Annotated in this window: 45 protein-coding genes and 2 pseudogenes; 31 read left to right on the top strand and 16 right to left on the bottom strand. The window is 47.8% G+C overall.

The genetic code is table 11. The features are described 5' to 3' along the window. The first annotated feature begins 463 nt into the window (after window positions 1–463). From QEZ41_RS02290 to QEZ41_RS02230, 13 genes are all read left to right on the top strand, one after another. Window positions 464–1,558 carry a 6-phosphofructokinase gene (locus QEZ41_RS02290; RefSeq protein WP_289409764.1) on the top strand — a complete coding sequence of 365 codons (1,095 nt, stop codon included), beginning with the start codon at window positions 464–466 and terminating at the stop codon, window positions 1,556–1,558. A gap of 76 nt (window positions 1,559–1,634) precedes the next feature. Beyond that, complete coding sequence (gene ttcA / locus QEZ41_RS02285) at window positions 1,635–2,456, top strand: tRNA 2-thiocytidine(32) synthetase TtcA (RefSeq protein ID WP_289409763.1); 822 nt, start codon at window positions 1,635–1,637, stop codon at window positions 2,454–2,456. A 60-nt stretch (window positions 2,457–2,516) separates the two neighbouring features. Further along, window positions 2,517–3,896: a flagellar hook-length control protein FliK gene (locus tag QEZ41_RS02280; RefSeq protein ID WP_289409762.1), complete on the top strand. Its 1,380-nt coding sequence runs from the start codon at window positions 2,517–2,519 to the stop codon at window positions 3,894–3,896. A 91-nt stretch (window positions 3,897–3,987) separates the two neighbouring features. Beyond that, window positions 3,988–4,497 (top strand): flagellar basal body-associated FliL family protein, encoded by a 510-nt coding sequence (locus tag QEZ41_RS02275; RefSeq protein WP_289409761.1) that lies wholly within the window; start codon window positions 3,988–3,990, stop codon window positions 4,495–4,497. A 19-nt stretch (window positions 4,498–4,516) separates the two neighbouring features. After that, entirely contained in the window at window positions 4,517–5,488 is a 972-nt protein-coding gene (gene fliM / locus QEZ41_RS02270; protein WP_289409760.1) for a flagellar motor switch protein FliM, read from the top strand. A 20-nt stretch (window positions 5,489–5,508) separates the two neighbouring features. Continuing rightward, on the top strand, window positions 5,509–5,967 hold the full coding sequence (gene fliN / locus QEZ41_RS02265) for a flagellar motor switch protein FliN (protein WP_289409759.1): 459 nt from the start codon (window positions 5,509–5,511) through the stop codon (window positions 5,965–5,967). Between the two features lie 4 nt (window positions 5,968–5,971). After that, window positions 5,972–6,433, top strand: a complete 462-nt coding sequence (gene fliO, locus QEZ41_RS02260; protein WP_289409758.1) for a flagellar biosynthetic protein FliO — start codon at window positions 5,972–5,974, stop codon at window positions 6,431–6,433. After that, window positions 6,430–7,191: a flagellar type III secretion system pore protein FliP gene (gene fliP / locus QEZ41_RS02255; RefSeq protein WP_289409757.1), complete on the top strand. Its 762-nt coding sequence runs from the start codon at window positions 6,430–6,432 to the stop codon at window positions 7,189–7,191. The genes fliO and fliP overlap by 4 nt, the downstream gene beginning before the upstream one ends. Window positions 7,192–7,202: 11 nt before the next feature. After that, window positions 7,203–7,472 carry a flagellar biosynthesis protein FliQ gene (gene fliQ / locus QEZ41_RS02250; protein ID WP_289409756.1) on the top strand — a complete coding sequence of 90 codons (270 nt, stop codon included), beginning with the start codon at window positions 7,203–7,205 and terminating at the stop codon, window positions 7,470–7,472. Between the two features lie 9 nt (window positions 7,473–7,481). Next, window positions 7,482–8,252, top strand: a complete 771-nt coding sequence (gene fliR, locus QEZ41_RS02245) for a flagellar biosynthetic protein FliR (protein ID WP_289409755.1) — start codon at window positions 7,482–7,484, stop codon at window positions 8,250–8,252. A gap of 13 nt (window positions 8,253–8,265) precedes the next feature. Then, window positions 8,266–9,402, top strand: coding sequence for a flagellar biosynthesis protein FlhB (flhB, locus tag QEZ41_RS02240; RefSeq protein ID WP_289409754.1), 1,137 nt, complete (start codon window positions 8,266–8,268; stop codon window positions 9,400–9,402). Between the two features lie 102 nt (window positions 9,403–9,504). Beyond that, the gene (locus QEZ41_RS02235) at window positions 9,505–10,182 is read left to right on the top strand and encodes a response regulator transcription factor (protein ID WP_289409753.1); all 678 of its coding nucleotides are present in this window, start codon (window positions 9,505–9,507) and stop codon (window positions 10,180–10,182) included. Window positions 10,183–10,229: 47 nt separating this feature from the next. After that, the gene (locus QEZ41_RS02230) at window positions 10,230–11,549 is read left to right on the top strand and encodes an ATP-binding protein (RefSeq protein ID WP_289409943.1); all 1,320 of its coding nucleotides are present in this window, start codon (window positions 10,230–10,232) and stop codon (window positions 11,547–11,549) included. Between the two features lie 54 nt (window positions 11,550–11,603). On the opposite strand, the pseudogene QEZ41_RS02225 reads toward QEZ41_RS02230, so the two are convergent. The 3 genes and pseudogenes from QEZ41_RS02225 to argF form a co-directional block, all read right to left on the bottom strand. After that, window positions 11,604–13,240: pseudogene (locus QEZ41_RS02225) on the bottom strand (methyl-accepting chemotaxis protein). 218 nt (window positions 13,241–13,458) lie between these two features. Further along, window positions 13,459–14,559: an ABC transporter ATP-binding protein gene (locus QEZ41_RS02220; protein WP_289409752.1), complete on the bottom strand. Its 1,101-nt coding sequence runs from the start codon at window positions 14,557–14,559 to the stop codon at window positions 13,459–13,461. After that, complete coding sequence (argF, locus tag QEZ41_RS02215) at window positions 14,560–15,462, bottom strand: ornithine carbamoyltransferase (RefSeq protein ID WP_289409750.1); 903 nt, start codon at window positions 15,460–15,462, stop codon at window positions 14,560–14,562. 243 nt (window positions 15,463–15,705) lie between these two features. On the opposite strand from argF, the gene grxD reads away from it, so the two are divergent. Both grxD and pyrF read left to right on the top strand, forming a co-directional pair. Then, window positions 15,706–16,032: a Grx4 family monothiol glutaredoxin gene (gene grxD, locus QEZ41_RS02210; RefSeq protein WP_289409749.1), complete on the top strand. Its 327-nt coding sequence runs from the start codon at window positions 15,706–15,708 to the stop codon at window positions 16,030–16,032. 90 nt (window positions 16,033–16,122) lie between these two features. Further along, window positions 16,123–16,809: an orotidine-5'-phosphate decarboxylase gene (gene pyrF, locus QEZ41_RS02205; RefSeq protein WP_289409748.1), complete on the top strand. Its 687-nt coding sequence runs from the start codon at window positions 16,123–16,125 to the stop codon at window positions 16,807–16,809. A gap of 49 nt (window positions 16,810–16,858) precedes the next feature. Here the strand turns inward: pyrF and QEZ41_RS02200 are convergent, their stop codons facing one another. Beyond that, the gene (locus QEZ41_RS02200; RefSeq protein ID WP_289409747.1) at window positions 16,859–17,938 is read right to left on the bottom strand and encodes an LOG family protein; all 1,080 of its coding nucleotides are present in this window, start codon (window positions 17,936–17,938) and stop codon (window positions 16,859–16,861) included. Between the two features lie 11 nt (window positions 17,939–17,949). Next, window positions 17,950–19,374: an MBL fold metallo-hydrolase RNA specificity domain-containing protein gene (locus tag QEZ41_RS02195; protein WP_289409746.1), complete on the bottom strand. Its 1,425-nt coding sequence runs from the start codon at window positions 19,372–19,374 to the stop codon at window positions 17,950–17,952. An 83-nt stretch (window positions 19,375–19,457) separates the two neighbouring features. On the opposite strand from QEZ41_RS02195, the gene QEZ41_RS02190 reads away from it, so the two are divergent. Genes QEZ41_RS02190 through QEZ41_RS02180 form a run of 3 tightly spaced genes read left to right on the top strand, consistent with a single transcriptional unit; the run spans window position 19,458 to window position 25,962 of the window. Continuing rightward, entirely contained in the window at window positions 19,458–22,238 is a 2,781-nt protein-coding gene (locus tag QEZ41_RS02190) for an EAL domain-containing protein (protein WP_289409745.1), read from the top strand. A 26-nt stretch (window positions 22,239–22,264) separates the two neighbouring features. Continuing rightward, entirely contained in the window at window positions 22,265–23,245 is a 981-nt protein-coding gene (locus QEZ41_RS02185) for an ABC transporter substrate-binding protein (RefSeq protein WP_289409744.1), read from the top strand. Continuing rightward, window positions 23,242–25,962, top strand: a complete 2,721-nt coding sequence (locus QEZ41_RS02180; RefSeq protein WP_289409743.1) for an EAL domain-containing protein — start codon at window positions 23,242–23,244, stop codon at window positions 25,960–25,962. Before QEZ41_RS02185 ends, QEZ41_RS02180 begins: the two co-directional genes overlap by 4 nt. On the opposite strand, the gene QEZ41_RS02175 is transcribed toward QEZ41_RS02180, so the two are convergent. Genes QEZ41_RS02175 through QEZ41_RS02165 form a run of 3 tightly spaced genes read right to left on the bottom strand, consistent with a single transcriptional unit; the run spans window position 25,954 to window position 30,085 of the window. Next, complete coding sequence (locus QEZ41_RS02175; protein ID WP_289409742.1) at window positions 25,954–28,518, bottom strand: EAL domain-containing protein; 2,565 nt, start codon at window positions 28,516–28,518, stop codon at window positions 25,954–25,956. The genes QEZ41_RS02180 and QEZ41_RS02175 overlap by 9 nt on opposite strands. Then, window positions 28,515–29,528, bottom strand: coding sequence for a cytochrome-c peroxidase (locus QEZ41_RS02170; protein ID WP_289409740.1), 1,014 nt, complete (start codon window positions 29,526–29,528; stop codon window positions 28,515–28,517). The genes QEZ41_RS02175 and QEZ41_RS02170 overlap by 4 nt, the downstream gene beginning before the upstream one ends. Before the next feature lie 44 nt (window positions 29,529–29,572). Then, the gene (locus tag QEZ41_RS02165) at window positions 29,573–30,085 is read right to left on the bottom strand and encodes a tetratricopeptide repeat protein (RefSeq protein ID WP_289409739.1); all 513 of its coding nucleotides are present in this window, start codon (window positions 30,083–30,085) and stop codon (window positions 29,573–29,575) included. A gap of 13 nt (window positions 30,086–30,098) precedes the next feature. Between QEZ41_RS02165 and QEZ41_RS02160 the strand changes: the two genes are divergently transcribed. Beyond that, on the top strand, window positions 30,099–30,392 hold the full coding sequence (locus QEZ41_RS02160; RefSeq protein ID WP_289409738.1) for a DUF1883 domain-containing protein: 294 nt from the start codon (window positions 30,099–30,101) through the stop codon (window positions 30,390–30,392). Here the strand turns inward: QEZ41_RS02160 and QEZ41_RS02155 are convergent. Further along, window positions 30,389–31,315: a ZIP family metal transporter gene (locus QEZ41_RS02155; RefSeq protein WP_289409737.1), complete on the bottom strand. Its 927-nt coding sequence runs from the start codon at window positions 31,313–31,315 to the stop codon at window positions 30,389–30,391. The two genes, QEZ41_RS02160 and QEZ41_RS02155, sit on opposite strands and share 4 nt — an antisense overlap. 471 nt (window positions 31,316–31,786) lie before the next feature. Here QEZ41_RS02155 and QEZ41_RS02150 point away from each other — a divergent pair, with 471 nt between their 5' ends. The 9 genes and pseudogenes from QEZ41_RS02150 to QEZ41_RS02110 form a co-directional block, all read left to right on the top strand. Next, window positions 31,787–33,553, top strand: coding sequence for a class I SAM-dependent DNA methyltransferase (locus QEZ41_RS02150; protein ID WP_289409736.1), 1,767 nt, complete (start codon window positions 31,787–31,789; stop codon window positions 33,551–33,553). Beyond that, window positions 33,543–34,934, top strand: coding sequence for an RNA-binding domain-containing protein (locus tag QEZ41_RS02145; RefSeq protein ID WP_289409735.1), 1,392 nt, complete (start codon window positions 33,543–33,545; stop codon window positions 34,932–34,934). The genes QEZ41_RS02150 and QEZ41_RS02145 overlap by 11 nt, the downstream gene beginning before the upstream one ends. Next, the gene (locus tag QEZ41_RS02140; protein ID WP_289409734.1) at window positions 34,931–35,089 is read left to right on the top strand and encodes a hypothetical protein; all 159 of its coding nucleotides are present in this window, start codon (window positions 34,931–34,933) and stop codon (window positions 35,087–35,089) included. The genes QEZ41_RS02145 and QEZ41_RS02140 overlap by 4 nt, the downstream gene beginning before the upstream one ends. Next, window positions 35,079–36,560 carry a restriction endonuclease subunit S gene (locus QEZ41_RS02135; protein ID WP_289409733.1) on the top strand — a complete coding sequence of 494 codons (1,482 nt, stop codon included), beginning with the start codon at window positions 35,079–35,081 and terminating at the stop codon, window positions 36,558–36,560. The genes QEZ41_RS02140 and QEZ41_RS02135 overlap by 11 nt, the downstream gene beginning before the upstream one ends. Next, a complete protein-coding gene (locus QEZ41_RS02130; RefSeq protein ID WP_289409732.1) occupies window positions 36,547–38,154 on the top strand; it encodes an RNA/DNA-binding domain-containing protein in 1,608 nt (535 codons plus the stop codon). Before QEZ41_RS02135 ends, QEZ41_RS02130 begins: the two co-directional genes overlap by 14 nt. A 9-nt stretch (window positions 38,155–38,163) precedes the next feature. Next, complete coding sequence (locus tag QEZ41_RS02125) at window positions 38,164–39,084, top strand: COG2958 family protein (protein ID WP_289409731.1); 921 nt, start codon at window positions 38,164–38,166, stop codon at window positions 39,082–39,084. A 12-nt stretch (window positions 39,085–39,096) separates the two neighbouring features. Further along, window positions 39,097–41,172: an RNA/DNA-binding domain-containing protein gene (locus QEZ41_RS02120; protein ID WP_289409730.1), complete on the top strand. Its 2,076-nt coding sequence runs from the start codon at window positions 39,097–39,099 to the stop codon at window positions 41,170–41,172. A 3-nt stretch (window positions 41,173–41,175) separates the two neighbouring features. Next, window positions 41,176–44,331, top strand: coding sequence for a type I restriction endonuclease subunit R (locus QEZ41_RS02115; protein WP_289409728.1), 3,156 nt, complete (start codon window positions 41,176–41,178; stop codon window positions 44,329–44,331). A gap of 347 nt (window positions 44,332–44,678) precedes the next feature. Continuing rightward, window positions 44,679–45,050: pseudogene (locus QEZ41_RS02110) on the top strand (transposase); the annotation flags it as partial. A gap of 103 nt (window positions 45,051–45,153) precedes the next feature. On the opposite strand, the gene acnB reads toward QEZ41_RS02110, so the two are convergent. Next, entirely contained in the window at window positions 45,154–47,757 is a 2,604-nt protein-coding gene (gene acnB, locus QEZ41_RS02105; RefSeq protein ID WP_289409942.1) for a bifunctional aconitate hydratase 2/2-methylisocitrate dehydratase, read from the bottom strand. A gap of 319 nt (window positions 47,758–48,076) precedes the next feature. After that, a complete protein-coding gene (locus QEZ41_RS02100) occupies window positions 48,077–48,937 on the bottom strand; it encodes a universal stress protein (RefSeq protein WP_289409727.1) in 861 nt (286 codons plus the stop codon). A gap of 128 nt (window positions 48,938–49,065) precedes the next feature. Between QEZ41_RS02100 and QEZ41_RS02095 the strand changes: the two genes are divergently transcribed. Beyond that, window positions 49,066–49,665: a MiaE family protein gene (locus QEZ41_RS02095; protein WP_289409726.1), complete on the top strand. Its 600-nt coding sequence runs from the start codon at window positions 49,066–49,068 to the stop codon at window positions 49,663–49,665. Between the two features lie 64 nt (window positions 49,666–49,729). Here QEZ41_RS02095 and QEZ41_RS02090 read toward each other — a convergent pair whose 3' ends face one another. Beyond that, on the bottom strand, window positions 49,730–51,376 hold the full coding sequence (locus QEZ41_RS02090; protein WP_289409725.1) for a methyl-accepting chemotaxis protein: 1,647 nt from the start codon (window positions 51,374–51,376) through the stop codon (window positions 49,730–49,732). A 454-nt stretch (window positions 51,377–51,830) separates the two neighbouring features. On the opposite strand from QEZ41_RS02090, the gene QEZ41_RS02085 reads away from it, so the two are divergent. Together QEZ41_RS02085 and msrAB are read left to right on the top strand one after the other, a co-directional pair. Then, window positions 51,831–52,487 carry a class I SAM-dependent methyltransferase gene (locus QEZ41_RS02085; RefSeq protein WP_289409724.1) on the top strand — a complete coding sequence of 219 codons (657 nt, stop codon included), beginning with the start codon at window positions 51,831–51,833 and terminating at the stop codon, window positions 52,485–52,487. Window positions 52,488–52,804: 317 nt separating this feature from the next. Further along, window positions 52,805–54,352 (top strand): bifunctional peptide-methionine (S)-S-oxide reductase MsrA/peptide-methionine (R)-S-oxide reductase MsrB, encoded by a 1,548-nt coding sequence (gene msrAB / locus QEZ41_RS02080; RefSeq protein ID WP_289409723.1) that lies wholly within the window; start codon window positions 52,805–52,807, stop codon window positions 54,350–54,352. A 366-nt stretch (window positions 54,353–54,718) separates the two neighbouring features. Here msrAB and QEZ41_RS02075 read toward each other — a convergent pair whose 3' ends face one another. The 4 genes from QEZ41_RS02075 to QEZ41_RS02060 all read right to left on the bottom strand — a co-directional run. Then, window positions 54,719–55,687 carry a sulfate/molybdate ABC transporter ATP-binding protein gene (locus tag QEZ41_RS02075; RefSeq protein WP_289409722.1) on the bottom strand — a complete coding sequence of 323 codons (969 nt, stop codon included), beginning with the start codon at window positions 55,685–55,687 and terminating at the stop codon, window positions 54,719–54,721. Between the two features lie 19 nt (window positions 55,688–55,706). Beyond that, a complete protein-coding gene (gene cysW / locus QEZ41_RS02070) occupies window positions 55,707–56,534 on the bottom strand; it encodes a sulfate ABC transporter permease subunit CysW (RefSeq protein WP_289409721.1) in 828 nt (275 codons plus the stop codon). A gap of 58 nt (window positions 56,535–56,592) precedes the next feature. After that, window positions 56,593–57,411 carry a sulfate ABC transporter permease subunit CysT gene (gene cysT, locus QEZ41_RS02065; protein ID WP_289409720.1) on the bottom strand — a complete coding sequence of 273 codons (819 nt, stop codon included), beginning with the start codon at window positions 57,409–57,411 and terminating at the stop codon, window positions 56,593–56,595. Between the two features lie 58 nt (window positions 57,412–57,469). Beyond that, window positions 57,470–57,671, bottom strand: a 202-nt coding sequence (locus tag QEZ41_RS02060) for a hypothetical protein (protein WP_289409719.1), incomplete at its 5' end; no start/stop codon positions are given.

The following is a 57,671-nucleotide window of genomic DNA, read 5'->3' as shown; positions in this document are numbered from 1 at the left end:
ATTTACCCTGTGTAAACTGCGCTTTTTCGCACGTTTTGACTCGCTAGTGCTCACCCTTCGGGCCAGCCTTTGGCTGTTACTCCCGTTGGTCGTTGCGCCTTGTGTTAGCGTCCTCGGTAACGTTATTCAGAGGCTCCTTAGCCTAAGTTGTATAGGTATGCCCAGATTTTGTTGCTGATATCCTGTTAATAGCGCATTTGCATCCTTGTGCTTTTGTAGACTTAAAAAACTTTTTTAGCGTAATAAGTGTATTGCTAATAAGGGAGTTTAAACGCTATTGGCAAGGTTAAAAATACTTGTAAGACCTGCTTTTGTAGTACACTTAGACCTAAGTTTATTGTCTGCTATAAGCTATTTCTTCGTTTAATCATCCACTTGATTACCAATCAATTGTAGCTGGCTGCCAGAAAGGCAGAGCGGCGCATAGGTTATGTAAGCATCACCGACAAATAGGGAGACCACAATGTCAAAGCGTTTGAAAATTTGTATCAATACAGGTGGTGGAGATGCCCCGGGTTTGAATGCGGTGATTGAAGCAGTAACCATGGCGGCGCATAATCGTCAGTGGGATGTGTATGGTATTAAAGCTGGCTATAACGGTTTGTTTAATACAGATGAAATTGTCCACCTAACCCCCAAGGTTGTGGACGGTATTGCCATTCAAGGCGGTACTATTTTAGGCAGCACTAATAAGGGGAATCCCTTCCAGATGCCGGTTTGTAATGTGGCAGGTGAGTGCGAAGAGCGCGATATGTCGGAACGTGTGATGGAGAATTTCCGCCGCTTGCGTTTTGATGCGCTGGTGTCGGTCGGTGGTGATGGCAGCATGGATATCGCGCAGAAGTTTTTTGAGTTGGGTATGCCAGTCGTGGGTGTGCCAAAAACAATTGATAATGATTTGGGCGGCACTGAATCAACCTTTGGCTTTGATACCGCTGTAGGTATCGCTACCGAAGCTATTGATCGCCTGCATTCAACGGCCAAGTCCCACGATCGGGTGATGGTGGTTGAGGTGATGGGGCGTGATGCTGGATTTATTGCATTAAACAGTGGTATTTCGGGTAATGCTGATGTGATTTTGCTGCCAGAAATCCCTTTTGATATTGAAAAAGTGTGCGCCAAGATTATGGCTAATGAGTTAAGCGGTCGTAAATACAGCATCGTAGTGGTGGCCGAGGGCGCTATGCCACAGGGTGGCGAGGTGGTGGCTAAAGGTGAGGGCGAGATGGGTCGTCAGCATGTGCTTCTGGGTGGGGTGGCCGAATACGTCGCTAAGAAAATCGCTGAGCGCACCGGTAAAGATACTCGTTCACTGGTATTAGGACACTTGCAGCGCGGCGGTTCGCCAACCACCTTCGATCGACTGTTAGCTTTGCGCTTTGGTGCGGCGGCCGTGCGCGCGATTGAAAATGGTAAGTTTGGTCATATGGTCAGCCTGCAGTCTGCTGATATTGTCACCGTCCCCATAGCTGAAGCGCTGAGCGTTGAAAAACGTGTTGATATTAAGGGCGACATTGTGATGACCGCGCGAGATATGGATATTTGCTTTGGCGATTAACCCCAGCCAGCTGTAAGGCTGATTAGCGCGGATAAAAAACTGCACTTTATTACTGAATACGTGATGCCGAGGAATTATGTCAGTTAAGCAAGATAAACTACAAAAACGTTTGCGTCGTTTGGCTGGCGCGGCTGTTACTGATTTCAATATGATTGAGGAAGGCGACAAAATTATGGTGTGTCTATCCGGCGGCAAGGATAGCTATGTCATGTTGGATGTTTTGTTGCATTTACAGAAAGTTGCGCCGGTTTGTTTTGAGCTGGTGACGGTGAATATGGATCAAAAACAGCCCGGTTTCCCTGAGCATATTTTGCCGACTTACCTGCAAGAGCTTGGTGTCGAATACCATATTATTGAAGAAGACACCTATTCGGTTGTTAAAGAAAAGCTTGCGCAGGGCAAAACCACCTGCTCACTATGCTCCCGCTTGCGTCGTGGCACGCTTTATACCTATGCCGATGAAATAGGGGCCACCAAAATGGCGCTTGGACATCATCGCGACGATATTCTTGAAACTTTCTTTTTGAACATGTTTTACGGTGGCACGCTTAAAGCGATGCCGCCTAAACTACTTTCTGCTGATGGACGTAATGTGGTGATTAGACCGCTGGCTTATTGCAAAGAAAGTGATATTGCTGAGTATGCCCAGCAGCAAAAGTTTCCCATTATTCCGTGTAATCTCTGTGGCTCGCAAGAGAACCTGCAGCGCCAAGTGGTTAAGGAAATGCTACACGAATGGGAGGCGAGCACTCCAGGTCGCACCGAGATTATGTTCCGAGCACTGCAAAATGTTGTGCCTTCGCAATTGGCTGATCGCAATTTGTTTGACTTTGCAGGTTTGAAAATTGATCAGCAGGCAGTGCCGCGCTTTATTGATGCATTAAACATCAGTTCCTAAAAGGTGGCTTGTTATTTGCTTGTAATGCACTAGTGGGATTTACCTGTATGGGAGAGCATTATGCAACTTATGGCTGATTTTTTATTAGAGCCTAGCGCTAAGCAGCCTGCGAGCAAGGCTAAAAATACGTTACTTGAGTCTAATAATCAGGCTGTATCCAGCGCGCCTAAATTTTCTAATATCTATGCGCAACAGCAGCAAGCAAGGAGCTTTGCTGCTAAAAACGAACCTGCAAAATCGCAACCGGCAGTTAAGCCAGCGCAGGCTAGTGCAAAAAATACTGAGGCTAAACCTACCGCTGCCAAAGAGCGCAATGTAGTGAAAAGCGAGTCCGATGCTAGAGTTAATACAACAGATACAACGGTAAAGGATGAAGCAAAGACTCTAGTTGAGGGCCAGCAAGGTCAAGAAATTGACTCGCAAGGCGGCAAGGATTTGCCAGTTGAGGCAGATAAAAAAGATGAAAGCTTGGTGGCTCAACTTGATCCTTTGTTGCTGCAAATTATGCAAGCACAGCAAGTAGGCGCTGAGGACACGGGCGAGTTGGCAGAACAGGTTACAGAGTTGCTGGCTGAGCCGCGGGATGCTCCGGTATTGGCTGCAATGGCTGGCATGATGAATACTGCTTCAAGCATGAATACTGCTTCAAGCATGAATACCGAGCAGCAGGCGCATAAGCTCTCCGGTAACCTGAACAGTTCACCCATGCAGAGCTCGGTAGCTTTTATGCAAGCAGGGGCAACAGGTGAAGCAGAGAACACAGAGCTAGCCGAGTTGTCAGATCTAGAAACGTTAGATTTAGACATGGGTGTCGAAGAAGAGGCGAATTTGACCCAGGCTTTGGCTCAGTCAGTAGCCACGCAAGCAAAAGGCGAGGCTAAGCAAACGCCTGCTCAACTGGTTGGCGAGATCAAAACAGGTGTGGAAAACACTGCGCGCAATGAAACGCTTATGCGTGCCGAATCCGTGCAGCAAGCCAACGCAGCGCGTCAGGTTCCGGGTCAGCCGGTGGCGATGAATCAGTCAGGCTGGAGCAAAGAGTTGACGGATAAGGTGATGTGGATGTCATCGCAAAACCTTAAATCGGCTGAGATAAAGCTCAACCCTGCGGAGCTGGGGCAGTTAGATATTCGTGTACAGGTCAATAGTGACCAGACGCAGATTACCTTTACTAGCGCCCACGCGGGTGTGCGTGAAAGCCTTGAAAGCCAGAGTTTCCGCCTGCGTGAACTGATGGCGCAGCAAGGTATGGAGGATGTGGATGTTAATGTGGCTGACCACTCTGACTCGGACCAGCGTGATGAGCGTGAGCTTAGAGAGCTTATAGCTGAGCAACATTCAGGTTTTGCACAGCCTAGTGAGGAAGAGGTTGTGCAGACAGTGACTGAAGTGCCGCAGGTAGAAAACGGGCACAGCGGCAGGCTTAGCTATTATGTATAACACTTGAATAACGCATGACAATTAGCGGCAATGCAACGCAAATTTCGCTACACTGTGTCGCTAAAATGTCAGCTTGAACCCTAGGAAAGATATGGCTAATGAAGCAAGTGCGCCGGCCGAGTTGGCAGCGCCTAAAAAAAACAAGACTAAGGTTGTCATCGTTGCGAGCATCGCGATTTTGCTAGCGGTGGGTTTGTCAGCGGCTGGGGCTTGGTTTTTCTTAAACAAAGAAAGCGCTGGGCCGCAGGAACAAAGCGCGCAAGAAATCCCCCAAGGTAAGCAAAAAGCGGTCTACGAATTGCTGGAGCCTGCTTTTGTCGTTAACTTTCATAGTCAGGGTCGCCAGCGTTATATGCAGGCGAGCTTGGCACTGATGTCACGTAATGAAAATGAGCTTAAGCAGTTAAAAGTCCATATGCCAACTTTAAGGAATCAACTGGTGATGCTGTTCTCTAGCCAGGATTTTGAAGAGTTAAACACGCCAGTAGGTATTGAGCTTCTGAAACAAAAAGCGACAGCGGCCGTCCAAGAATTAGCCATGCATGAAGTGGGTAGTCCAGTGGTTGAGCAGGTTTTGTTTACTAACTTTGTCATGCAGTAAGTAGCTGAGGTCCAAAAGTATGTCAGTGCAAGACTTATTATCACAAGACGAAATCGATGCGCTGTTACATGGCGTTGATGATGGCGTGGTGGATACTGTAGATGATGCTATTCCAGGGGCGATCAAAAGCTATGACCTGACCAGTCAAGACCGTATTGTGCGTGGTCGCATGCCGACCTTGGAAATGATTAACGAGCGGTTTGCCCGTTATACGCGCATTAGTATGTTTAACCTGCTACGCCGCTCGGCCGACGTGTCGGTGGGCGGGGTGCAGGTGATGAAGTTTGGAGAGTACATCCACTCACTCTATGTGCCTACTAGCTTGAACCTAGTAAAAATGAAGCCTTTACGTGGCACCTGCTTGTTTATTCTCGATTCGCGTTTGGTATTTAAGCTGGTAGATAATTTTTTTGGTGGTGATGGTCGCCATGCCAAAATTGAAGGCCGTGAGTTTACGCCAACCGAATTGCGTGTGGTGCGTATGGTGCTAGAACAGGCCTTTGTTGATTTGAAAGAAGCTTGGCATGCGGTTTTGAACGTTGACTTTGAATATATGAACTCAGAAGTGAACCCAGCGCTGGCCAATATTGTGAGCCCAAGTGAAGTGGTGGTGGTGTCCACGTTCCACATCGAGTTGGATGGCGGTGGCGGTGATCTGCATATCACGTTCCCTTACTCAATGATTGAACCCATCCGAGAAATGCTCGATGCGGGTTTTCAGTCTGATGTGGATGATCAGGATGAGCGTTGGAGCAAGGCGATACGCGAAGATATTTTAGATGTGCGTGTACCCCTAAGTTCCACTGTGGTCCGTCGAGAATTAAAACTGCGGGATATTTTAACCATGCAGCCGGGGGATATTATTCCGGTAGAAATGCCGGAACGTATGCTGTTGCGTGCCAACGGAGTGCCTACCTTCAAAGTACAGATTGGTTCGCATAATGGGAATTTAGCATTACAGGTTCTAGAGCCAATTACACGGTCTCGTTGATAAAGATAAGTAGGTAAGCCATGACAGATGAAGAAAACATAAGCATTGATGATCAAGCCCTTGCTGATGAGTGGGCCGCGGCTTTAGCTGAGGCGGGTGATGCTGATCAGGATGAAATTGATGCCATGTTGGCGCAAACCGATTCAGGACCGGCTAAAGCGCCGATGCGTGAATTTCCTGACTCGCCGGTGCAGGACGAAGCTCCAGCCAGTTTAGATGGCCCCAATTTGGATGTGATTTTAGACATTCCGGTCAGTATATCTATGGAGGTAGGCAGCGCTGATATCAGCATTCGCAACCTCTTGCAGCTCAATCAGGGCTCTGTGGTTGAGCTTGACCGTTTAGCAGGTGAGCCGCTGGATGTATTGGTTAATGGCACACTGATTGCGCATGGTGAAGTGGTGGTGGTAAACGAGAAGTTTGGTATACGTTTAACCGATGTCATTAGCCCAAGTGAACGAATCAAAAAACTAAGGTGATGGCATGCGCGCTGTTTTAGGGCTGGGTGTTTTTTTTAGTTCTGCTTGGGTTAACGCTCAAGAACAGAACAGTGCACCCGTTACGTCTGTGACCAGCTCTGCTGATATAACAGGACAACTCATACAGCTTTTGTTTGGGCTGCTGCTGGTCATTGCGGTTATTTTTATATTGGCTTGGTTTGTACGGCGTATCCAGCATAGTTTGCCCGTGAGTAAGGCGAATCAAAGTATTCGTCTTTTGGCTACGCAACCGCTAGGCCCTAGAGAGCGTTTGCTGTTGGTACAGGTTGGTAAAGAGCAAATTTTACTTGGCTTAACACCAGGTACAATCGAGCCGCTGCACGTCTTGCAAGAGCCGATAGAGGTTGATGATGAGCCAGGTGGCGCATCAGATTTTGGTAAAAAATTAAAAAGCTTGCTCAAGGCGCAAGTGCTAACTGTGCAAGACAATAAGGAAAGCCCATGAGCCGTTTTGTTCGCCTGTTCATCGTGTTTATAGCGGTATTGGGCAGTCCACTTATTTTGGCGGCAGACGCTAATCCCTTATCTATTTCAGCAATCACCATGACCACGGATGCGCAGGGTCAGCAAGAGTATTCAGTTAGCCTGCAAATTCTGATGATTATGACGGCGCTGGGCTTTATCCCAGCGATTGTCATGCTGATGACCAGCTTTACCCGCATTATTATTGTTTTTTCTATTCTGCGTCAGGCGATGGGTTTACAGCAGGCGCCTTCAAACCAAATTTTGCTTGGTTTGGCGATGTTTTTAACCCTGTTTATTATGGCACCGGTGTTTGAGAAAATTAACCAAGATGCGCTGCAGCCCTATTTAAATGAGCAAATAACAGCAAAACAAGCCCTAGATCTTGCAGAAGGTCCAATCAAAACCTTTATGCTGGCGCAAACACGGGAAACGGATTTAGAGCTATTTATCCGTATAGCCAGGCGCACCGATATCGAATCTCCTGAGGCCACGCCACTGACTATTTTGGTACCGGCTTTTGTGACTTCAGAATTAAAAACCGCGTTTCAAATTGGTTTTATGATCTTTATTCCGTTTCTTATTGTTGACGTGGTAGTGGCCAGTATCTTGATGTCCATGGGGATGATGATGCTCTCACCACTGATTATTTCATTACCCTTTAAAATCATGCTGTTTGTACTGGTGGATGGTTGGACGTTAATTATTGGTACGCTGGCGAACAGCTTTGGCACATTGTGAGGTGAAACACTATGACACCTGAAATCGCCGTTGATATTTTCCGTGAGGCCCTATGGTTGATGGCTATGGCTGTTGCCACCATCATTACACCCAGTTTGGTAATTGGCTTAATTGTGGCCATGTTCCAAGCGGCCACACAGATTAACGAGCAAACCCTAAGTTTTTTGCCGCGCCTTCTTGTAAGCTTTATGACATTGCTTGTTATGGGGCCTTGGCTGGTGGGTAGGTGGCTAGACTTCACCACCAAGCTGTTTGAAAGCTTGCCCTATGTGTTGGGCTAGACTAAATCCATGTTTGAGTTAAGCGGTACTCAAATAGGGGGCTGGATAAACAGTTTCCTATTGCCGCTGTTTCGTATCGGCAGCATGTTGATGGTGATGCCTATTGTAGGCACACAGTTAGTACCACGACGTATCCGTTTATATTTTGCAGTTGCCTTTACAGTGGCCATAGCGCCTGTACTGCCTGAAATGCCGCAAGTAGATGCCCTGAGCGTGCAAGCGATTTTATTGATTGCAGAGCAGATTATTATCGGTGTTTTACTTGGCTTAGTGTTGCAGATGATGTTTCACATTTTTGTCTTCGCTGGCCAGCTTATTTCTATGCAAATGGGCTTGGGCTTTGCCTCATTAATGGATCCGGCCACAGGGGTTTCAGTACCCTTACTCGGCCAGTTTTTGCTGATGCTCGTAACGCTTTTATTCTTAGCCGTTAATGGGCATTTAGTGGCTTTTGAAATTATGGCAGAGAGTTTTGTTACTTTGCCTGTGGGGCAGGCTCTGGATATAGGTCATTACACAGTATTTGCGGGTCGATTAAGCTGGGTAATTGGTGCTGCATTGTTATTGGCATTGCCGGCAGTGAGCTCGTTATTAGTGATTAATATTGCCTTTGGTGTGATGACGCGTGCAGCGCCTCAGCTTAATATTTTCACCATTGGCTTCCCGTTAACCCTCATCATGGGCATGATTATTTTCTGGGCTTCAACGGCTGAAATCCTGACCCACTTCCAAACAATTACATCGGAAGCCTTATTTTTGATGCGTAGTTTTACTCAGTAGAAAGGTTGAGGCTATGGCGGAAAGTGAAAGCGGTGCCGAAAAAAGCGAAGAGCCAACGGCAAAACGTCAACAAGATGCTCGAAAAAAAGGTCAGATCGCGCGTTCACGTGAACTAAACACTCTGGCTATTGTGCTGGGGGGTACGGCAGGCTTGCTGATGTTCGGTGGTGCCATAGGGCAGAAAATTTTAGATGTCATGACTGAGAATTTCGATCTGCCTCGCGAAATTCTATACAACGAACGTTATATGAGCTTGAACCTGCTTGCAGCAGCAAAGCATGCAAGTGAGGGCTTAGCCCCGTTATTTCTTCTCCTCTTAGTGGCTTCAATTGTCGGCCCGATAGCCTTGGGCGGTTGGTTGTTTTCCTTAGAGTCTCTGGCACCTAAGGCCAGTCGCATGAACCCGGCAGCGGGTTTAAAACGCATGTTTTCCATGAAATCCATTATCGAACTGCTAAAAGCGCTCGGCAAGTTTTTGGTGGTGTTAATTGTTGCGCTGCTTGTGCTGTCCAGTGCCAGTGAGGACTTGTTTAATATTGCTAACGAGCCGCTTGAACTCGCTATTTTGCACGCCGTGCAAACCATTGGCTGGAGTTCGCTGTGGATGGCTTGTGGTTTGATTTTAATTGCAGCAGTAGATGTGCCGTTTCAATTGTGGGATAGCAAACAAAAGCTGAAAATGACCAAGCAGGAAGTACGTGACGAGCATAAAGACTCGGAAGGTAAGCCCGAGGTTAAGGGGCGTATTCGACGCTTACAAATGGAGATGGCACAACGGCGTATGATGAGTGCCGTACCAGAAGCTGACGTGGTAATTACCAACCCCACGCACTTCTCAGTAGCACTTAAATATGATGAGAACGCCGGTAATGCACCCAAAGTGATTGCCAAGGGTAGTGACCATCTAGCACTCAAAATTCGTGAAATTGCCAACGAACACCAAGTTGTTTTATTGGAATCTCCGGCTTTAGCGCGAGCGGTATACTATTCCACGGAGTTGGATGAGGAGATACCAGCAGGTTTATACATGGCTGTTGCCCAGGTGCTGGCTTATGTTTATCAGTTGCGCCAATACCATGCAGGTAAAGGTAAGCGTCCAGATTCTTTAAATGACTTGCCTATTCCGGAGGATTTGCGCCGTGATGAGTAACTCTGGTGTGCGAAGCCGTTGTTAGTTCAGCCTTGGTTCAGTTGAGTCGTGGGATTGTTTAGTATGCTATTTGGCTGATTTTTAAAACTCAAAGGTTCTAACATGAAGCTTATAGTGGTGGAAGACGAAGCGTTGTTGCGTCATCACTTATTGACGCGCTTGGGTGAAGAAGGGCATGTAGTAGAGGCTGTGGCTGACGGCGAGAGTGCTTTAAGAAAGGTTAAAGATTTAAAGTATGACTTAGCCGTGATTGATCTGGGATTGCCTGGCATGAGCGGTATCGAGCTGATTCGCGAGCTACGCCAGCAAGGCCAACAAATGCCTATTTTAATTTTGACTGCGCGTGGTAGCTGGCAAAATAAAGTTGAAGGCTTGGCGGCCGGTGCGGACGATTACGTGGTCAAGCCTTTCCAGTTTGAAGAGCTAGAAGCCCGATTAAAAGCATTGCTGCGACGCGCTTCAGGTTTTGTCCAGTCGACCATAACCGCCGGGCCACTCACCTTAGATTTAAATAAAAAACAAGCCACTTTGTCAGGCGAGTGTATTGGTTTGACAGCCTTTGAATACCGCATTCTTGAGTATTTGATGCGCCATCAACAACAGGTGGTTGCTAAAGAGCGTTTGATAGAACAGCTTTATCCTGACGACGAAGAGCGTGACCAGAATGTAATTGAAGTACTGGTTGGTCGTTTGCGGCGTAAATTAGAGGCTGATGTGGGTTTTAAGCCCATAGAAACAGTGCGTGGGCAGGGCTACATCTTTAATGAAGCATGTCAGTGAATAATTTTTTTCTAAAAAAGAAAAGTTACTCGTTACGTACGCGTCTGATGATAGGTGCTACCTGCACCGCATTTATATTTATCCTAGGTTTATTTCCTGTTCTGCAGCAAGCCTTTACTAAAGCACTAGAAAAAGCTGTGCAGCAGCGCTTGGCTGCTGATGCCAGTACACTGATCTCGGTAGCGCGCATTGAAGAAGGGCGTTTATCAATGCCAGAGAAACTCCCCGATGAAGAGTTTGATATTTTACCTGCGCGACAATTGGGCTTTATTTTCGATAGTCAGGGCAAGCTCGTCTGGCACTCACGTTCCGCAAAGCAGTATGAGATTAACTACCAGCCTCGTTATGATGGTCGTGGGCATGAGTTTGCCAAAATTCGCGACTCACAAGAGCAAGAGTTTTTTGTGTACGACATAGAAATCGATTTGCTGCGAGGACAAAGTGCCGCTTACAGCATAGTTACTATGCAGCCGGTTAGTGACTATAAACCAATGTATAAAAGTCTTAGACGCCAGCTCAACATCTGGCTGGCAGCCGCATTGATTTGTTTGCTGAGTATTCTGTGGCTGGGCCTTAATTGGGGGACACGCAGCTTGCTGCGGTTAAGGGCTGAGCTGGATGAAGTGGAAGCGGGGCAGCGTAAATTATTAAGTGATGAGCATCCGCGCGAACTATTACGTTTAACAGGCTCCTTAAATCGCCTGCTGGAGAATGAGCGTCAACAAAGGCTGCGCTATGTCCACTCTTTGGATGATCTCGCCCATAGCCTGAAAACACCCTTGGCGGTTCTGCAGGGAGTGGCAGAAGTTTTAGCGACACAACCGGAAAACAAAGAACAGGCGCGCACTTTGCACAATCAAGTGAGTCGTATGAGCCAGCAGGTAAGCTACCAGCTGCAGCGTGCCAGTCTGCGGCGCAGCGGTTTAATCAGGCATAGCGTTAAACTTGCGCCATTGCTTGAGCCGTTGATAGAAGCGTTGAATAAGGTGTATTTGGATAAGCAAGTGGATGTGCAGATGCGCTTTTCAAGAGAGCAGCGTGTGCCTGTAGAGCACGGAGCCTTATTGGAAGTGTTCGGCAACTTGCTCGAAAACTCATACCGCTTATGCCTTAGACAGATCTGCATCTGCGTACAAACCTATGAGCAGTACTGCGAAATCGTAGTTGAGGACGATGGGCCGGGAGTGCCTGCCAGTCAGCGCGAACGTATTCTACGTAGAGGCGAGCGTTTAGATACGCAATACCCAGGGCAGGGTATAGGGACGGCGGTGGTTAAAGATATTATCGATAGCTATCAAGGGCTGTTATTTATTGAAGATTCTGAACTGGGTGGGGCCAAATTCAGAATCATATTCCCATTGCACTAGCTGTTTAATGCAGTCTCTGCTCGGCAAAATAAAGGACCGAGCAGAGGTGCTCACTTATACGCGGAACTGAGATAGCAGTGTATTCAGTTCACCTGCCAAACGCTCTAGGTTTTCACTGGAGCGACTGGACTGTTCTGCCGAAGCAGTACTTTCTTGGGCAAGACCGGCAACACGGTTGATATTCTCGTTAATTTCCTCAGCTACATGGGACTGCTGTAAAGAGCTGCTGGCGATAGAAGCGTTTAGGTCGTTAAGCTTGACCAAGGCTTCCGCAATGCGCTCAAGGTTGGTGCTGGCTAAATTAGCCTGCTCAACTGCTAGCTCAGAAGCATGGCTACTTTGCTCAATAACACCGACTGCGGCCTGTGAGTTTTTCTGCAGGCTATCAATCATCACCTGCACCTCTTCAGTGGACTGCTGGGTGCGTTGAGCCAGCAAGCGCACTTCGTCGGCAACGACCGCAAAACCTCGCCCTTGCTCACCCGCTCGTGCAGCTTCAATTGCAGCGTTAAGTGCTAGCAGGTTAGTTTGCTCGGCGATGGTGTTAATCACTTCAAGCACGCTGCCGATTTTGGTACTTTCATCGGCCAATGAGCTGATAACAGATACCGCATGGGTAATAGTGCCGGAGAGCAAGTCGTTTTGCTGCAGGTTGTTGTGAATACTTTGCTGACCGGTATCGGCTTGTTGAGTAGCGCTGTTCACTTCCGCTGCAGCCTGTTCAGCATTACGCGCAACCTCTTGTACGGCATAGGTAACCTCGTTCATAGAGGTAGCAATTTGCTCGGTTTCTTGTAGCTGACGCTGACTGACGCTAAGGGTCGCATGAGCCGCTTTGCCCAGTTCACCGGCTGATTGTTGCAGCGTGTTAGCGCTTTCTAACAGGTGGCGTATCATGGTGCGTAGCTTAGATACAAACTCATTAAAGTTATTACTCAGCTCGCCAATTTCATCATTGCTGTTGCATACCAACTCTTGAGTGAGGTCGCCATCGCCACTTGAGATGTTTTTCAGGGAGTCGACCACATTACGTAAAGGCGTGGTGATGCTTCGGATAATACCTACCACCAAGAACACCATGAAAATAATAATACCGGCACGGACTAGAGTGTTGCGTATGGCTGTGGTGCGGAATTCTGCTTGGATGTCATCCAGATAAACACCTGTGCCAATGACCCAGCCCCAAGGCTTAAACTGCTGTACATAGCTCACTTTATCCACTGGGTTGGTTGCCCCAGGCATGGGCCATCTATAGTTGAAGAAACCAGCGGATTCTTGGCTTTTAGCTATTTTTACAAACTCATTAAAATCTCTTTGCCGTCAGGATCTTTATAGCCAGAAAGGTCTTTTCCATCCAGCGCAGGGTTCATGGCATGCATCAGCATGACGGGCTGTAGATCGTTAATCCAGAAGTAGTCATCACGGCCGTAGCGCAGTTTTTTTACCGCGTTCATGGCTTGTTCTTGGGCTTGCTGCTTACTGAGCTGTCCGCTTTGTTCTTGGCTGTGGAAATACTCTAAAATCCCCATTGTGCTTTCTACTAGGTGTTGCGTTTTGATTTCTTTGGCAAACACCAAGTCGCTGTGGTTTTGCTTCATAGCAAAGCCGCCCAAGACAACATACATAAAGACAGATATGGCCAGGATCAGCCATAACCGGCTGGCAATTGAAAAGCGACGTAAAATTGGCATGGCATTTTCCTGCAAAAATTCAAATTAAGTGACAGACAACTATAATTTATTGTGAGTATTGTTTGGGTGTATCGGCCAGCGTAACGAAATATTTAACGATTATGGTTATGGTAGGCATGATACTTTCGTTTTAAGTCATAAGCTTAGCGCACAGCCTTAATAATGGTTGTTATGTTGCAAAACAGGCAGCATTAGCGGCGTTTAGGTTGTTGCGCACGTTATAGCGCAGAGGTTTTCTTAATGCTGCTGTGCGCGGCCACCGTACTGGGTGCGACAAAAGCAACCAAATGGTCAGCGGCTACCTCTATACCTACCATTTCATCGATCACATGGTCAATATGGCTGGTAAATAAAGCTTCTAAATGGCTGCCTGTGGGGAGCTCAAGCCGGTAGAGGGTAGAGGCACCTAAAAACGTTTTGCCAATCACCCGGGCTTTCAGTGGGCTGTGTGGTGAGTCGATAATGTCGTCAGGGCGTAGCAGTACATCGACTGCACTGCCTGGCGACCAAGGGTAGGCTCTATTACCGCTAATCACGCCGAGTTCAGTTTGTACACTGTCATGGGTGAGCATATGCCCACGAATAAAATAACCTTGACCTATAAAGCTTGCGACAAAGGGGCTGTATGGCTCGTGGTAGAGGTTGAAGGGTGAGTCCCATTGCTCTAAGTTACCTTGATTAAACACGCCGATTAAGTCGCTCATGGCAAAGGCTTCTTCTTGGTCGTGGGTCACCATAATAGCGCTGGTACCGCGCAGCTTGAGGATGTCGCGTACTTCTTGGCTTAAACGTCGGCGCAGTTCTGTATCTAGGTTGGAGAAAGGCTCATCAAGTAATAGGAGCTGTGGTTCGGGAGCCAAAGCACGAGCAAGAGCGACACGCTGCTGTTGTCCACCAGAGAGCTCGTGCGGATAGCGCTTGCTTAGATGGCCAAGATTAACTAAGTCGAGCATTTCTGCGGTTATTTTGTTAACGCAGGGGTGGTTGCGAATACCAAAGGCAACGTTCTGCTCTACGCTAAGGTGCGGGAACAGGGCGTAGTCTTGGAACACCATACCGATACGTCGTTTCTCTGGGGCTAACGTAAAGCCTTTGCGCGATATAATCGTGCCGGCCAGTTTTATCGAGCCAGCTGCGGCAGGCTCAAAACCGGCAATGGCTCTTAGGGTGGTCGTTTTACCGCACCCAGAAGGGCCGAGCAAGCAGCCAATATCACCTTGATTTAGATGCATATTGAGCGCTTTAACCACAACTTGGTTGTTATAGCCGCAACTGAGGCTGTCTATTTCAAGAAGGGCGCTTGCTGTTTGACTGTTCATTTATACAACCAAAAATTCAAGCAACGCTTTTTGTGCATGCAATCGATTTTCAGCTTGCTGCCAAACCACTGAGCGTGGGTCGTCCAAGAGTGTTTCACTGATTTCTTCACCGCGATGTGCAGGTAAGCAGTGCATGAACACGACATCGCTGGCAGCCATATCTAGGAGTTTTTCTGTTACTTGGTAAGTTGCGAAGGCTGCTTTACGGATTTTGGCTTCTTCTTCTTGCCCCATGGAGGCCCACACATCGGTACTTATCAAGTGTGCACCTGCGGCTGCTTGCTCCGGGTTGTGCATAACCTGAACACGATCGCCGGCCTGAGCTAGGAGTTGTGCGTCAGGCTCGTAGCCTTCAGGGCAGGCTACGTTTAATTTAAAATCAAACTGAATGGCGGCTTCAATGTATGAGTTACACATATTGTTGCCATCGCCAATCCAAGCCACGGTTTTGCCTTGAATGTCGCCGCGCAGCTCATGGAAACATTGCATATCAGCCAGTAATTGACAGGGGTGCAAATCATCGGAAAGCGCGTTAATAACTGGAACAGCTGAATGCCGGGCAAACTCTTCTAAGCCAGCATGAGCATAGGTGCGGATCATAATGACATCTAGCATGCTGGACATGACCTTGGCTGAGTCGCTTAGAGGTTCACCGCGCCCAAGCTGAGTATCATTGGGGGAGAGAAAAATAGCATTGCCACCCAACTGGCACATGCCGGCTTCAAAAGAAATGCGTGTGCGTGTCGAGGATTTTTCAAAAATCATACCCAGCACACAGCCTTTGAGGCTTTCATGGGCAATTCGCTGCTGGCGAAGCTTTTTTAATTCTATAGCGCGTTGGATAATTTGCTGAAGCTCTGCGGGGGTACAGTCAAATAAGGATAAAAAATGTCGTGCGCTCATAGAGAACCTTTTCATGTTAATAGCAAGCTGTCCTTGGTTAGCTTGCGTGTGGAATAAAGGTGAGATTTTATAAGCGAATGACAGGGTTGTGCAAATGCTGTGCGACTTGATACAAATCATGCGCAGTGAGCTGAGTTGTTCGCGAATAAACTTTCTGCAGGATATAGTTGAGTATGGTGGTCAACTTTAAGTAGAATACCTAATAAATTTCGTTTTCTGATTTTACTGATTTAGAGGTGCATTGTGGATATTATCGAAACCATCAAAGAACAAATTGCTAATAACACTGTATTACTTTACATGAAGGGTTCGCCTAACGCGCCACAGTGTGGCTTTTCACAACGTGCTTCGCAAGCATTAATGGCTTGTGGTGAGAAGTTTGCGTTTGTTGATATTTTACAAAACCCAGATATACGCGCCAACTTGCCCGCGTATGCAAATTGGCCAACTTTCCCGCAGCTGTGGGTTGCTGGTGAGCTGGTCGGCGGTTGCGATATCATTACTGAAATGCATGATAGCGGTGAGTTAGCTGAGCTCGTGAAAGCGGCGGTAGCCAAGGCTGCTGAATAACTTACCCAGCAGCAAAGCAATCAATAAACTTAACGGCACTGACGCGAGAGCGCAGTGCTCGTTTTTTGTGTAGCGTAATAGAGAGAATTAATGAAAAGCCCAATTATTGTTGCATTAGACTTTCCAAGCATGGAGCAAGCGCTTACGATGGCGCGGCAGCTTGACCCTAAGCAGTGTCGAGTAAAGGTGGGTAAAGAGTTATTTACCCGTAGCGGACCTGTTGTGGTGGAGTCTTTGCAACGGTTGGGCTTTGAGGTTTTCCTCGATTTAAAGTTTCACGATATTCCTAACACTACAGCCATGGCAGTTAAAGCAGCCGCAGAGCTGGGCGTGTGGATGGTTAACGTGCACTGTTCCGGTGGCTTGAAAATGATGGCGGCGTGCCGCGAGCAGTTGGAACAACACGCAGGCGCTAAACCGTTGCTGATCGGCGTGACTGTGTTGACCAGTATGGAACAGCAGGATTTAGCAGGTATTGGCTTGGATGTGCCCCCACAAGAACAGGTGTTGCGCTTGGCGGGCTTGGCTGAGCAGGCTGGCTTGGACGGTTTGGTGTGCTCCGCGCAAGAAGCGCAATCGCTTAAACAGCAGTGGTCGGCCGGTCAGTTAATCACGCCGGGCATTCGACCCGCTGGCAGCGCGCAAGATGATCAAAAACGAATCTTAACTCCTGCACAGGCTATGCAGGCGGGATCTGATTATTTGGTAATTGGTCGTCCGATTACGCAGGCGGCCGATCCGCAGCATGTTTTAGCGTCAATACTGGATACACTATAAAACGCTCAAGCAACTGACCCGCTATTAACCTAGCGGGCCAGTTTCACAGTCAGGCGTTTTGCTGCCAGTTTTCGGGCTGATTAATAAAGTTAACTAGTTGACGCAGGCGACCAAAATCGCGCGCATTAAAGACGAATTCTAAACGATACAGCTTGCAGAACTCCGGCTCTTTGTGAGTTTGTTCGCAGTAGGGTACCTGTTCAATTTTTCCTGTTTTGCATAGGCCGGCAAACTCTTGATTGAGATGTTCAATTGCGGCAGTTGTTAGCTTGTGGTGCATGCGAATGACAAAGCGACCGCTTAACCAGCGAGTAGAATGGTAGTTGCTATAGAATTTAGCGATTTCACGTCCTGCTTCTTCTGGCGTATAGACCAAGTGCAGCAATTCGAGATCTTCAGCTGAGATATAGCCGTGGTCGACCATCTCTGTTTGCATAAATTCCAGGGTTTTACTCCAGTAGGTGCCGCCTTCTTGCTCAAGTAATACAACGGGAACCAGCGGGCTTTTGCCGGTCTGAATCAGAGTAAGCACTTCCCATGCTTCATCCAGTGTCCCAAACCCACCGGGGCAGAGAACCAATGCATCTGCTTCTTTCACGAAAAAAAGTTTGCGCAAAAAGAAGAAATGGAATGTCAGTAAGTTGCCGCTGTCTTTAACGGTATCGTTAGCGCCTTGCTCAAAAGGTAAAACAATATTCAGCCCCAGACTATTATCTTTTCCCGCGCCTTCGTGAGCTGCAGCCATAATGCCGCCACCAGCGCCAGTAATAACCATGAGGTTATGCTGAGCAATGATTTTGCCCAGCTCTACGGCTTGCTTGTACAGGGGGTGCTCTGGTGAGGTACGTGCCGAACCAAAAACAGTCACCTTGCGGCGCCGCTTAAAGCGCTCCAAGAGGGTGAATGATGCTTCCAGCTCTTTTAGAGTTTGCATCATGATTTTGGCATCCCAGCGACTGCGATCGCTCTCTGCCATGCGCGCTACCGTGAGCATCATTTCACGATACAGCTCAATATTGGGGCTGTTGGGTGGTACTGCAGCGGAGATCAGCTCATTAACTTTTTCGCCAATATTTACATCACTAACTAAATATTGGCGCTCCATAAATTCTTCTGTTTCGTACGACATAATTACTCCTGTTAAATGGCAATACGATCGCCAAGCTCGGGAATGCCTGCATCCCAGCCTAGCTCTTGTTTAATTTTGGCTTGCAAGACGTGCATTTTGTCAGTCTCACCATGAATTAAATAAAGTTCGGGTGAGTTGTCGAAGTGGCGAATCCAGTCAAGCAGCTGTGACTGCCCAGCGTGGGCAGAGAAGCCACCCAGTGTGTGTACCTGTGCGCGAACGGCGATATCGTCACGTAAGACTTTTACACTGTCTACACCGTCAACAATGGCGCGTCCGGTTGTGCCGCGCGCTTGGAAACCGGTAAACACCAAGTGACATTCAGGACGCCATAGGTTGTGCTTAAAGTGGTGCACGATGCGCCCGCCGTTACACATACCGCTACCCGCGACAATTATAGCGCCACTCTTTGTATGGTTGATGTCCATAGAGTCTTCGGGGCGTGGGGTTTGCTTAATAATGGGTAGCCAATCTTCAAGACTTTCGATGTTGTGTTCTTTAAGCATAGCCAGGTTTTCTTTGTCGAACTTATCATGATGACGAAAGTAAACGGCATTAGCGCGTATCGCCATAGGACTATCCAGATAAACCACATGCTGGGGCAGACGGCCTTCGCGATAGAAGCGTCCTAGGTGAAATAAAATATCCTGAGTACGGCCTACAGAAAAAGCAGGAATCATTACGTTGCCGCCTTCTTTGTGGGCTTTTTGCAAAATAGCCGCAAACTCATCAAGAGTGTCTTCGGTACAGCGGTGGTTACGATCGCCGTAGGTGGACTCTAATAAGAGTACGTCTGCTTGCTTTACTGCTTCGGGCGTACGCATTAAAGGCGTGCAGGTGTTACCCAGATCCCCAGAAAAAACTAAGCGGCGTGTGCTGTTATTGGGTTCATGGAACGTTAGTTCAACAATGGCAGAACCGATAATATGACCGGCATCATAATATTTAAGCTCTACGCCTTTTAATATTTCCACGCTAGTGTGGTAATCAATGGCTTTGCGTTGTTTAAGTGCGCGCTCTGCATCGGCAGTGACATAAAGAGGCGCGATAGGGCGCTTGCCTTTGCGTGCACGCCAGCGGTTTTCCCATTCTGTATCCTTTTCTTGGATATGTGCAGCGTCGAGCAGCATAATTTCCAGTAACTCACTGGTGGCATCAGTGACGTAAATAGGACCGCGATAACCTTCGGCTACTAAGCGTGGCAACATGCCACTATGATCAATGTGGGCGTGTGAAATAACCACAGCGTCTATGTGTTCTGGATTGAAGCGAAAGGATGAGTTAGTGGCTTGGCCGTTATCGCCATTGCTATTGTTGTTATCATTGCCTTGCTGCATTCCGCACTCGAGCAGGATTTTTTGCTTGTCATGGGTTTCGATAAGGTAGCAAGAACCGGTGACTTGCTGTGTTGCACCAAGAAAAGTGAGTAACGCCATAGGGCTTTCCTTTTATTTAAAATTAATAGTCGAGCTTATGTGACACTATAATAACCTGAAGCCAGCCTGTGATTGGAAGTTATATGATTTGCAGTCAAAATCGAGAAGTTTTTAAAGCCTTGTTACCCCGTACTCATATCAGTGTTACGCGCCATATTAAGCGGGTGCTTGCGGGTTGCATTATAGTTTTAAGTGGCTTGCTAACAGCCGCTGCGGCTGCAAAGGAAAAAACGCAATTGGATTTTGCTGTACTAGCGTTTGTCGATAAGCACGTCACTGTGCAACGCTGGCAGCCCATCATTGATGAAGTAAACACCCGTTTGCTTGATATAGAGTTGCGGGTGCGGGCGCTTAACCTTGAAGAAATGTACGCAGCGGTGCAGCAACAGGATGTCGATTTCGCTCTGCTTAACTCGGCGCTGTATATCGAGCTGGCGCAGCAGCAAAGGTTATCGAGTCCTTTAGCTACGATGGTGAGTTATTACAATACAGTGCCATTGCCGAGTTTTGGCGGAGTAATACTGGTGCGCGATGAGCCGCAGGGCATTACTCAGTTAGAACAGCTTAAAGGCCGCACAGTGGCAACGCCAGGTTACGGCTCATTGGGTGGTTATTTAGCCCAAATCTACGAGCTTCGGCAGCATGGAATAGAGCCTAACAGCTTTAACAGCATAGTCACCAAAATGCCTCACTATAACGCTATCAATGCTGTTTTGCAGGGCAAAGCAGATGCCGCTTTTGTGCGCACAGGTGTTTTAGAGGAATTGCTGCAGCAGGGTGCTATTGCTGAGGGTGAGCTTAGGGTGCTTAATGCGCAGCGTGTGGAGAATTTCCCGCAAGCGTTATCTACACAGCTCTACCCGGAATGGCCGCTTACGGCTCATGCGCAGGTTAAAGCAGATGATGCCGCGCAGGTAGCCGCTGCTTTTTTAGCGATAAAATACGAAGACTCAGTGTTCAAACAGGCCAATGTATTTGGTTTTAGTATTCCAGCAGACTATGAGCCTGTTCGCGACATTATGCGTCAACTAAAAGTTAAGCCTTACCATTTAGACGCAGCCATCACATGGCAGCAAACCTGGGAAAAATACAAGACACTGATTCTGCTGATCGCCATCTGTGTCGGCATCATTGTTGGACTGAGCATTGTGCTGCTGATTTATAACCGGCGTTTGTCAAACACTTTAATGCTGGTGCGTAAAAACGAAGAATCACAACGTTTAGCAGCAGTGGCTTTTGAAACCCAAGAAGCTATTTTGATTACCGACGCACATGAAAAGATTTTGCGCGTCAATAAGGCGTTTGAGCGTATATCTGGTTATAGCAGTGATGAGGTTGTGGGTAAAACACCGCGTATCTTTAAATCAGAACAACATGACAAGCAGTTCTACCAGCGCATGTGGTATGAGATTCAGACAGAGGATGGTTGGCACGGTGAAATTTGGAATAGAAAGAAAAATGGAGCTATTTACCCTATTCAGCAGATGATTACTGCAGTCAAGGATGAGCAGGGAAGGGTTGTTAATTATTTGGCTACATTTGCCGACATCACAGCTCGTAAACAGGCCGAAGAGCGCATTCATCAGCTGGCATTTTACGATCCACTAACGGGCTTGGCTAATCGCCGCTTGTTAGAGGAACACATCAGGCAAGCGATGCACAGCAGCGAACGTACCAAGTCCTACTGTGCATTAATGTTTATTGATTTGGACCATTTTAAGCAGCTTAATGATACCTATGGCTACCCTGTAGGCGATGAATTGCTTAAGCAGGTGGCCAAACGGATTCGTAATTGCGTGCACGCCAGTGATAGCGTGGCTCGTCAAGCCGGTGATGATTTTATTGTCCTATTGCAAAAAATTGGTGGCAGCCAAGACGAAGCCGTTACCAGGGTGCAGCACATAGCAGAAAAAATTTTAGAGGCCATTGCGCAGCCTTATCAGTTGTTTGAGCACAAGTATGTGATTACCGCCAGTGTGGGGGTTAATCTGTTTCAGGCGTTTAATGACAGCGTCGAGGAGCTGCTAAAACGCTCCGATATGGCGATGTATCAAGCCAAGGCCGAGGGGCGGCATACGATTCGGTTTTTTGATTTGGCTATGCAGGAAGTGGCTAATAAGCGCGTGCAGATTGAAACAGAGTTGCGTCGTGCCTTAGATGAAGAGCATTTTGTTCTTTTCTACCAGCCAAAAGTAAATTACCAAGGCAAGTTGCAAGGTTATGAAGCTTTATTGCGTTGGCAACATCCAGAAAAGGGTTTGATTTCGCCTATGGACTTTATTCCTGTGGCGGAAGAGACTGGCTTAATTGTTCCTATTGGCCAGTGGGTTATTCAAGAAGCCTGTAAAACTTTGGCAAAATGGCAGTCACAGGCCGACCGCAAAGGCTTTATCTTGGCGATTAACATCAGTGCACGGCAGTTTAAACATAAAGAGTTTGTGGCTGACCTAACCGCTGCTATCGACAAGTTTCAGGTACGGTGTGAGGCGCTGGAGTTAGAACTGACAGAAAGTTTATTGCTAGAAAACATCGAAGACGCCATTGGCACCATGACTGTGCTGAAAAAACTGGGTATTAGGTTTTCATTAGATGATTTCGGAACAGGCTACTCTTCTTTAAATTACTTAAAAGATTTACCACTTGATAGTTTAAAAATTGATCAGTCCTTTGTGCGCGACATGCTAAGCAATTCCGATGATGCGGCCATTGTCGAGACAGTAATAACTTTGGCTAAGAGTTTGCGCTTAAGTGTTATTGCTGAGGGTGTGGAAGAGGCGCAGCAGGCAGATTTTTTACATGAGCTGGGTTGTGATTTGCTACAGGGTTATTTTTTTGGTCGACCTAGCTTAATTCACTTTGATTGAACAAAACGTGGCAACTGTAAAAATTTATGGGCAATAAGTTTTCTTTTAATCGTCGAGTTTTTTTACAAGCCGCAGGCATGCTGGCTTTAATGCCGTGGCTATCGAGTTGCGTTAAGTCAGCACCTCTGAAAATTTCTGGGCACAAGTGGCCAGGCTATGAGATTTTGTTTATGGCCCGCGATTTGGGTTGGCTGGAAGAGTTGAATGTAACCCTTGTTGATGCGCCCAATGCGAGCTCGTGCAGTGACGCCTTACGCGCAGGCCAAGTGCAAGGAGCTATGCTGACGTTGGATGAGGCAATCTTGCTCTGTAGTGAGGGCATGGATTTAAAGATTATTCTGCTGTTTGATATTTCTATTGGTGCCGATATGGTTTTGCTGCGTCCAGAGCTAACCGATGTACAACAGCTGCGAGGCAAAACGCTAGGCTATGAAAATACTGCCGCCGGTGAGCTAATGCTGCATGAGTTTTTGCAATATTACCAACTGGAAAAATCAGAGCTGAAGCTGGTTAATCTGACGCTCGATAAACATGAGCGTGCTTGGCAGGAGCAGCAATTGGATGCTTTGATTACCGTGGAGCCGGTGGCTAATAAAATTGTTAAAGCCGGGGCTAACATTGCCTTTGGTAGTCGACAGGTTCCCGATATGATTTTTAATGTGTTAGTGGTTACCCAGCACACCATGGACCGCTATCAGAATACGTTAGAGCAAATGCTGCGCGTATATTTTCGTGCGCTACACCATTTTCGTACTAATCCGATGGATGCAAGTCACCGCATTGCTAAGCGTCTGGACATGAAAGCCGAGGATATTTTGCAGTTGTATTATGGCCTTTTACTGCCGGATGCTTTAGCCAACTATGCTTATTTGTCGGAGCAAGATATACGCCTAACAAGCGCAACGCAAAAATTAGTTTCTCTTATGCAGCAGATGGATATCATCGGTGACGATTTTCGGGTCGACGCCAAGTTCACTAACCAGTTCATTCCGCGGGAACTGCTATGAAATGGCTAGCACGATTGATTAGCTATGTTTTGCTGTGTATTAGCCTGCTCTTTTCAGTACAGTCACAGGCCAATTTAGCAAAAAAAAATCTGACCATCGGTATTCTAGCCTTTGAGCCTAAGCACCTGATTAAAGCAAACTGGCAACCGATTATTGAACATGTTAACCAGTATTTAACCCATGTGAGCTTGCAGGTTGAGCCCTATTATTATGATGAGCTCTACAGCGCGGTTGCGCGGCGTGAGGTTGATTTTGTTCTGACTAACTCAGCCTATTACATTGAGCTTGCCCACTCGCAAGGCTTATCTAGCCCTTTAGCCAGTTTAATAACATCGTATAAAAACACGCCCTTACGTGGTTTTGGTGGAGTGATATTTACGCAAGCCGAACGTACCAATATTCAGGGTTTAAGCGACCTTAAAGGCAAGCGCATTGCCACGCCTAAACTAGGCTCAGTGGGCGGCTATATGATGCAGGCTTATGAGATGCTGCAGGCAGGGGTTGAGCTTGATTCCTACAAGGTGATTGAAACAGGGCTGCCCCACGAAAAAACAGTCTGGGCGGTTTTGCAGGGCGAGGCAGAGGCGGGCTTTGTGCGCACGGGCGTGTTGGAGTCCATGCTCGAGCGTGGGCTTATCCAAGCCGATGCAATACGTATTATCAATCAGCAAGAACTCACAGACTTCCCGTTGGCGCTTTCAACGCGGCTCTATCCAGAATGGCCATTGGCAGCGATGGCGCATGTTAATACCGCCCATGCTGGCCAAGTTGTCGGTGTATTTTTAACTTTAGACCACAACACCAGTATATTGCGTGAGGCTAATGTATATGGCTTTAGCGTGCCAGCAGACTACGAACCTATACGCGAGCTAATGCGCACCTTAAAGGCGAAGCCTTACAATATTGAGGCAGCTATTACTTGGCGAGATATTTGGCGCACGCATCGCGAAGAGTCCATCTTAGCGATGACAGCCATACTGGTTATCCTTGCTTTGAGCCTACTGTTGGTGGCATACACACGGCGATTGTCTAAAACGCTGGAGCAGTTAAAGGATAACGAGGAGGATTTGCGTATTTCGGCAGTTGCTTTTGATACCTTGGAAGCCATTTTCATTACTGATTTAAATGAGCGTATTATCCGTGTGAACAACGCCTTTAAACAGCTCACTGGGTACGACGACAAGGAAGTGTTGGGGCAAACACCGCGCATACTTAGTTCTGGTATGCATGATGCTGATTTTTATCGCCAAATTTGGCGCGAAATTAAAACATTCGGCGGCTGGACGGGTGAGCTGTGGAATAAACGCAAAAGCGGCGAGCGTTTCCCCGTGCAGCAGGCGATAACCGCAGTTAAGGATGTGCGTGGCCAGACTACGCACTACCTATCTACCTTTAGTGATATTACGGTCAGAAAACTCTCAGAAGAGCAGATTCATCAGTTAGCATTTTATGATCCTCTGACTGGCTTAGCGAACCGACGTCTGCTCGAAGATCATATTGTGCAAGCATTCTCTTCGAGCGCACGCAATAAGAGCTATTGCGCCTTGTTGTTTATTGATTTGGACCATTTCAAACATCTTAATGACACCATGGGGCATAAGCAGGGTGATGAGCTATTGAAAGTGGTCGCTCAGCGTTTAAAGGAGAGTGTGCGTGACGGTGACACGGTGGCTCGTCAGGGCGGTGATGAATTTATTATTTTGCTAGAGGATCTGGGTGAGTTTAAGCATGATGCGGCGATCAGCGCCCAAACGATATCAGAAAAAATATTGACGGCAATTAGTCAACCCTATTTGCTCACTGACACACAATACATACTGACAGCCAGTATTGGTATCAACCTGTTTATTGACCACCACGAGACGGTAGAAGAGCTAATGAAGCGCTCAGATTTAGCCATGTATCAAGCTAAAGCAGAAGGGCGTGATGCGATTCGTTTTTTTGACCCGAGCATGCAAGAGGCAGCGGCACGTCGCAGCGAAATTGAAGCGGATTTACGGCAAGCCATTGAACTTGAGCAGTTTGAGCTTTACTACCAGCCCAAAGTTAATCGCGACGGCAGCCTGAATGGTTATGAAGCTTTATTGCGTTGGCACCATCCGGTCAAAGGCATGATTCCACCCTTGGAGTTTATTCCCGTCGCTGAGGAAACAGGCCTAATAGTACCGATTGGGCAGTGGGTGTTTATGCAGGCGTGCCACACTATCAAGCAATGGCAGCAGGACAGCAGCAAGCAGCAGCTTATTTTGGCAATTAATATTAGTGCCAGACAGTTTCGCCAGAAAAGCTTTGTAGCTGAATTCATTAAGGGCTATATGGAGTTTGGTTTTCCGGCGCATTTGTTGGAGCTGGAATTAACTGAGAGTCTGCTGATGGATGATGTCAGTGCAACAGTGGGAAAAATGAAAGAGCTGAATCAGGCAGGTTTTTTGTTTGCGTTGGATGATTTTGGGACTGGGTTTTCATCCTTGAGTTATCTGAAAAACCTGCCACTAAACTGCTTGAAAATAGATCAGTCATTTGTCCACGACATGCTCGAAGACCCAGAAGACGCAGCTATTGTTGAAACCATTATTACTCTGGCCAAAACCCTTAAGCTTAAAGTCATAGCAGAAGGGGTTGAGACACAAGAGCAGGCTATTGCATTAAGAGAGCTGGGTTGCGATCTGATGCAAGGCTACTATTTTGGCAAGCCAGCACCGCTCCCGCTAGCCTAACTTGAGCTGCTTGGCGAAGTCTGCTGCGGGCAAGGGCTTGCTGTAGAGAAAACCCTGTGAAATATCGCAGCCGTGTTCGACCAAGTAACGGGCTTGTACTTCGGTTTCCACTCCTTCTGCGATCACCTGTAAACCCAACTCATGCGCCATGGCAATAATGGCCGAGGCAAGACGAATTGGTTCACTATTTTCGTTGATCTGTGAGATAAAGCTACGGTCGATTTTTAGAGCGTGCACCGGAAACTGGTGAAGATAGCTAAGTGACGAATACCCAGTGCCGAAGTCATCGATTGAAACCTCAATTCCCATGTCTTTTAACTGATGCAAGGTGCTGGCTGCGTGCGACGCATTACCCATCAGCATGGATTCGGTGAGTTCAAGCTCTATCAGCTGTGTAGGGATAGCAAACTCAGCCAAAATGTCAGCCAATAGTTGTGGCAGCGCCTGCTGCACAAACTGATGGGCTGAGATGTTTACAGCGATAGGTAAAACCTGCAAACCCTCATCTATCCAGCTTCTGAGTTGCGCGCAGACCGTGCGTATGGCCCATTCGCCCATCGCATTAATCAAGCCACTTTCTTCCGCTAGCGGGATAAAGATTTGCGGAGAAATGAGTCCATGGGTTTTATGATTCCAGCGCATTAGCGCTTCCGCGCCTACCAACTCACCCGTGCGTGAATCTACTTTCGCTTGGTAGTGCAGTAGCAATTCGCCACGCTCTAATGCCGTAAATAGATCGTTTTCCAGCAGCAGCTCACCAATACTGGTCGTGCTGATTTCGGCAGAAAAATAACAAAACGTATTACGGCCAATTTCTTTAGCACGGTACATGGCTAAGTCTGCTTTACGTAACAGCTCTGTGGCGTTGTCGCCATCCTCTGGATACACCGCAATTCCAGCACTGCCGCTCACAGTTAATTCATGACCGGCAAGCAGATAAGGCTGGCATAGGGTGTTGAGTAACTCGTCACAAATGCGTCCTGCTTCTTGACGACTGCTCAGTCCTGTTAACACGGCAACGAACTCATCACCCCCTTGGCGGCTGAAGGTGTCTGTCTCTCTCAGGACGCTTAAGCCGCGATGTGCAACCTGTATCAGCAAGTCATCGCCAACAGAATGACCTAGGGTGTCGTTGATGTTTTTAAAGCGGTCCAAATCAATAAAGATAACCGCGGTTTTCAAATGGCTTGAGGGTGAGGTTTGAATCCCGTGCTGGATACGTTCTGAGAGCAATAAACGGTTGGGCAAGCCAGTAAGCGCATCATGGTGGGCAAGGTGATGAATGCGTGCTTCGCTCTGTTTGCGTTCAGTGATATCCGTAAACACGCCTAAATAGTGGCTAGGCAGGTGGTTTTGGTCGGTAATGGCAGTGATAGACAGCCATTCAGGAAAAATAGAGCCGTCTTTACGGGCGTTCCAAATTTCTCCTTTCCACTGTCCTTGGCTGTTGAGCGTGTTCCACATGTTTTGGTAAAAAACGTCGTTTTGTCGACCTGAGTTCAAAATCCTAGGCGTTTTACCGATAACTTCCTCTTTGCTGTAGCCAGTTATTTGGCAGAAAGCAGGGTTTACAGCGATAATTTTTGTCGTCGCATCGGTAATAGTCATGCCTTCGCTGGCATTGGTAAACATCGTTGCGTAGAGGCGCAATTCTTCTTCCGCACGGCGTTGCGCTTGAAAGCGGTTTTCTAAATCAAGGTGCGCGATAATCAGCGAACGACGATCACGTCCTATGCGAAACAGCGCGTACAGCGCATATCCGACCAGCAGCAATGAAAGCGCATAGAGTAAGGTTTGGTAGTAGGTGGCTTCAGTCAGCGCTTTACGGTAGGTTGCCAGATAGAGTTGAGATGCATCTTCCAGTTGCGCCATGCTGTCTGAGCGAGTAATGCTATTAACCAGCTTCAGCGCTTTAGGCGTGCTATTTAATACGATTTCAGCATGCTGTAGGGCTGTTGCAAGCGGCTGAGTGTTGTGCCGTAGGGTTAGCGTCTTAATTTGCTCGGTTAAGTACTGGTGTTCTTGTGTGTTTTTCTGGCGTGTTAGGGTGTAACTAATCAATCGGCGAACAAAGTCTTTGAAATCACGCTGTTCTGTTGGTGACAGCTGCGCAAGACTGGCGTCTGCAGCGATTGGCAAATATAGGCTTGAGTTGCGCACAACGGCGTGAATACGCTGAAAACGATCGACATTTAGCGCTTTTTGCTGATGAATGTCACCCAGCTTGATAAGTGCATTGGCGATGGTTTTTCGATCTGTAGGCTCTACCCAGCGCGGAATATTACGCAGTTCAAGCAGCGTTTTATCAATTTGAGCCAGATAAAAACGCTGGCTATCGTAGTTTTCAATCAGCCCAGCAAAACTAGCAACGACCCCCGAGTTTAACTGCTCATCAAATAGCTGTAACTCACGCAGTTTACGGGTGTAATTTACGTGTGAACCGGGCACTACGTCAGCAGAACGAAAGTACAGCCAAGTTAGCAGGGCAGTTAAAGTTAGAACCAGTATCAACTTCCATGCGGGTTTGTCGCGAAAGCTTTTACCCTCGGGAGTCATGGTGTTGCTCCTATTTCGGGTATTTTACCGCTCAAACTTTGCAGAAACGCAACGATGGATTGTAAGTCTTCGGTGGGGATATCACGGCCTAACTGATAGCGCGCCATAATTGCTACTGCTGCCTCAAGAGTTTGTGCAGAGCCATCGTGCAGGTAGGGTGCTGTTAGGGCTACATTACGCAAACTAGGTACTTTAAATACATGCTTGTCTTCTTCGCGGCCTGTGACGTTATAGCGACCCAGATCGGCGCTTGTTATTTCACGACCGGCAAAATAATCTTCGATAATGCCGAGTTTTTGTAACGTGTTGCCGCCCAATAGCATGCCTTGGTGACAGCTGGTGCAGCCGTAATCGTGAAAATTTTGGAAACCCAGAACCTGCTCAGCAGTTAATGCCGACTTATCGCCGCGCAAATAATGATCAAAAGGCGCATCAAGCGTGACCAGCGATTGCTCAAAGGTGGCTATGGCATTAATAAGGTTGTTGACCGTGAGGCCGTCTTGATACGCAGCGTTAAATTCGGCCACCAGAACATTATCACTGCTGAGGCGCTGAATAATCTCTTGCCACGAAGAATTCATTTCTACGGGGTTGTGGATGGGGCCTTCTATCTGCTCAGTAAGTGTGGGCGCGCGGGCGTCCCAAAATTGAGCAAAATGGAGTCCGCTATTAAATACAGTCGGTGCATTAATGTCACCCAGTGCACCATTGACTCCAATAGATACCGCCATGCCATCGGCTCCGCCGAGATCAAAACGGTGGCATGATGCGCAGGAAATCGTGTTGTTGCTTGACAGGCGGGTATCAAAAAATAGGCGCTTGCCCAGTGCTACAGCCTTGCTGGAAAGCCCTGTAACAGGTTCTAAAGGCCGAACGATGGGAAAGCGTTCATCTTCGACAAAATGGATGGTTTGCTCAGTGGAGATTTGCTCTCCACTGTCCATGCGAGAGAACCAAGAAACCCCAAGAATAGTAGCGGCTACCAAAAAAAATACGAGTGCCTTTTTCATTCGACTTGCTGCCGCCTACCCTAAATTTGTTGCTGGCGAAATAATTATTGAGCTAACTGCTGATAAGCTGAGCAGGCAATACTGTACCCAGCTTTGCAACTCGCTTGGAAAAATTCCATGGCTTTTATGGTGCTTTTTGTCACAGCCTGTCCGTTGGCATACATAGAGCCAAGTGCATAATTGGCTTGTGGATTGTTTTGTTGTGCTGATTTTTCATACCACTGTTTGGCTTGTGCAAAATCTTGTTTAACCCCCGTTCCGGAAAAATAGAACTCGCCCAGCATCCACTGCGCTTCGGCGTTATTTTGTTGCGTGGCTGCTTGGAGTAGAATATCCATATCCATGCTTTGCGAAGCAAGACTGTGAACAGAAATACCGGTAAAGACAACAAATACCATTTTTTTAAACATAATGAGCTCCCTTGCTATTATTTCTGCGGAGAGCCTACCAAAAGCGTGTAAAATCAGCCAGCTACACAACTTGATGTCCTTGTAATCTGTGTGTGTATTGTGAGAGTGCACACAATTTTTAGCTTTAAAGGGGTTTGCTAATCCCAAAGGTGCCTTATAAATGAAGTTTGTCCATCAGCGAGAAGAGTTGAGCGAAGGGGATTTAGTAGTAATCCAGTGCTCGCAAATGTGCAACATCCGTTTAATGAATGATGCGGATTTTCGTCGTTATAAAAATGGGGCGCGGCATAGCTACCATGGCGGAGCTTTTGACCGTTTCCCGGCTAAAATTGCGGTTCCGCGCGATGGTGCGTGGAACATCACTATTGATGTGGTAACGCGTAAAGCGATCAGCGTCACGCGCAAAGCTGATTTTGATTACAAGATAAAAATTGTACGGCGCAGTAAAGCTTAGCCGAGTGCAGTATCCAAAAACATCATCACCATAAAACCTCCCACAAGGCCTAGGGTGGCCATGGTTTGGTGTCCGTTGCGGTGAGTTTCAGGGATGACTTCGTGGGAAACCACAAAAATCATAGCGCCTGCTGCAATGCCCATGCCCAGTGGATAGGCCAGGGCAATACTGCTGGCCATGCTAAAGCCCAGAATAGCGCCTAAGGGTTCAAGCAAACCGGTTGCAGCAGCAATAAGAACAGATTTGAATCGGCTTAATCCGCTGGCGCGCAACGCAAGCGCTACCGCAAAGCCTTCTGGCACATCCTGCAAAGCAATCGCCGTAGTTAATGGCATGCCTACCGATAAGTCGCCCTGTGCAAACGAGACGCCGATGGCCATACCTTCCGGAATATTGTGCAAAGCAATGGCAAAGACAAATAACCAAATACCATTGATGCGCTGGCATTCTGGACCGCATGGACCCGTGCTTTCGTGTTCATGGGGAGTAAAATAATCCAAGCCGTGCATCAGTACAGCACCTAAGCCAAGGCCTACAGCGACAACGAGCGCTGCTAAAACAGTGCTATTGAGCAGGCTTTCGGCAGCCTCAATGCCGGGCAAAATCAGTGAGAATGAACTAGCTGCCAGCATCATCCCGGCGGCAAAGCCCAGCAATGCATCCTGCACTCTTTGTTTTACTTTTCCGAGAAATAAAATCAGCATAGAACCCGCAGCTGTTGCAGCAAATCCTGCCAATCCACCGTAATTAGCGAGACGAAAGTGCTCAGAGTTACCGTAAAGTAAAGAGTGCGTTGTGCTGATAGCCAGCAGGATTAACAAGCCAAATAGCACACCAATAAAAGCTATAGTTAACACGGGTTTGGCGCGAGCCTGTATACGCCAAGCGGCAATAAGTTCTTTGTACGCAGCCTCTGGTGCCATGGTGACTCCTTTTTGATAACAACTAATATGTAGACAAGTATAAAGCTTAACTGCTCATCACAGGTACAGAGTGTCGAATTGCTTAAGCAAGCGCTGAATAATTACCTGCGTTGTAAGGGAGTTGTTAAAAACGGCTCAAAATGCTCATTTGCTGTGTGTAAACTGCACTTTTTCGTACGTTTTTAACGCGGTGGTAGCTACGCAGGTAGGTTTATAACGCCTGGAGTATGATTGAAATTGCCCCTTCTGCACCTGTCCAAAATAGTTAACCCTTATGCGCAAGCCTTAGCGTAATTTGCTATGGTTTGCTCCAGTCGGTGGCTAATCAATCGACTTTCTTGACAGTGGTTTTTAGCGTTTAGTCACAGCGACACAGTTTGTCGCTCGCATCATTACCCTATAATGAATTTATAGTGCTTTTGGCGGCATTGCAGCCCAGAGCAGAACAACATATTTGAGTACGAGGCAACAATGAACAACACGGAACAGCAGTTTCTTAAATCACTGGATGACAAGCTTTGGAAAGCTGCAGATAAGCTGCGCGCTAACCTCGATGCTGCTAACTACAAGCATGTTGTGCTTGGTTTGATCTTCCTGAAGTATGTGTCGGATGCCTTTGAAGAACGCCAAGAACAGTTGCTTGAGCTGTTTCAAACCAATCACGACGACAATATTTACTACTTGCCTCGTGAAGACTTTGCTAGCGACGCTGACTACCAGCAAGCGCTGCAAGACGAGTTGGAACAGCTGGATTACTACCGCGAAGCCAACGTGTTTTGGGTGCCGAAAGCGGCGCGTTGGAACACCTTAAAAGAAAAGGTCGTACTGCCGGTGGGTACGGTGCTATGGCAAGACGAAGCCGGTAACGATGTAAAGCTGCGTTCGGTGTCGTGGTTGGTCGATAACGCCTTAGAGGCAATCGAAAACAGCAACGCCAAGCTCAAAGGCATTCTCAACCGTATCAGCCAGTACCAGTTAGATAACGACAAACTGATTGGTCTGATCAACACCTTCTCCGACACCTCCTTTACCAAGCCCATGTATGAAGGCGAAGTGCTGGAGCTGCAAAGCAAAGATATTCTCGGTCATGTTTATGAATACTTCCTTGGTGAGTTTGCTCTAGCCGAAGGCAAGCAAGGCGGCCAGTATTACACGCCAAAAAGTATCGTGACGCTGATTGTGGAAATGCTCGAACCCTATTCCGGCCGCGTGTATGACCCTGCCATGGGTTCTGGCGGATTCTTTGTGTCGAGCAGCAAGTTCATTGAGCAGCACGCGCAAGAGCAGCAGTACGATGCCGCCGAGCAGAAAAAGCATATCTCTGTGTACGGTCAGGAATCCAACCCGACCACCTGGAAGCTGGCGGCGATGAACATGGCCATTCGTGGCATCGACTTTAACTTCGGCAAAAAGAACGCCGACACCTTCCTTGATGACCAGCACCCTGATTTGCGCGCTGACTTTGTTATGGCTAACCCGCCGTTCAATATCAAAGATTGGTGGAGTGAGTCGCTGGCGGAAGACGTGCGCTGGCAATACGGCACGCCGCCGAAAGGCAACGCTAACTTTGCTTGGATTCAGCACATGCTGCATCACCTTGCGCCCACCGGCAGCATGGCCTTGCTGCTGGCCAACGGCTCCATGAGCTCCAACACCAACAACGAAGGCGAAATCCGCAAGCGGTTGATTGAAGAAGACCTGGTCGAGTGCATGGTTGCTTTGCCGGGGCAATTGTTTACCAACACGCAGATTCCCGCCTGCATCTGGTTTTTAACCAAAGACAAAGCCAACGGACTGGTGCGCAACGAGAAAAAGCGTGACCGCCGTGGTGAGCTGCTGTTTATTGATGCGCGCCAACTAGGTTACATGCGTGACCGTGTGCTGCGTGATTTCACCGCTGAAGATATCGCTAAAATTGCTGACACCTTTCATGCGTGGCAACGGGCAGGAGCCCCAGTGTCGCGTAGGCCAGGGATTGCCGAGAGCGACCTAAGAGGCAACGGCTACGAGGACGTGGCGGGTTTCTGCTATTCCGCCAGCCTGGAAGATATTAAAAAGCATGATTTTGTCCTGACGCCGGGGCGTTATGTTGGCGCGGAAGAGCACGAAGATGATGGCGAACCCTTTGCCGAGAAAATGGCGCGTTTGACCGAACAACTGCGGGAGCAGTTTGCGGAGGGTGCGCGGTTGGAGGCGGAGATTAAGCGCAATCTTGGGGGGCTGGGGTATGAACTTTAACAGTGCTCTTTGGCAAGAAATACAACAGGGCGAAAGCAAAACACTAGAGTTCAAACAGCAACTCCCTAAAGGCGAACAGCTAGTCAAAACGCTGATTGCTTTTGCCAACACCAGCGGCGGCAAATTAATCGTTGGCGTTGCGGATGATCGCCAAATTACAGGCATTCAAACCGATGAGTTTGAACTAATGGATCAAATAGCCTCTATCGTGCATGAAAATTGTTTGCCCACGTTACTGCCCAGTATTTATCTAGAAACCTTAAACAATAAAACCCTAGTAATTGTGCAGGTACATCGAGGCAGCCAACTGCCTTGCTACTTAAAATCTAAGGGACGCGAGCAGGGCACCTATGTGCGTATTGGTGCCAGTAATCGCCCAGCCAGTTTGGACATGATTCATGAGCTAGAACGCCAACGCTTAAACCAAAGTTTTGATGAGCAAATCGCTTGGGATTTTAAGCTAACCGAAATTGATATAACGCCACTAGAAAAAGCTTTTCAGCAGCGTGGCAAAGAATTAAATGAACAGCGGCTACACAACTTAAAGCTGATAAAAACAGAACACGGCATAACCCACCCAACCCACGGCTTAATTATACTGCTGGGTTTATATGAGCATGTAGAAATAAAATGCAGCCGTTTTAAAGGCACAGACATGACAGTGTTTCTGGATAAAAAAGAATATACAGGCAATCTTTTTTATCAGCTTGAGCAAACCGAACTATTTATAAAAAACCACCTACATTTAAAAGCGGAGATTCTTGGCCTGCAACGCACCGAAACCTATGAAATCCCTATGGCTGCTATTCGTGAAGCCTTGGTCAATGCCCTTGTTCACCGCGACTACAGTAACTTTGGCCGTGATATTAAGGTCGGCATTTATGATGATGCGCTGAATATTGTCTCCCCAGGCGGTTTGCCGCACGGCATAACATTAAACGAAGCCCTGCAAGGCCGTTCTGAAATTCGCAATAAAGTACTAGCGCGCGTGTTTAAGGCTCTAGGGTATATAGAGCAGTGGGGCAGCGGCATTGCCCGTATTCAGCAGCTATGCCAAGCAGCCGATTGTCAGCTACCTGTTTTTAAAGAAACCGGTGATTTTTTTGATATTGAATTTATACGCGATGTACAACCAAGCGCTGTATCTGAGGGGGATCAAACAGGTGGTCAAATAGGTGGTCAGATAGGTGGTCAGATAACCGAGAGCCAGCGTAGTGTCCTGCTACTTATTCAAAACAAGCCACAGATTTCACGCCAAGAGCTAGCCAAGGCGCTTCAAATAAATCCCTCAGCCGTGCAGAAGCACATAGAAAACCTGAAAGCGCAGGGTGTTATCGAACGCATCGGCGGCACACGGGGTTATTGGCAGGTAAAAATATGAAGCAGCAGAGTTTATGGCTTATGCAGCCATTACCAGAACAGTTTGCCGAGAAAATGACACGCTTGACTGAGCAGTTGCGTGAACAGTTTGCTGAGAGTGCGCGGTTGGAAGCAGAGATTAAGCGTAATCTTGGAGGGCTTGGGTATGAGTTCTAAATGGACAAAAGCTACTATTGCCGATGTATTAGAACTGGTGATTGATCATCGAGGTAAAACTCCAAAAAAACTTGGATTTGATGACTTTCATTGCTCCGGCTACCAAGTCCTTTCAGCTAAACACGTTAAAACAAGTGGACTGACTAGTTTAGACTCAATCAGGTATGCGAACGAGTCTATGTATAATAAATGGATGAAAGTACCCCTTCAAAAAGGAGACGTAATTCTGACCTCGGAGGCTCCTATGGGGGAAACATACTATATAGATGGGTCTGTACAGTATCTTTTAGGGCAACGAGTGTTTGGCCTCCGTCCTAAACAGGAGCTAATAGAACCCTTGTATTTGTTATCGTGGTTATCATCACAGGTGGGGCAATCTAAGCTTAAAGAGAGAGCTACAGGTTCAACTGTTCAAGGTATAAAGCAGTCAGAACTATTAAAAGTTGAAATTGAGCTGCCTCCTTTGTTTGTTCAAAGAGCTATTGCAGCAAATCAGTCTAGTATTTCAGAAAAAATCCAACTGAACTCTAAAATCAATCAAACCCTCGAACAGATGGCCCAAGCCATCTTCAAAAGCTGGTTTGTCGATTTCGACCCAGTAAAAGCCAAGATTGCTGCACTGGAAGCGGGCGGCAGCGAAGATGATGCACTGCTCGCCGCCATGCAAGCCATCGCTAGCAGCTCTTTATTTGCCAGCGACGCAGCTGACGCCGACGCAGCCACCCAACTCGCCCGCCTACAAGCCGAACACCCCGAGCAATACGCCACCCTCCGCGCCACCGCCGAACTGTTCCCCGCCGCCATGCAAGACAGCGAGCTAGGAGAAATACCGGCGGGATGGAAAGTCTTGCCATTGTCAGAAATGGTGGAGCTTATCGGCGGTGGGACACCAAAAAGATCAGAGCCTGCCTATTGGAATGGTGATATTTGCTGGTTTTCCGTTAAAGATGCACCTAATGACGGTAATGTTTTCGTTATTGATACCGTTGAAAAAATAACTGACGCCGGACTAAAAGGTAGTTCGACAAAGTTACTGCCTCTTGGAACTACTATTATCACTGCCAGAGGAACTGTTGGAAAGCTGGCATTAACAGGTGTAGTTACGGCCATGAATCAGTCTTGCTACGGGGTTATAGGTATTGATGGCACAGGGCCGTATTTAAACTATTTGCAAATGCAAGAGGCTGTAGAAACACTACAAAGAAATACCCATGGAGCGGTTTTCGATACAATTACTCAGGCTACATTTGGCACGGTTTTTCAATCTCAAGCCTGTATTTCTCTCAGAACTAATTTTGAAAATTTAGTCGCTCCAGCTTTTGAGATGATTAAGAATAACCTTCAGCAAATTAAAGCTTTGAGTGAGCTCCGCGACACCCTGCTCCCTAAGCTCCTTTCCGGCGAGCTTTCTATATCTGCTGCTACAGATCAAATAACCAAAGCCGAGGAAGCCGTGAATGTTCAAAGTTAGCTCGCTCGATGACTTTAACCTGCTGCGCGAGACGTCCTCGATCGAGTTTAAGCTTGCCGGCGGGCGTGATGGTAAAGGTGAGTTACCCCATGATTTCTGGCCAACCTATAGCGCTATGGCCAACACCGATGGCGGGGTCGTTGTGCTGGGCGTGCGTGAACGCAAAGGCCGGTTTGAACTGGAAGGTATTGCCAATATAGAAAAACTTAAGGCCGAGCTGTTTAACAACTTAAAAAACACGCAAAAAATCAGCGCCAACCTGCTGAATAACGAGCTGGTCTACGAGCAAGAGCTGGATGGAAAAACGCTACTTGTTATTGAAATTCCGCGAGCACCAAGGCAATTAAAGCCCGTTCATTTAACCCGCAATCCCTTGGGTAACAGTTATTACCGCCTAAACGAAGGCGATTATGTGTTGAGCGACGAGCATGCGCACCCCTGGAATGACCAAAGCGACGCAGAGTTTTTGCGTTTGATCGGTGGCTGGCGCAAAGATGAAACCCCAGTGCATGATGCCCTGCGCGAGGCTTTGGCGAATGTTTTAGTGCACGCAGATTATTCAGAGCGTGCGTCTGTCCTTGTTATCAAGCAGGCAGATAAATTCCGCTTCCGTAATCCGGGTTTAATGCGGGTGCCGGTTGCCATCGCGATACAGGGCGGCGAGCCAGATTGCCGCAATCGTACGCTGCACAAGATGTTTCGTCTGGTCGGTGTGGGTGAGCAGGCAGGTTCAGGTATACCGATTATTCTGAAAGGCTGGAAATCACAGCACTGGAGCCCGCCTAACCTTTATGAGCTAAGAGAGCCGTACGATCAGACAGTTCTTGAACTACGCATGGTAGATTTATTTCCCAGCGATGTGATGGATGCCTTGCATGCACACTTTGGCGCTAAGTTTGAAGCGCTGGACAGCAGTATGCGCTTGATACTGGCCTTGGCAAGCTTAGAGGAAACAGTCAGCCATGCCCGCTTGATAACCGCCTTGTCTGCGCACCCCGTTGAGATTACCCGCATGCTACAACAGCTGTGCCGATCAGAGATGCTGGTGCCAGAAGGAAGCGGAAAAGGCACCGTCTACTTTTTACCTTGGCAGACATTACCCACCGCAGAGCAAGTGTTTGGGCCAAACCTGCGAAGCAGCTCCTCAGTTTTGAGTGATAGCTCCTCAGTTTTGAGTAGCAGCTCCTCAGTTTTAAGCGACAGCTCCTCAGTTTTGGAGCAGGAGCGCGATGAACATGGTTATTTACATAGCGAGCAATTGCCATTGCCGGTGGTTGATGATTTAAGCGCTTTGTCGTCTGAACTACGGCAGTCTTTAGAGAAGTTAGCTGTTGAGCCCCGCAGCAAGAAAAAAATGGATCGCGAAGCGTTTCAAAAAGTAGTGCTCGATGTTTGTGCGGGACATTATTTAACATTGCAGGCCTTAGCTGAGCTGCTCAATCGCCAACCGGCATCATTACGTAATGGCTATTTAACACCTATGGTGCGCGATAAAAAATTAGCCTTAGCTTTTCCAACCACACCCACTCATGAGCGACAGGCTTACTGCTTAGCTGAGTCTTTGCAGAGCCCAGAACAAGATGATGAGTTATAAGGGAATATAATGAACAAAACCCGTGTAGAAATGATTATCGAAACCCTGCGTGCTAACCCAAGTAGCAAGTTTACTGCGCGGGAGTTGGCCGCTGAGTTTATTGAGCGTTATCCAGCGGAAATGGCTGAAAAGCAGAGCAACCCACGTTACGACACTAAAGAAAAATTACTGACCCAGTTGGCGGCAGAAATTGGTGGTGAGCGTACAGAGGCTGCAAAAAGTCGTTGCCCCAATGTGGTTACCCAAGATAAACCAAGACCAAGGCTGTATTACTGGGATGCAAACCCAAAGCAAACAGCAGCAGAAGAAAGCGCATTGGAAGAGGTGGAGTTGCCCACACCAGCGCAAACTTACAGTGAGCAAGAGCTGTATCCCTTGCTGATTGAGTTTCTGCATAAAGAATATGGCCTTTACTGCCAACGGATTGATGAAAAGACGTCTAAAAACAGCCATGGCAACGGTGGTAATCATTGGTTGCATCCAGACGTTGTCGCCTTAGAGCCGCTTGACCAGTATTGGGATGCGGTAGTGAAAGACTGCGTGCGCTACGGTAATGACAGCTCGGTGCGCTTGTGGTCGTTTGAGGTGAAAAAGCAGCTGACCAAAGGCAACGTGCGGCAGTGCTTCTTCCAAGCTGTTTCTAATTCCACCTGGGCAAGCTTTGGTTACTTGGTCGCTACTGGTTTGAGCAATGACGTTGAGCCAGAGCTGCAAATGCTCGCTAGCTTGCATGGTATCGGCGTACTGCTATTAAATATTGAGTCTTTATTCGACAGCCAAATATTGATCCCCGCACGTGAGCGCACCAATATTGATTGGCAGTCGGTGAATCGTATTGTCAGTGAAAACACCGACTTCCATCGTTTTATTGAGCAGGTGGGTATTTATAGCCAAACAGGGCGCTTGGTAAAAAGCGTGTGGAATAAATAACAAGGAAAAGGCATGACTCATAAAGTTGAAGCTGCGAATGTTAATGAATGGCTGGCGGGTTTATCTGAATCGTCTGAACTGGAGTGCAAGCTGGCTGCTGGGCGCGACGGTAAAGGTGCAGTGCCACAAGCTTTATGGGAAACCTATAGTGCGTTTGCTAATACCCATGGTGGCGTTATTTTGCTGGGTATCAAAGAAAAACCACGAGGTCGCTTTATTGTTGAGGGTGTTCAAGACACTGAAAAGGTCATCATGGACTTATTTAACACCTTAAATAATCCAAGCAAAGTGAGTGTTAATTTAATTTGTGACTCTGACGTTGAAGTGCTGGATATCGATGGTCAGTCAGTTATAAAAATTACCGTCCCGAAAGCATCGCGTAAGCAGAAACCTGTCTACTTGGGTGGTAACCCTTTAGGTAAGCATACTTATCGACGTTTGCATGAGGGTGATCGTCCTTGTGATGATGAATCAGTTAAACGCATGTTGGCAGAGCAAATAGAAGAAGAGCGAGATAGTAAAATTTTGTCGGGGTTTACTTGGGATGATATAGATCCACAGAGCTTTTCTATCTACCGGCAGATGCTCAAAGACACTAAGCCTAATCACCCCTTTCTTGAGTTTGATGACTTTGGCCTGCTTAAAAAAATCAAAGGTTGGCGTAAAGATCGTCAGACAGGCGAAGAAGGCTTAACGCTAGCGGGCTTGCTGATGTTTGGTCATTGGGATGCTATTCAGGAAGCAGCACCACATTATTTTGTCGATTACCAAGAACGGCCTGAAGCAAAAGCTGAGTTACGCTGGATTGACCGTTTAGTTCCAGATGGCACTTGGTCAGGTAATCTGTTTGATTTTTATCGGATTGTCTATCGCAAACTGACCAATCCGGACAGCCTAAAAGTCCCGTTTTTGCTTAAAGCGGGTCAGCGTCAAGATGACACCCCTATACACGAAGCGATTCGTGAGGCGCTCGTCAACACGTTGGTACATGCCGACTACTCAGGCCGTGTTTCAGTGCTGGTAGTAAAAAGACCAGACATGTTTGGTTTTCGTAATCCAGGTGATATGCGTATTCCGCTTGATAGAGCAGTACAAGGCGGAGAATCAGATTGCCGTAATAGGATCATGCATCAGATGTTTTTGATGATTGGTCTAGGTGAAAGAGCAGGCTCTGGTATTCCAAAAATCTACAGCGGCTGGAATTGGCAGCACTGGCGTCGGCCGGCACTGTATGAGATTGATGAACCGCCTCAAACTCTTCTTGAGCTCAGAATGCTTGAATTAATGCCGGAAGAAATCCAGCAGCAATTACAAGAGCGATTCGGCGATGATTATAGTGCCTTGCCGAGGTTGGAACGTTTGATTCTGGCAACAGCAGCGATAGAACAAGTGGTTTCGCACTCACGTATTGCAGAAATATCAACTGAACATAGCTTTGACATTACTCAGGCGCTGCAGTCATTGGTCAAAAAAGATATGTTGAAACTCAAGGGGCATGGGCGAGGTGCTTTCTATCATTTAGCAGGTGCAAGCTTGCCAACACCCGCAGATGTTTTTGGGGCTGCATTGACACCATTTCCAGAGCTGCCTGTGGACTCCGATGATTTGACGTTGAGCTCCGATGATTTAGCCGTGCGCTCCGATGATTTGCCAGCCAGCTCCGATGATTTGGAGACGTGCTCCGATGATATAACGGGAGAGCTAGACGATTATGGACGCTGGCTATCTAGTGCGCTAATTGCTCCTGCTATTCATGATCTTGAAGTGCTAGAGCCTGAGTTTCGTTCACAGCTAGAAGATATCGCTTATGAGCCGCTACATAAGGGTAAAGTCAGTAAAGAAGTGATGCGTCGTGTGATTTTGCAGTTATGTACTGGACAGTTTGTTACTCGAGCCTGTCTTGCTCAGCTTGTAGATCGGACTCCTGACGCTTTGCGACAGCAATATCTGAGTATGATGGTTAGAGAGAAAAAACTGAGTTTAGCTTTCCCTCAAAATCCAAACGATAATCGGCAAGCCTATATTGCTACGACTTCGTTGCATGAGTTAGCAACGCAGAAACAATCTCTGATTAATTCAAAGGAATGATTCATGACTGAAGATCAACTGGAACAGCTTTGCCTTGAATGGTTTGCTGAAGGCGGCTGGGAAATCACTAGCGGCCCTGATATTGCCCATGATGGCCCAGCGCCGGAGCGAGCCAACTACCGACAGGTATTGCTGCTGGGTGATCTTGAAAGAGCGCTGCGCCATATCAATCCGCATTTGCCGGATACAGCAGTTGAGCAAGCTGTGGCTATCGTTGCTAAGCCTGAGAGCTTAGACACCATAGTCAGTAATCGCGGCTTTCATCGACTGCTGTTGGATGGCGTGCCAGTTGAGTACAAGCGTGATGATGAAGTCATCCATGATCATGCGTTTCTGATTGATTTTACCGATCTTAAAGCCAACCGTTTTCGCGCCATCAATCAGTTCACTATCGAGGGCAGCAAGCAACTGCGCCGCCCTGACATCATCTGCTTTATTAATGGTTTGCCATTAGCGGTGCTGGAGCTGAAAAGCCCTACTGCTGAAAACGTTGATATTTGGGATGCCTTTAATCAGATCCAAACTTACAAAGATGAAGTCCCAGACCTGTTTGCCTATAACCAAGCGGTTGTCGTCAGTGATGGCTACAACGCCCGCGTGGGCTCGTTGACGGCCAATCAGGAGCGCTTTATGCCTTGGCGTACGATTAAGCACGAGGACGATAAGCCGTTATTAGACTGGCAATTGGAAACCATGGTGCGTGGTTTTTTTGATCGAGAGTTATTCCTTGATTACCTGCGCTACTTTGTCATCTTTGAGACTGACTCTGACAAGCTGATTAAGAAAATTGCCGGTTATCATCAGTTTCATGCGGTACGTGAAGCGGTTAAGGCCACGGTGATTGCCTCGCAAGATCCTGGGCAGTTTTTCCAAGCTGAGAAGCGCGCACGTTACGCCGACGAAGTCGTGCCGGGCAGTAAAAAAGCCGGAGTGGTTTGGCATACGCAGGGTTCGGGTAAAAGTATTTCGATGGTGTGTTACGCAGGCAAGTTACTCCAGCAACCAGAAATGAATAATCCAACCCTGGTGGTGGTAACTGACCGCAACGACCTGGATGGGCAGCTATTTGGAACCTTTAGCGCAGCAAAGGAGTTGCTTAAGCAAGACCCAGCACAGGCTGACGACCGTGATGCTTTGCGTGCCATGCTCGCCGAGCGTGAATCTGGCGGCATTATCTTTACCACCGTGCAGAAATTTGCTTTGCTGACGGGCGAGAAGGCTCATCCCATCTTGAACGACCGCCATAATATCGTGGTGATCTCTGATGAGGCTCACCGCAGTCAATACGGCCTGAAAGCCACGCTTAAAGCCGATGGCAGCTATAAGTTTGGCTACGCCAAGCACATGCGTGATGCGTTACCCAATGCGGCCTTTATTGGTTTTACCGGCACACCAATTGCCAACGAAGACAAAGATACGCGTGCAGTATTTGGTGATTACGTCTCCATCTATGACATTCAAGATGCGGTCGACGATGGTGCCACCGTACCGATCTACTATGAGTCGCGACTAGCCAAGCTCGATATCAACCGTGATCTGATTGATGAGCTGTCTGATCAGGTTGAAGACGTGGTCGAGGACGAAGAGGATATTGGGCAACGCGAGAAAACCAAGGGCGAGTGGAGTCGCTTAGAAAAACTGGTGGGCTCAGGGCCGCGCTTAAAGCAGGTTGCTGCCGACCTGATTGAGCACTTTGAAACCCGCTCGGCGCTGATCGAAGGCAAAGCCATGATCGTGGCCATGAGCCGTGATATTTGCGCACAGCTGTATAACGAAATCGTCGCGCTGCGGCCCGAATGGCATGACACAGACCCGGAAAAAGGCGCGATCAAGGTGGTGATGACCGGCTCGGCAGCTGATAAAAAACTACTGCAACCGCATATTCATAACAAACAAACGAAGAAGCGTCTTGAAAAACGCTTTAAGGATATTAACGATCCGCTCAAGTTGGTGATTGTGCGCGATATGTGGTTGACGGGTTTTGATGCGCCTGCGTGTCATACCATGTATGTCGATAAGCCCATGAAAGGCCATAACCTGATGCAGGCCATTGCACGGGTGAATCGCGTGTTCAAAAACAAACCGGGCGGTTTGGTGGTGGATTATATCGGGATCGCTAACGAGCTGAAGCAAGCGCTGAAAACCTATGCCGATGCCAAAGGCCGTGGCGAGCCGACCCACAGTACCGAAGAGGCTTACGCCATTCTGCTGGAAAAGCTGGATGTTATTCATGGCATGTTTGCCAAGACACCGCAAAGCCCAGGCTTTGATTACAGCAACTTTGCCACCGATGCGATGAAGCTGTTGGTGCCCGCCGCCAACTACATTCTTGGGTTGGAAGACGGCAAAAAACGCTTCTTGGATACCGTCTTAGCGATGAGTAAGGCCTATTCGCTATGCAGCACCATGGATGAGGCGAGTGCTTATCATAAAGAAATCGCTTTTCTGTCTGCAGTTAAAGCAGCCATTACTAAGCACACCAGTGTTGATCGAAAACTTACCCAAGAAGAAAAGAACTCCACGCTCAAGCAGATACTCGATAATGCGGTGATTGCTGAAGGCGTGACTGATGTTTTTGCGCTATGCGGCCTAGACAAGCCCAATATTGGTTTGTTGTCGGATGAGTTTCTGGAAGATGTGCGGCAGATGCCTTACAAAAACTTTGCCGTTGAGCTGTTAGAAAAACTGCTGAAAGACAACATCAAAGCTAAGACCCGTAATAACGTTGTGCAAGAGAAGAAGTACAGTGATCGCTTGCAGGAAACCTTACGCCGTTATAACAACCGTGGTATCGAAACGGCGCAAGTGATCGAAGAACTGATCGCCATGGCGAAACAGTTTCAGGCCGACCTAGCACGAGAAGCCGAGCTTGGGCTCAATCCTGATGAGGTCGCCTTCTATGACGCGCTGGCCAATAACGAAAGCGCGGTGCGTGAGTTGGGCGATGAAATCCTCAAGAAAATTGCCGTTGAAATCACCGATAAGCTAAGGGCATCGACCACAGTGGATTGGCAGGTGCGCGAAAGCGTTAGGGCTAAACTACGCATACTGGTACGCCGGACTTTACAGCGTTATAAGTACCCGCCAGATCAAGCGACTGAGGCGGTTGAGTTGATTTTGCAACAGGCTGAAGTGTTGTCGAATTCGTGGAGTCAGTAAGGTGGCTCTTCGCATTTAAGGGCGCTGACCATTAGGGTAATCTGGCTCTTCGCATTTAAGGGTGTAGAAAAAATCTGGCCAGCTGGAAAAAATGTCGGGGAACTTGGAAAATGTAAGCTCCCACAAGAGCTGTGCCAAGCAACCGGCTGCGTGCAAACCGCTTTACTGCGGGACTGCGGGACTGTGTGACTGTGGGAGCGCATCTTATGCGCAAAGGTTAGAGCAAGGCACCCTGTGGGAGCGCATCTTATGCGCGATGAGAACCCTGCCGAGCTTAGCTGCTCATATAGCTCGCCCCTTTAGGGCGACATGTCAGCCTAAAGGCGTGACCTACAAGGACAACCACCCATAAAAAGCAACTGTTTCAGCTATTTGCAGATGAGCACCACCTTGAAGCGGATTGCACCTGGAGTATGTAACAACGGGTGGTCAGCGCCTATAACGAGCCGGATCGAAGGCTTGGTAAAAAACTCATGCAAGTGGTTATAAATATCATTACAGCTAGCCACTTGTCCAAAGCACTCGCCGAGGTAAAAGCCTTGGGGAAAACGCTGCAAAAATACGCCCAGAGCGGCCTTACCTACTTCGACCGACCAGGAACCAGCAACGGACGACTTGAGCACTTGCGTGGCACGGCTCTGGGCTTTAGAAATTTAGCCTACTACATAGCCAGATGCTTGCTGAAGTTAGGAGGGTTTAGAAATCAGCCACGCCCTTAAATGCGAAGGGCCGGTAATCTTTGATAAGCGGGTGAGCAGTGGTATTTGATTATTGAAAAAAAATGCCCCGCTTGTGGCGGGGCACTCTTGTTAGCTAGTCTACTTAAACAGTAGGTAGCTCAGCTTTGGCAGCGGCTTCTTGGTAGTTGGCCATCTGGTCAAAGTTTAGGTAGCGATACACTTCGCCAGCCATGCTGTCGAGGTTTTTCGCATATTCTTGATACTCTTCCACGGTTGGCAGTTTGCCAAGGATAGCGGATACCGATGCTAACTCAGCTGATGCTAAGAACACGTCGGTGTTATCACCTAAACGGTTCGGGAAGTTACGTGTAGAAGTAGAAACTACAGTCGCGCCAGTCTCAACGCGGGCTTGGTTACCCATACACAGTGAGCAGCCTGGAATTTCTAGACGCGCACCGGCTTTTTCGTAGATGTCGTAGTAACCTTCTTCGGTCAACTGGTACTGATCCATACGCGTTGGTGGTGCTAACCACAGGCGTGTTGGCATTTTTCCTTCAACTTTCTGTAGCATCTTACCCGCAGCGCGGAAGTGACCAATGTTGGTCATGCACGAACCAATGAACACTTCATCAATTTTGCGACCTTGGACTTCAGACAGCAAACGCGCATCGTCTGGGTCGTTAGGTGCACAAAGAATTGGCTCGTTGATCTCGGACATATCGATTTCGATCACAGCAGCGTATTCCGCATCAGCGTCAGCCGCCATTAATTCAGGCTTAGCTAACCATGCTTCCATCGCCTGTGCACGACGCTCAATTGAACGCGCATCACCGTAACCTTCGCTGATCATCCAGCGCAGCATAGTGATGTTTGAGCGCAGGTACTCAGCGATGACATCTTCTGGCAACTTAATGGTGCAACCTGCTGCAGAACGCTCAGCAGAGGCGTCAGACAACTCAAATGCTTGCTCAACGGTTAGGTTGTCCAAGCCTTCGATTTCAAGAATACGGCCAGAGAAAATGTTCTTCTTGCCTTTTTTCTCAACAGTCAACAAGCCTTCTTGGATCGCGTAGTAAGGGATCGCATGCACCAGGTCGCGCAAAGTGATACCTGGGTTCATTTTACCTTTAAAGCGAACCAGTACTGACTCAGGCATATCCAGTGGCATTACACCTGTAGCGGCGGCGAAAGCAACCAGACCAGAACCTGCTGGGAAAGAGATACCAATTGGGAAACGGGTATGAGAGTCACCACCGGTACCAACAGTGTCAGGCAACAACATACGGTTCAACCAGCTGTGGATGATACCGTCGCCTGGGCGCAGTGAAACACCGCCGCGGTTCATGATGAAGTCAGGCAGAGTGTGGTGCGTGATTTCGTCAATTGGTTTTGGGTAGGCCGCAGTGTGGCAGAACGACTGCATTACCAAGTCTGCAGAGAAGCCCAAGCACGCTAAGTCTTTCAGCTCATCACGGGTCATAGGACCAGTGGTATCTTGCGAACCCACAGTGGTCATTTTTGGCTCACAGTAAGTGCCAGGGCGTACGCCTTGACCTTCTGCTAAACCACAAGCGCGACCGACCATTTTTTGCGCTAAGGTGAAGCCTTTGCCGCTGTCAGCCGGTGCAACTGGTTTTTTGAACAAATCGGTTGGGCCCATGCCGAGTTCAGCACGTGCTTTTTCAGTCAAGCCGCGACCAATGATCAATGGAATACGGCCACCGGCACGCACTTCATCAAGCAAAACGTCAGTTTTCAGTTCAAAAGTGGTAACGAGCTCGTCAGAACCGTGACGGCGTACTTCACCTTTGTATGGGTAAACGTCAATCACGTCGCCCATGTTTAGGTTGGTGCAATCAAATTCGATTGGCAGTGCGCCAGCATCTTCCATGGTGTTGTAGAAGATTGGAGCAATTTTAGTACCAAAGCAGAAACCGCCTGCGCGCTTGTTCGGTACGTTCGGAATATCGTCACCGAAGAACCACAATACAGAGTTAGTGGCTGATTTACGTGAAGAACCCGTACCTACAACGTCACCCACATAAGCAACAGGGAAACCTTTAGCTTTCAGCGCTTCCATTTGCTTGATTGGGCCCACGGAGCCTGGAACGTCTGGCTTAATACCATCGCGCTCCATTTTCAGCATCGCTAATGCGTGCAATGGGATGTCAGGACGTGACCATGCATCTGGAGCAGGTGACAGGTCGTCAGTGTTGGTTTCGCCAGTGACTTTGAACACGCTTAAGGTGATTTTTTCTTCTAGTGCTGGGCGTGATTTGAACCACTCGCCGTCAGCCCATGATTGCATAACAGCTTTAGCGTTGGCATTGCCTGCTTTAGCTTTTTCAGCAACGTCGTGGAACGCATCAAACATCAGTAGAGTGTGCTTGAGCTCAGCAGCAGCTAAAGGTGCTAACTCGGCGTCATCTAAAAGAGCAACCAATGTTTCAATGTTGTAGCCACCTTGCATGGTGCCTAACAATTTAACAGCGTGTGCTTTATCAATCAGTGGTGAAGTGGTTTCACCTTTGGCTATGGCTGATAGGAAGCCAGCTTTAACATAAGCCGCTTCGTCAACGCCAGCAGGTACGCGGTTGGTGATGAGGTCGAGCAGGAATTCTTCTTCGCCTGCTGGTGGGGTTTTCAAGAGCTCAACTAAACCAGAGGTTTGTTCAGCGGTTAGCGGCTGAGGCACGATACCTTGTGCAGCACGCTCTTCAACATGTTTACGATAGGCTTCAAGCACAGTTTTTACCCTCATTAATGGCCCTGATAACTATATTTTAGGGCGCTTTTATAGAAGCTGTTTTCAAAATATTCTAGGCGTTTAGGCTTATATTTTAGAGAGTAAACAAGGTTGTTTACTTCAAATTAACTTTGAAAACAGCTTCAAAGTGGGACATATAAACCTAAAAAAGGCGCGCACTATTCTAAGGGAGAATACCTTTAAAGTTAAGAGGCAGAGCAAATAACTTTAATTTTACTCGCTAGACCAAAGGCTAGCAGGCGGTTTGCGACCATGCGAGCGATTTGCCCACACCCTTAAAATAAGCAACTCGTACGAGCTATTTTTGCAGCAGGCTTTCCAAGTGCTCCGCCACATTTTGTGGTTTGACTACGATAACGTCTGTTTCTACAGCGTCCAAAACGGCCTCGGCGGTATTGCCAATTAAAGCGCCCGATAAACCAGTGCGGGCCACCGTGCCAATGATGGTGACTACAGCATCGAGTTCTTTGGCCATTTTAGGAATTAACACATCGGCTGGACCTTCTTTGATGTGCATCTGTTCGTTACTAAGCTCAAACTCTTTTACAAAGGCAGCGGCCTGTTCACGGTAGCGGGCTTCAATGGTCTCGCGTAGCTGGAAGGTTGGGTCGGCTGCTGAGAGCATGGGCGCAGGGTGTGCAGTGAAAACGTGTAGCTGGGCATGTGCAATCGCCGCTACGGCAAAGGCGTTTTCGATAAGGCTGGTGTGTAGCGCGCGGTGTTCAGCGCCACTATTGCCCACATCAACGGCCGCCAAGATATTGCCTTCACTCCAAGGACGATTGGTTTTGGCAATCAAAACGGGGCAAGGGCAATAGCGTAAAAGCTTCCAGTCATCTGGGGTTAATAGTGCGCGCTTGAGAGGGTTTTCCGGAAAGTGTTGTTTAACTACTAAACCGCAGCTCTTTTCTTGCTGCACTTGGATGATGGTTTCGTGATAGCTGTTACTCCAAGCTTGCTCGGTGCTTACGCTATAGCCTTCATCAACCAGCTGGCGTGCTGTATCGGTTAACAAATCAGCGTATTGACCCTGCTTGTCGCATACCAGTAGATGTAGATGTGATTTGGTGACACTGGCAATGAGCTTGGCGCGTTTCAAAGCCAATTGCTCAGGCTGCTTAGGTGTGACCACGACTAGAATGCTGCCGACTTCCTGCATAAAAAATACTCCCGCGATTTGAATTATTTTAGTATAGCGTTTTATTTGTGTTGGCGGTGATTCCCGTCATCTGCCAAAGTTATTACCGTATATACTAGAGAGTATCACTTACTGTAAAGAACCCAACTATGCTTATTCCTGAAATCGAAGCTTTTTTGCTTTGTCCTACTGCACAGACTTGGATCGATCAAGCTTTGCAGCACCCAGAAGAATTATTGATTGACCATGCTAACTGTGAAAAGAAAGCAGCCGGCACAGCAGTTACTTTGATGTTTCGTTATGCGGAAAAAGAAGAGCTGCAACAAAAAATGTCGCGATTAGCGCGAGAAGAGCTGCGTCATTTTGAGCAGGTCACCGCTCTTATGAAAAAGCGTGGGATTAAATACCGCCAGATAACCGCCTCTGAATACGCCAAACGATTGCACCAACATATTCGCCGTCAAGAACCAGGTCGGCTTATTGATACTTTGATTATTGGTGCTTTTATTGAGGCGCGCTCGTGTGAGCGTTTCTATCGAATCTTGCCTTTTCTAGATGCTGAGCTTGAAAGGTTTTACCGTTCACTACTCAAAACCGAGGCGCGTCATTTTCAGGATTACCTGCAGCTAGCCCAGCAGTACAGCAAAGAACCTATCGGGGAGCGTGTTGCTTTTTTCGCTGAGCAAGAGCGTCTAGCGATTTGTGCGGATGATCGGGTGTTTAGATTTCACAGTGGTGTGGCGCAATAGGCTGTGGAATTTAAAACTGGCGTTTACATGGGGTAAGCGCCAGTTCAGTGCTGCTTTTAAAGCTTTAAGTTCTAAAGCGTCTTACCAAGTCTTGCAATGCAGTAGCTAGGCGGGCCACCTCTTGGCTTGCCTCGGTGGTTTGCAGTGCGCCATCAGTAGTTTCACTGGTTAAATCATTAATTGCAGTAATGGAACGCGTCATTTCTTCACTGACAGAGCTTTGTTCTTCCGCAGCGCTGGCAATCTGCGCGCTCATATCGTTAATAACAGCTACGGCTTGAATAATGGACTCAAGACTGGCTGTGCCTTTAACGGTTTGTTCTACACCTAGTTTTGCTTTACTGCGACCTGTTTCCATAGCAGTGAAGGCTTGATTCGCACTGGTTTGTAGGCGCGCAATCATGTCGTTAATTTCGCTGGTGGATTGCTGTGTGCGTGAGGCCAGGGTACGTACTTCATCGGCCACGACCGCAAAGCCTCGTCCTGCCTCGCCCGCGCGTGCAGCTTCAATAGCCGCGTTGAGTGCCAGCAGGTTGGTTTGGTCTGCAATACTGCGAATCACATCTAACACGCCGCCGATTTCGTCACTGTCTTTAACCAGTGTAGTAATAACGGTGGTGGCATGCTCAACGGCTTCAGCTAGAGACTCAATAACCTCAATGGTTTGCAGTGAAACCTGACGTGCCGTTGCAGCCTCACCATCGGCATGTTGCGCGGCTTCAGCGGCTTGACTGGCGCTGCGGGCAACCTCATGTGCCGTAGCATGCATTTCGTGCATTGCAGCAGCCACTTGGCTGACTTCGTTTTGTTGCTTACGCATACTTTGGCTGGTGTTTTCTGTTACGACAGAAGTTTCTTCACTGGCGGAAGCAAGCTGATTAGTAGCGCTATCAACGCCTCTTAATGCGGACTGCATTTGCTCGCCCATCTGGTTAAAAGAAACAGCAATGGTACGCAGCTCATCTTGCGCCTCGTAGTTAACGCGAACGGTGGTGTCACCTTCGGCCATCTGTGTGGTGGCAGTGCTAATTAATTTAACTGCTTGACGAATACTGCAAACCACGCGCTGGGTTAAAAACATGATGGTGGCGCCGCCCACTAAGAGCAAAGTCACAAACAACTGCAGAATTTTCTTATACTGCTGTTCGGCGTAGATATATTCTTGTTGCGCATCGCTAAGCAAGGATTGGGTGAGCTTGTTTATTTCCAGTGTTGCGGCAGTTACAGCAGGGTTTACCTGGGTTAGCAGCAACTCGTTTGCTTGGTAAAAGTTATGCCTAGCCATGAGTGTCAGGGATGAGTCAATAACTTGTTGCATGTTGGCTAGGTATTGATTGACTGTGCGCATGATTTCTTGCTCATTAGGATCAAGCGCGATAGCTTCAAGCTGCGTATTCAGTTGCTTGGTTTGGCTGCGAACTTCATTGATTGCGTCTGTGTGCATGCTAATAGGGTGGTTGTGCAGCTCTAAAAAGGCAGACTCGGGATCATGTTGCAGCATGAGCAACAGTTGAGTGCGTTCCGCTTCAATATTGGTTGCGATTTGGTTGACCAGACTAGTGGGGACCATATGTTCGCGGTAAACCCCATCTAGTGACTGGTTAATTTGGCCTATGCCTAGTAATGCCGCCAGGCCTAACACAATAAATAGGGCTAGAGCGACACACATCAGCAGTAGCATTCGAGCTTGTAAGGATAGTTTGTTTAACATGGCAGGTTCCAAATAAAAGTCAGTATGCTGAGGAGGTAATGCTGCTGGACGAGCAGTATTGCGCGTGTTTAATAATGCTTCGTGCGCCGTAACAAAGTTTGACACTTAAGCTGAGTATCGGACAGAAGCAGTCAGAGCGATGCAAGTTGCATGCCATATTTTGGTGCGTTTAGGTAGGCTGCGACAATAATTCGCAGTATCAAAATTGTAGCGCTTTTTATCCTGATTGCGCGGGGCTGTCAAGATAAAAGTTTTTAGAGTAATTAGCAGTGCGGCCAGTGCTTGATTATGGGTAGGTTTGACGCTGAGGTACGCCAGTCTGTACATCTGTGCTGGTTGTCAACTTGCAAAGGTAGCGTCACTGTAACTTGCATTAGCAGGTTGTTTTTATTTATAAGATAATATTCTAGAAGGAGAGTATATTAGAACCAGTAGTTATTTCTAAGGAGGGCTTATGCTGGGTTATGAAACACGGAAATTAGAGGTGCAGATCGGCGCTTTCAAAGGGCAGGTGCGTGCACTGAGCGATCATATGCAATTTGCTGATCCCAGTGGTAATGCAGAGCGTGCAGGCATATGTTCTGCAAGTTGGAGTTTATTTGGTCAGCTTTGGCCTGCGAGTTATGTGCTGGCTGGAGCGGTTAAGAAGATTGGTATTCAAGGACGGCGCATACTTGAGGTGGGTTGCGGCTTGGCCCTGCCGAGCTTGATTTTACAGTCGCGTGGTGCGGATATTACTGCTAGCGATTATCATCCGCTGACACAAACCTTTTTGGACTACAACACCCACTTGAATCACTTGCCTAATATTCCCTATTTGGATTTGCCTTGGGCAACCGGAGGTGCAGGTGTAGCGGGGTTTGATCTTATTGTGGGCAGCGATATTTTGTATGAGCCTAATCACGCCCAGTTGTTGGTAGGTCTTATAGAGCGCATTGCTAACCCGGTCTCTAAGGTGCTTATTAGCTGTCCCGGACGTGGGCACCGCAATAAATTTAGTCGCAGCATGGAAGGGCTCGGTTACCATTTAACCGAACAACGTGTGGCTTTTGAAGAAGATGAATTGGCGCCCTTTAAAGGTCGTTTGCTTTGCTACCAGCGCGAAGGCTAACAACAGTGTTAACTGGAGCCACTCACTAGGGCGCCGCATTAAAATGTTGCTAATACATCCCTGTAAGCCTTTGCTATCTGTATTAGGTGGCAGAGGCTTTTCTTTGTCTGTTCAGTGCCGGACGCTACCCAGCATTGAGCGTATGTCTGGTGAGTCTTTTAAGAATATGCAAAGGTAGGGTACAAATAAGTGTGACTGACTTGAACCTGCGCGTTGTTAGCGGCATCTAATCGGCATAGAGTACGGAGCATTGCATGTATAAAGGAATGCATGCTTTTTTGTTTTGCTGCGAGTATTTGAGTGTAGAGTTGGATTGTATGCATAAACACATAGGCTTGTATTGGGTGCGCGTGCTTGCGCTACTGATTTTGTTAACTGGTAGCGCGCAAGCGCAAGATATTATTGAGCATTTACGCACTTTGCCGAGTGCCGCAGGCGCAGCGCAGGTGCAGGTTGCTGAGGGTCGACCCACACTGATAAAACTGTGGGCGAGCTGGTGCCCGCTGTGCTTGGCGCAAATGGAAGAAACGCAAGAGTGGGCGGTGGCTTCTGATTTTGATGACATCAATTTAATCACTCTCGCATCACCTGGTGTGCTGGGGGAGCAAAAGACGGTAGCCTTTAATCAGTGGTATCAGGGATTGGATTACCCAGCGCTGCCCGTGTTGTTAGATGAGCAAGGCGTGCTGGTTAAATTTGGGCGCATTCAGGTGTATCCAAGTTGGCTGTTATTCGACGAACAAGGGCATTTGTTACGCTTGGTGCAAGGCAGTCTAGGTAAGCAGCAGGCTGTGGCTTTACTCGCCGACCCAACTATAGAGCTAGAGCAGCAGGCAGGTAGTTTGATCAAGCGACGCAACAAACAAGAGCCGGACAAGCAGGAGATAACTGATATGCAAACTAAAGACATTTATTTGGCGGGTGGTTGTTTTTGGGGGGTAGAAGCTTATTTTGAGCGCATCCAGGGAGTGGTGAACGCTGTATCAGGTTACGCCAATGGGCGTACTGAAAACCCTAGTTATAATGACGTTATCTACAAAAATACCGGCCATGCAGAAACGGTTAAGGTGACCTATGATCCGGCAAAGGTGAGCTTAACTGAGCTGTTGCAGCATTTTTTCCGCATTGTGAATCCTACTTCTCTGAATCAGCAGGGTAATGATCGTGGTACCCAGTACCGCAGTGGTGTTTATAGCAATGATAAACACGAGCAAGCGTTAATAGCCGCTGCACTGGTGCAATTGCAGCGTAAATACGAGGTGCCGGTCGTGATTGAAAACCTACCGTTAAAGCACTTTTATCCGGCGGAGGACTATCATCAGGATTATCTGGCTAACAATCCAAATGGATACTGCCATGTTGATTTGCGTTTGGCCGATGAGCCTTTGCCAGAGGCCGAGCTTGAACCAGCGTTTACTGCAGAGGATTACCAAAAACCAACGGCAGAAACGTTAAAGAGAATACTCACGCCAGCGCAGTATCAGATTACTCAGGAAAGCGGCACCGAGCGTGCTTATACCCATGAGTACGACAAGCTCTTTGCCCCGGGAATTTATGTGGATGTGGTCAGCGGTGAGCCTTTGTTTAGCTCGCGGGATAAATATAACGCGGGTTGCGGCTGGCCAAGTTTTAGTAGAGCCATAGATGAGCAACATATTACTAAGCAGGATGATTACGGTTTTAATATGCACCGTGTGGAAGTGCGTAGTCGCATGGCCGATTCACACCTAGGGCATTTATTCCCTGATGGTCCGCGTGATCAAGGGGGGTTACGCTACTGTATTAATGGTGACAGCCTGTTATTTATTCCGCTGGAGGAGATGCAGGCACGCGGTTATGGAGCCTGGATTGATAAGGTAAAGTAAGTGGAATTTACGGTGTTGTAAAAGTCATAATTGCAAGCTAAAAAAATATAAAAAAACCTTGATTTTTCTAATTTTACTAAGCGCTATAAATAAGTTGTGCACATACAGTGCAAAGTTAATAAATCACTTGAACTGAAAAGGATAAAGCAGAGTGTTTGTTATATTGACTTTGTTAAGTGCTTGAATTTGTTGGTTTTATTTGTGTTGGTCGAAAATTCATCAAATTGGCTCAAGGCTACATTAATGCTAGCTTAGCCAACTTTGCTGGCAGGTTGTTCACAGAGTTATCCACAGCTATTGTGGATGGTTTGCGCTAAGCCACGAGCTGTCGGTATTAGCGCATTTTTAACTTGAATTGCCGTTGTTTTAACTGGCGTTAGGCCTGAAAAATAAAGTCTGTCCGCGCTGTAATCCAATCAGGTTTATATTGTCGCGCACCACCTCAGCTTCAATGGGCTGCTCCTGTCCCGCGACCTTAAGGGTGACTCGGGTAATAGCGCCCAGGGGGCGAATATCACGCACAATACCGGCCTGTAATTCAGGGGCGGCTTGGCGTGATAACTCAACCTCGTGCGGGCGGAATTGAATCTGCTGATCATTTAATTGCAGTTGGTTGGAGTCACCTAAGAAGTGGTAAACAAACTCATTGGCTGGGTTTTCATAGACTTCAGCCGGTGTGCCGATTTGTTCTATCACGCCTTTATTCATCACTACGATACGATCTGCCACTTCCATGGCTTCCTCTTGGTCATGAGTAACAAAAACCGAAGTAAGATTAATTTCTTCGTGCAGGTTGGCCAGCCAGCGGCGCAGCTCTTTGCGCACCTTGGCATCCAACGCACCAAAGGGCTCATCCAGTAGTAGAATTTCAGGTTGCACAGCCAGCGCACGCGCCAGGGCAATACGCTGACGCTGCCCGCCTGACAGCTGCTCAGGGTAGCGATCAGCCAGCCAATCTAACTGCACCATTTGCAACAGTTCCATCACTTTGGTGCGAATGCCTGTTTCGCTTGGGCGCTGACGGCGTGGTTTCATGCGTAAACCAAAGGCAACGTTGTCAAACACAGTCATATGACGAAACAGTGCGTAATGCTGGAATACAAAACCCACGTTGCGCTTGCGCACGTCGCGCTTAGAGACATCATCGCCATTGAAAATAATATGCCCGCTGTCGGGCTTTTCTAGGCCAGCAATGATGCGCAGTAAAGTTGTTTTGCCGCAGCCAGAAGGGCCCAGAAGTGCTACCAGCTCGCCGGACTCAATGGCTAGGTTGATTTCATTTAGCGCCTTAAAGTCGCCAAAGGCTTTGTTAACATGTTGGACTTCGATGCTCATTGTGCTGCTCTCTATTAAATTATTTTTCTAAGCGTACTTGCGCCCACTGTTTCAGTATTAGCATCAGCAGTGCCATTACTAGCAAAACAGTCGCTACGCTAAAGGCTGCGACATGGTTGTATTCGTTATAAAGAATCTCGACATGCAGCGGCAGGGTGTTGGTAAAGCCACGAATGTGTCCAGATACCACCGACACGGCGCCAAATTCGCCCAGCGCCCGTGCTGTGCAGAGCACCACGCCGTAGGTTAAACCCCAGCGAATATTGGGCAGGGTGACATGCCAAAACATTTGCCAGCCTGAAGCGCCTAGTAAGCGCGCCGCTTCTTCTTCCTGCGTGCCTTGTTGTTGCATCAGAGGAATAAGTTCGCGCGCCACAAAGGGCACGGTAACAAACAAAGTGGCGAGCACAATGCCGGGGATGGCAAAAATGATTTGAATATCATGCTCAGCAAGCCAATCACCAAAAAAACCTTGTGCACCAAATAACAGGATGTACACCAAACCGGCGATAATGGGAGAAACAGAAAAAGGCAGATCAATGAGGGTTACCAGTAGGCTTTTACCGCGGAACTCATACTTACTGACGCACCAAGCGGCAGCCACACCAAACATCACATTTAACGGAACAGAAATACCTACGGCTATCAGTGTGAGTTTTAAGGCGGCGATAGCGTCTGCTTCTAACACGGCGGTGAAGAAACTGGCATAGCCTTGTTGGATGGCCTCGCTGAGTACGACATAAAGCGGTAGAACTAAAAACAGCACAAACACCAACCATGCACAGCCAATCAGTGTCAGCGCGCCGAGGTTTCGTTGTCGTGTTGTCGATAAAACGAGAGTGGACATGGGGTTATTCCTGTTACCAAAAATAAAAACTAAAAGAAACTGTCTACGCAATCCGGGGTTAATGCTTGATCAAATAGCGTTGCAGCAGGTTAATCAGCAATAAAAACACAAAGGACACGACCAGCATCATTACGCCAATGGCTGTGGCGCCTAAATAGTCATACTGGTCCAGTTTCACCATGATTAAAAAAGGCAGGATTTCAGTTTTGCCAGGCATATTTCCGGCAATGAAAATTACCGAGCCGTACTCACCCACGGCACGGGCAAAGGCCAAGGTGAAGCCGGTTAACCAAGCCGGCAGCAAAGCAGGAATCAGTACGTGACGCAGTACCTGAAACGAGTTAGCCCCTAAGCAGGTGGCCGCCTCTTCAAGTTCACGCGGAATATCTTCTAAAACGGGTTGAATGGTGCGCACGACAAAAGGCAGGGTGACAAAGGTCAGGGCCAAGACAATACCCAGTGGCGTAAAGGCAACCTTGATGCCTAGCTCGTTGGCGTACTGGCCCAGCAGTCCTTTGGGTGCATAAAGGGTTGTTAACGCAATGCCCGCCACAGCGGTGGGCAGTGCAAAAGGTAAGTCAATTAACGCATCAATAATTTTGCGTCCAGGAAAGCGGTAACGCACTATCACCCACGCCAGCAAAGTGCCAATAACACCGTTTACTAAAGCAGCCACTAGTGCAGTGCCAAAGCTTAGTTTTAACGCTGAGACGACCTGAGGCGCGCTGATAATCTGATAAAAATCCTGCCAGCTTAGTTGCGCGGCATACACCAGCATTCCCGCCAATGGAATCAGTACGATCAAGCTTAAATAAATCAGGGTGTAACCCAGTGTGAGGTTAAAACCAGGTATGACCGGAGAGACAGTGCGTGCCATAAAGGTGCCTTGTAGCAATGATTAACTGCCGGCTATCTTAGGTTGTTCCCGATATTCTTTAAAATACTAATTGGCAATCTATATATATGAATAAAGAATAAGCGGGCCGATCGAAATGTTTTTGCTCAATAATTAAGAAAATCTGTAGCTTTAGGTCATTTTTTGACCAAAATGCGCGACAAGCCCGTACTTTTAGTGCGGGGAAGGATAGCGCTGGAAGGCTGTAGCCTTCCTTAATGGGGTCGGGTTTGCTGCTCGAT

The organism is Thiopseudomonas acetoxidans, from assembly GCF_030362935.1.
Taxonomy (GTDB): domain Bacteria; phylum Pseudomonadota; class Gammaproteobacteria; order Pseudomonadales; family Pseudomonadaceae; genus Thiopseudomonas; species Thiopseudomonas acetoxidans.
Note: the sequence above shows the minus strand (reverse complement) of the source record. Positions and strands in the feature narration are given on the sequence as shown.

What these genes read in the sequence shown, in the direction of transcription:
- fliP (WP_289409757.1), top strand. Translation starts at nt 6,430, where the DNA reads ATGAGCCGTTTTGTTCGCCTGTTCATCGTGTTTATAGCGGTATTGGGC.
- ttcA (WP_289409763.1), top strand. Translation starts at nt 1,635, where the DNA reads ATGTCAGTTAAGCAAGATAAACTACAAAAACGTTTGCGTCGTTTGGCT.
- QEZ41_RS02095 (WP_289409726.1), top strand. Translation starts at nt 49,066, where the DNA reads ATGCTTATTCCTGAAATCGAAGCTTTTTTGCTTTGTCCTACTGCACAG.
- fliO (WP_289409758.1), top strand. Translation starts at nt 5,972, where the DNA reads ATGCGCGCTGTTTTAGGGCTGGGTGTTTTTTTTAGTTCTGCTTGGGTT.
- fliQ (WP_289409756.1), top strand. Translation starts at nt 7,203, where the DNA reads ATGACACCTGAAATCGCCGTTGATATTTTCCGTGAGGCCCTATGGTTG.
- QEZ41_RS02145 (WP_289409735.1), top strand. Translation starts at nt 33,543, where the DNA reads ATGAACTTTAACAGTGCTCTTTGGCAAGAAATACAACAGGGCGAAAGC.
- argF (WP_289409750.1), bottom strand. Translation starts at nt 15,462, where the DNA reads ATGAGCGCACGACATTTTTTATCCTTATTTGACTGTACCCCCGCAGAG.
- cysT (WP_289409720.1), bottom strand. Translation starts at nt 57,411, where the DNA reads ATGGCACGCACTGTCTCTCCGGTCATACCTGGTTTTAACCTCACACTG.
- QEZ41_RS02090 (WP_289409725.1), bottom strand. Translation starts at nt 51,376, where the DNA reads ATGTTAAACAAACTATCCTTACAAGCTCGAATGCTACTGCTGATGTGT.
- QEZ41_RS02280 (WP_289409762.1), top strand. Translation starts at nt 2,517, where the DNA reads ATGCAACTTATGGCTGATTTTTTATTAGAGCCTAGCGCTAAGCAGCCT.
- QEZ41_RS02235 (WP_289409753.1), top strand. Translation starts at nt 9,505, where the DNA reads ATGAAGCTTATAGTGGTGGAAGACGAAGCGTTGTTGCGTCATCACTTA.
- QEZ41_RS02180 (WP_289409743.1), top strand. Translation starts at nt 23,242, where the DNA reads ATGAAATGGCTAGCACGATTGATTAGCTATGTTTTGCTGTGTATTAGC.
- QEZ41_RS02130 (WP_289409732.1), top strand. Translation starts at nt 36,547, where the DNA reads ATGTTCAAAGTTAGCTCGCTCGATGACTTTAACCTGCTGCGCGAGACG.
- flhB (WP_289409754.1), top strand. Translation starts at nt 8,266, where the DNA reads ATGGCGGAAAGTGAAAGCGGTGCCGAAAAAAGCGAAGAGCCAACGGCA.
- QEZ41_RS02115 (WP_289409728.1), top strand. Translation starts at nt 41,176, where the DNA reads ATGACTGAAGATCAACTGGAACAGCTTTGCCTTGAATGGTTTGCTGAA.
- fliN (WP_289409759.1), top strand. Translation starts at nt 5,509, where the DNA reads ATGACAGATGAAGAAAACATAAGCATTGATGATCAAGCCCTTGCTGAT.
- QEZ41_RS02230 (WP_289409943.1), top strand. Translation starts at nt 10,230, where the DNA reads ATGATAGGTGCTACCTGCACCGCATTTATATTTATCCTAGGTTTATTT.
- QEZ41_RS02200 (WP_289409747.1), bottom strand. Translation starts at nt 17,938, where the DNA reads ATGTCGTACGAAACAGAAGAATTTATGGAGCGCCAATATTTAGTTAGT.
- QEZ41_RS02275 (WP_289409761.1), top strand. Translation starts at nt 3,988, where the DNA reads ATGGCTAATGAAGCAAGTGCGCCGGCCGAGTTGGCAGCGCCTAAAAAA.
- QEZ41_RS02135 (WP_289409733.1), top strand. Translation starts at nt 35,079, where the DNA reads ATGAGTTCTAAATGGACAAAAGCTACTATTGCCGATGTATTAGAACTG.
- QEZ41_RS02125 (WP_289409731.1), top strand. Translation starts at nt 38,164, where the DNA reads ATGAACAAAACCCGTGTAGAAATGATTATCGAAACCCTGCGTGCTAAC.
- QEZ41_RS02160 (WP_289409738.1), top strand. Translation starts at nt 30,099, where the DNA reads ATGAAGTTTGTCCATCAGCGAGAAGAGTTGAGCGAAGGGGATTTAGTA.
- QEZ41_RS02170 (WP_289409740.1), bottom strand. Translation starts at nt 29,528, where the DNA reads ATGAAAAAGGCACTCGTATTTTTTTTGGTAGCCGCTACTATTCTTGGG.
- QEZ41_RS02290 (WP_289409764.1), top strand. Translation starts at nt 464, where the DNA reads ATGTCAAAGCGTTTGAAAATTTGTATCAATACAGGTGGTGGAGATGCC.
- QEZ41_RS02085 (WP_289409724.1), top strand. Translation starts at nt 51,831, where the DNA reads ATGCTGGGTTATGAAACACGGAAATTAGAGGTGCAGATCGGCGCTTTC.
- QEZ41_RS02195 (WP_289409746.1), bottom strand. Translation starts at nt 19,374, where the DNA reads ATGGCGTTACTCACTTTTCTTGGTGCAACACAGCAAGTCACCGGTTCT.
- QEZ41_RS02100 (WP_289409727.1), bottom strand. Translation starts at nt 48,937, where the DNA reads ATGCAGGAAGTCGGCAGCATTCTAGTCGTGGTCACACCTAAGCAGCCT.
- QEZ41_RS02220 (WP_289409752.1), bottom strand. Translation starts at nt 14,559, where the DNA reads ATGAACAGTCAAACAGCAAGCGCCCTTCTTGAAATAGACAGCCTCAGT.
- QEZ41_RS02155 (WP_289409737.1), bottom strand. Translation starts at nt 31,315, where the DNA reads ATGGCACCAGAGGCTGCGTACAAAGAACTTATTGCCGCTTGGCGTATA.
- QEZ41_RS02075 (WP_289409722.1), bottom strand. Translation starts at nt 55,687, where the DNA reads ATGAGCATCGAAGTCCAACATGTTAACAAAGCCTTTGGCGACTTTAAG.
- QEZ41_RS02140 (WP_289409734.1), top strand. Translation starts at nt 34,931, where the DNA reads ATGAAGCAGCAGAGTTTATGGCTTATGCAGCCATTACCAGAACAGTTT.
- fliM (WP_289409760.1), top strand. Translation starts at nt 4,517, where the DNA reads ATGTCAGTGCAAGACTTATTATCACAAGACGAAATCGATGCGCTGTTA.
- QEZ41_RS02150 (WP_289409736.1), top strand. Translation starts at nt 31,787, where the DNA reads ATGAACAACACGGAACAGCAGTTTCTTAAATCACTGGATGACAAGCTT.
- QEZ41_RS02175 (WP_289409742.1), bottom strand. Translation starts at nt 28,518, where the DNA reads ATGACTCCCGAGGGTAAAAGCTTTCGCGACAAACCCGCATGGAAGTTG.
- pyrF (WP_289409748.1), top strand. Translation starts at nt 16,123, where the DNA reads ATGAAAAGCCCAATTATTGTTGCATTAGACTTTCCAAGCATGGAGCAA.
- QEZ41_RS02120 (WP_289409730.1), top strand. Translation starts at nt 39,097, where the DNA reads ATGACTCATAAAGTTGAAGCTGCGAATGTTAATGAATGGCTGGCGGGT.
- msrAB (WP_289409723.1), top strand. Translation starts at nt 52,805, where the DNA reads ATGCATAAACACATAGGCTTGTATTGGGTGCGCGTGCTTGCGCTACTG.
- QEZ41_RS02190 (WP_289409745.1), top strand. Translation starts at nt 19,458, where the DNA reads ATGATTTGCAGTCAAAATCGAGAAGTTTTTAAAGCCTTGTTACCCCGT.
- fliR (WP_289409755.1), top strand. Translation starts at nt 7,482, where the DNA reads ATGTTTGAGTTAAGCGGTACTCAAATAGGGGGCTGGATAAACAGTTTC.
- cysW (WP_289409721.1), bottom strand. Translation starts at nt 56,534, where the DNA reads ATGTCCACTCTCGTTTTATCGACAACACGACAACGAAACCTCGGCGCG.
- QEZ41_RS02185 (WP_289409744.1), top strand. Translation starts at nt 22,265, where the DNA reads ATGGGCAATAAGTTTTCTTTTAATCGTCGAGTTTTTTTACAAGCCGCA.